The following is a 43,018-nucleotide window of genomic DNA, read 5'->3' as shown; positions in this document are numbered from 1 at the left end:
CCGGCCCCGCCGCCCCCCCCCCCCCCCCCCCCCCCCCCCCCCCCCCCCCCCCCCCGCCCCCCCCCCCCCCCCCCCCCCCCCCGGCCTCAGTCGTTCCTTTCCGATTTAGCTGGCGATTGCAGTGGCCGCCTTGAAGGTGGCACTTGCCGCGTCGGCCCAGGCGAAGCGGTTGAGCGTGTTGCTACCAGGTGATGTGATGAAGAGGCTCCCCGGGAGCGCGGCGAGCGCGGTCCCGAACTTGCCGTTGGTGATCGGTGCGGGGTCGTAGACGACGGTGTCGACGTCGGCCGCTGGGACGGCCGCACTGGTGATGTGAACGAATCCGTCGTCGTCGGCGGTCTTGTAGTCCTCATCGGTGACACCGATCGCCAACTGCAAGGTGGCCGCGTTCGCCTGCACGGTCGGGTTCAAGTCGAACAGGCCGACGGTGGCAGCGACGTGATCGTTGTTCTCAGCCGCATCGCTGAGAGCGGAACCCTGCGTGTAGTTCGCCACATGAGTGGAGACGTTGGCGGAGTCGAGATTTACCAGGTGGACCAAGCCGCCCTCGATGATGGTGTTGCTGCTGATGTCCTCTGCCGGGACTGTAAAGGCCAACCTGGTCTGAACGTCGTTGACGCCGCTCCCAGAGGGCCAGTAGTCGACAGCGGCAACAGCATGCCCGAGACGGTCTCCTGCCTCGACACCGGATGCGAGGATGGCGTCCTCTTGATCGATCAAGTCGATATAGGAGGGCTGCCCGAGACTGGAGATGTTCTGGCTGAACAGGAACGTCCCGCCGGAGTCGACGATCTGGCTGGTGCCTCCGTCTTCGTAGGGGGCTCCGACGATGAACCGAGTAGGCGTTGAGGCAATCGAGTACCCGAATTGGTCGCCCGATTCCACCGTGTCGCCCACGTTGACGGTGTTCTGGTCGATCCAGACCTTGGTGCTTCCTTGCAGATACACCAGGGCTCCTGCGTCGACCACTTCGTTGCTGTTGTCGCCGTCGCGGGATGAGCCCGTCGTGTCGGTTTGGACATCCTCTCCGGGGACGCCGATGATGACCACAGGAGTGCCGTCAGTGCGGTTGCTCGCTGCGACGGAGAATCCGTATCGATCGCCTGCTTCGCTCGCGCCGGGGACCCCGATCTTCTGCTGGCTGAACCAGTCCACCGCCGAATTGCTCACCCCCGAAGGCGCACCCGGAAGGATGATCGCCGAGCCGGAGCCGCTGTTCTCGCCGGGAACACCGACAACGATGTCGGAGCACCCGTCGCCGTCACGGTCGTAGGTGTCGACCGCGTACCCGAATTGGTCACCGGCTTCGACGGTTCCGGCAGTGCCGTGAGTGCGTTCGGCGACGATGCCGACCGCTCCGGTAGCACCGTCGACGAAGTAGAAGCCACCGGAATCGGCCAGACCGCCTGCGTCGTGCGTTCCATTGGCGATCACGGCGTCCGGGTACCCGTCCCCGTTGACGTCGCCTTCGGCGCCGAAGCAGGTGGTCGGGTCTGCCCAGGCCGGGAGGGCCACGGGATACGTACCATTGGTCGAGGCTCTGGTCCACAGGGCCCCGATGGCCCCGCCGACTCCCGCTCGCAGTGTGAGGAGATCGTCACCGCCACTTCCATCGACATTGCCCATTGCCAGGTCGACGTGCTGCCATTGGGTGAGGTCGGCGGTACACCCGGTGCAGCGATTGGCATGCGCCATCGTCTTCATCTGGTACTGATCGAGTCCGGGGTCGAAGATCGCTGCTTGGAGTCGGACCCGCGAGGAGTTGCGGTACGACATGACGAAGTCAGGGAAACCGTCGCCGTTGACGTCGCCGATCGTGACGCGGTCGCGATCGGTGTTCCAGTTTCCGGAGGCGTTCATCCGCAGCACCGGTTCGGCCAACGCTGGTGCGTCACCGGAGGCCGAGCAAAGCCCGTCGACCTTGTTGTTGTAGCGGATATAGATGTCGGCGAGGTTGTCAGCACCGGTCCGGATCTCGGCGATGTCGCCGCAGTCGTTGTTGTCGAAGTCGGCTGCGGCGAGTTCGATCTGGCGGGAAGAACCGCTGCCGGTGGCGAGCCGGGTCTCAGTGCCGAAGATGCAATCGTCGATGCAGTCCGCGGCGTCAAGCGATACGCCCCAGATCGAGTAGCCACTGGCACCGTCGCTGCGGAGCATGACGACGTCATCGGCTTCATCGCCGGTGAAATCGGTGACTTGGACCTGGGTCTCGGAGAGCAGCCATTCTACTTCGAATACGCCGTCTGCATTCGCATCGAGATTCTCGAGTTTGAGTTTTGGTTGAGTGAAGTCGTTGAACCATTGGCCGTCCACGAGTTCAGCGCCGCAGCCGCCCCGGACCCCGGTGAACGCGTTGATTTCGATTCCCGAAGTGCCGGGTACCGCCAAGATGAGGTCGTCGCAGGCATCCTGGTTGACATTTCCCGCGCGCCATTGCGCATCGTCGAGGTGCCAACCGAAGTCTTCCAGGACTTGCGCGTATTCCGTTGACAGCGCCGGTTTTTCGCTCCGGGTGAAATTGCCGGCGCCGTCGTTTTCCAGGACGTAGACCTCTGAGTGTCGTTCCTTCACGTTGACGGCTGCGAGGGCGTCGGTATCGCCGTCGCCGTCGAAGTCGCCGCTGACGAGTTCGCTGCGGGTCTCACGGACGTTCTCGTCTGAAAGCGCGGCAACCTGCTGACGGTCGAAGGCGCCGGTCGAAGTGACGACACTGTCGATGGTGCCCGGGAAGAAGGCGCGGACCGTCCCACCTCGCAGTTCGGAGCCGATCCGCAGCGCGCCTGTCGAGGACCAGAGCGTGAAGTTGCGAGTCGTGGCGCTGCCCTTGGCTTTATCGTCCTCGGCGACATCGTCGAGTTTGATGCCGTTGACGTAGAGGGTCGCCGAGCCCGCCGTGCTCGATGTCGGTGCTGTATAGACCACGGTCAGGTGGGTCCACTGGCCGACTGCGGCGTTGTGTTCGGAGAGCAGATTGCCGGTGAGCTCCGCGCCGGAGGCGTCGCCGCTCGTCGCGCGGAACGTCCACTTCTTGCTCGAAGCGATGTATCCCAGATAGAACGGGCTGTTGTGGGCGCCGTCCTGGCTGATGATGGTGGCATCGGAGTCGTCGCTGTCGAGACGGACCCAGGCGCTGATGGTGAAGTCGCTTGCGGTGTTGATGACCTGCGAGGTGGAAGTGGCGGTCGAGTTGACGCCGTTGAAGCCGCCGCCTTGACCGGTGACGCCTTCGACCAGCTCGACGGTGCCGTTCCCGGTGAGGGTGTTGCGGTAGCCCGAGGCGTCGGCGAAGGAGGTGTTGGTGTTCCCGTCGAAGCTCCAGGAGCCGTTGGTGTGCTGCCCCCAGCGCTGGATCTCGCCGAGGCTGATGGCGCGGTCCCAGACCTTGACCTCGTCGATGTCGCCGGCGAAGAAGGTGGTCGATGCGCCCGCGAACAAGTCGCGGCCGAGCACGAACTTGCCGGTGGCGTTGAAGGTCCCGGTGATCGTGGTGGTGCCCTGAAGCTGGCCGTTCACGTAGATGCGGATCTGCTTCGTGGCGAGGTCGTACACGCCGGTGACGTTGTACCAGGTGTCGACTTTGGCTCTCGTCGTCGAGCCGGCCGAAGGGCAGGTCGCGGAGCTGGAGTCCTGCGAGCAGGCGACGATGAGGAACTTCTGGCTCTCACCGTCGTACTTCAGCATGAATCCGGAGTTGACAAGGCCGTCCTGCGAGGCGATCGAGTAGTCCACGTCCGTCTCGTGGATGCGGACCCAGGTGGACACGGTGAACGACTTGGCGGTGTTGACGACCTGCGCGCTGGTCTGCGCGTAGTCGTTGACGCCGTCGAAGGTGAGGTAGTCGTTGCGTCCGCTTTCGGCGTCGCCCTCGGCGCTGGCGCCCCAGACCGCGCCGCTCACCGTGAGCGGTCGGGTCAGGTTGTAGACGTATGAGTAGTCGGTGTCGGCTGCTGTGGTGCCCGAGCCCTCATCGAGCTTCCAGTGCGTCACCGGGTCGGTGTAGTCGTCGACGAGGAACTTGTACTCCGTCTCGGCAGAGGTGTTCCCGTTCTTGTCGTAGGCCCAGACCGACAGGGTCAGCGGGCCGCTCGAAGGCATCTTGATCGGGACGGTGATCGGCTTCCCGAGCGACGGGGCCGCGATATTGGTCGCGGAGATCAGACTGGTGTCAGCCGCGTCTTGGAGACTCCATTTGTATCCGGCGGTATCGGTGCTGGTGGAGGCGAAGGTGAAGGTGCCGGTCTGGCCGAACCCGCCGTGGATCACACCGTCGTTGGGGTAGTCGGCAGAGGTCACCGTCGGTGCCTTCGGCGCGGTCTTGTCCACGGTGACGGTGCACGAGGCGGAACCGGGGCCGTTCACCTTGCCGTCGTTCGCGTAGGCCAGGGCGGTGTAATTGCCGTCGGCGAGCGTGGAGGTCGGGATACCCGGCCAACTGGACGTGGTCTTGTTCGCCGCATCAACGGACCGGACGGTCACCGCTCCGGTGCTCTTGTTCGTGAACTTGAGGTAGCCGGTCATGTTGTCGGCTTCGGCGTCGGAGAACGTGGCCTTGGCCGACCACGACACGCCGGCGCCGAGGCTCACGGTCTTGCCGGTGGTGCAGGACTTGCCGCCTATGAGCAGGTTGGTGGGCTTGTTCGGCGGGGTGTTGTAACGGACGGAGAGGTGGACGCCGCCGGAGCCGGAGTCGGTCTTCTCAGGACCAAAGCGCCGGAAGGAGTTGCAGCACGAATCCTCGTTCGAGACCTTCATGCCGAACTGGATGGACTTGTCGCTGGTCGCTGCGACATCGGCGACATACCCGGTGACGTCGGTGGTGATATCGCGCGGCGCGCCGCATCCCGAGCCGACGCCCTCTTCTCTGGTGGCGAGCTTGTCACCCCAGGAGCCGGGCTTGTTCCATGTCCATTTGCGAAGGTTCGCATCGAGTTCGTAGATGCCGAACGACGGGGTGACGTCATTGCAGTTCGGCACCCACGAGTAGGTCATCTGGACGATGAAGTCAGCTTCGAGGATCTGACGGCCCCGGAACTTGTCGGTGTTGAACTCGAAGGCCAGACGCCAAGTCTGCTCCTTCGATCCATCCTGCCGGTGCGCGCGCCCGAGTCGGGCGGTGCCGTTCTTGTCCTTCTCGAAGGACCCGCCGTTGAAGTAGTTGGTGTTCGCATAGGAGCCGTAGTCGGACGCGAGTGCCCAGGCGCTCTTGCCGATGCTCACCCATTTCGGGTCGATGCGTATCGGATAGACCGCGGCTGGATCGGCGAGCATCGCCGCGTCGGGGGTCAAGGTCAGCACACTGTCGGAGTAGGCGGTGCCGACGGTCGCGCTCAGCGCGAACGAGGAAGGCGACCATTCGATCGACGCGGAGTCGCCCGCGTCCTCGTCCGGCGGCGTCGAGTCCCACATCGTCGGCGTAGGCCCGGCGTAGACGACCGCGCCAGAGTAGTCGCTGATCTCAAGGGCACCGGTCTCGCCGACGGCGGCGGTGAATCCGTCGAGTTCGACGCCGAGCTCGATGCTCGCTACATCGGCCGAGGCCGCGGCCTCGGCCGTCTTGACTTCGAAGACCTTGGCGAAGCCGTCGTTGGTCGCGCGGATCTTCAGGTCGACACCGGGGAAGACCTCGGCGAACGTTGCCGTGTCACCGCTGATCACGGGGTCGGGTAGGTTCTCGTGCCAGGTGTAGGCGACGGAGCGGTCGTGGATGTCGGTGATACGGGCGATGACGTTGTCGCCGCCGCCGGATATCTCAAGACCCGAGTCGCTTGTGACCGGGACGAACGTGCCGTTCGCGGATTCGACGAGCGTGTTGTCGATCGGCGCCCAGGTGCCGTCGCCGGTCAGAGCCTGGAACGGCTCGAGCGCGATGTCTTCGACGAAGGTGCCGTCAGGGGCGGCGTAGACCTCGGACTCGGCGGTCGCCAGGGAGTCGATCTCGACGTTCGCGCCCGTCGCGGCAGCCTCCGCGACCGCGTCCGCGATCTCGGTGTCCACCGCGGTGTCCGTCGAACGGGAGCCGGGCGGGATGCCGACGCTCGCGGAGGGGACGGCCGCGAGCGCGGGCGAGGGGGAGATGAGAGCCGCCGAGACTGCGCCACAGATGGCGAATGCCATGAGACGCAACGGTATCGGCGTTCGGGGTATGGGTTGCAAGAGTGCTCCCTATTCGATTGGTGGGGGAGTGCGCGTCTCGGGGGAGAGGGCGCGACTGCGGTGAGTATGCCAGAACTGTGGCGGTTGAGGTAGGACAGTCGTTGTCCCACAAAATGGACTCATCTGCAAATCTGGGGTCAATGTGTTGATTGTTCTGAAGGGACTCTGCTACAGTCCCGTCCGAAACAACTTCATGTACCCCGACTGGAGCCCTCTGTGGACCTCACCCCTCTGCGTCCCGCCCCGTTCTCGAAGCGTCCGAAACGCCGCATCCGTCCTGACTTGCCAGAGTCATTGGAGATGCCATGGCGTGCGTCGAGATCGGTCCTGATCCGGCGCGGTGTCGTCTTCGGAACCGCGGCCTCGTTGCTGGCAGGGTTCTTGTTCTGGGTCGGGTCGTGGACCCCTGAGTACGCACCGGAAGCAATCGACCAAGTGGACTCGGTCCCCGGGGCCGACATCGAAGCCGAGGACCTCGAGCTGCCCGAGGACGCGACCGAAGACCGGACGCTCACGGGGGATCAAGCCATCGCATTCCCGGCTCTCGGGTCTGCCGAGGTGACCCTCGTTCCAGGTGAAGCGGCCGACGTGCCCGAGTTCGGCCTGAAGGTTCGAGCCGACGCTGGGGACCATGCGCCTCAGAAAGTCCAGATTGAGCTGACCGCTGCTTCCTCCGGGGACGGTCTGCAGTGGGAGTTCAGGCGCACCGATGGTTCTTCGGAAGCCGGTTCGGTGTCAGTCGAATTCGACTACACCGCCTATCGTGCCGCAGGCGGAGGGGACTGGGACGACCGCCTGAAGCTCTACGGCGCGGACGGCACCGAAATCGCCTCTGACAACAACGGCGTGGACGGCACGTTGACCGCGCAGGTCGCGCTCGTCCCTTCACGCAGCGGCGGCGGTTCTGTCGGCACCGCCAGTGCGGATACCGAAGGCGGCCACTCCCAGACCGGTACGTCGTCGGCAACTGTCACGCTCGCCGCTTCCGCGTCGGGTGCCAACGGCACCTTCGCGGCGACGAGCCTCGCCCCCGCCTCGACATGGTCCGCAGGCAACCCCACCGGCGACTTCTCCTGGTCGTACCCGATCGAGACGCCCTCTTCGGCCGGAGGCCTCGACCCTTCGATCGGCCTCGGCTATTCTTCCTCCGCAGTGGACGGACGCAACGAGTCGACCAACAACCAGCCCTCCACCATCGGCGAAGGGTTCTCGTTCGACCCCGGCTACATCGAGCGAAACTACAGCGCCTGCCAGATCGACGATGAGGACGGCGCCAACAACCCCCCCGAGGCCGAGACCGGCGGTGACCAGTGCTGGGCGACCGACAACGCCGTCCTCTCACTCAACGGATCCGGCGGCGAGCTCATCCGCGACGACGCCTCCGGCGCATGGAAGATCAAGAACGACGACGCCTCGAAGGTCGAGCACCTCAGCGGTACGACCAACGGCGACGACAACGGCGAGTACTGGAAGGTCACCACCGGTGCCGGCATCCAGTACTTCTTCGGCCTCGGCCGCCTGCCCGGCTATGGCTCGGGCGACGCGGAGACGGAATCGACCTCAACGGTCCCGGTCTTCGGCAACCACTCTGATGAGCCCTGCCATGCGACCGCGTTCGACGACTCCTCGTGCGACCAGGCGTGGCGCTGGCGACTTGACTGGGCGGTCGACACCCACGGCAACGCCATGGCGTACTTCTACGACGCTGAAGGCAACCACTACCTGCGCAACCTCGATGCGGACCATCCCGTCGCCTACGACAGAGGCGCGAACCTCAAGCGCATCGACTACGGTCTTCCTTCGACCGACGGCTACGCGTCCGCGACCAACCGCGTCGTCTTCACCTACGCCGATCGTTGCGTGGAGGGCGCGACCTGTGACTACGACCACCCCGAGAACTGGCCGGACACTCCGCTCGACCAGTACTGTGACGGCACCGTCGAGGACTGCGCCGACCTGTATTCGCCGGTGTTCTTCACCGACCAGATGCTCACCACCGTCACCACTCAAGTGAACGTGAGCGGCTCCTGGACCGGCGTTGACAAGTACGCACTCAGGCACTCGTTCCCCGACCCGGGCGACAGCACCCGCGCTGGTCTCTGGCTGCAAGGGATCACCCGCACCGGCCTGGCCGGAACCACTCCGGTCGTGCTGCCCGAGACCACGTTCGACGGCATCCAGCTGTCCAACCGGGTCCAGAAGACCCTCGACACCAATCCCCGGATGAACTGGTTCCGGATCTCGGCCATCCGCAACGGCACCGGCGGCATCACCACCGTCACCTACACCGACCCGCAGTGCGATGCGAAGGCCGGCGTCATGCCGTCGTCCCCGGAGCGCAACGACATGCGCTGCATGCCGATCATCACCACGACCGCCGAGGACAACAACGGCACGCCCGAATACGACTGGTACAACAAGTACCTGGTCACTAAGGTCGCCCAGATCGACGCCGTCGGCAACTCCCCGCCGGTCGTCACCAGGTACGAGTACGTGGGCACGCCCGCCTGGCGTTTCGCGGACGACGACGGCCTCACCGACCCGGAGTACAAGACCTGGTCCGACTACCGCGGTTACTCGACCGTCCGAACCGTCACCGGCATCGCGTCGGAAGGCGAGCTCGTCACCGAGACCTCCTACTTCCGCGGACTCCACGACCAGAAGCTTCCCGACGGCACCACGACGTCTGTCAAGGTCGACGGCATCACCGACTACGACGAGTACGCCGGCCGTCCGCGCACCGAGAGCACCATTCTCGACGGCGCCGTCATCTCCAAGACGGTGACGACCCCGTGGCGATCGAGCGCGACCGCCACCCGCGTCCGCGACTGGGGCACGACTCACGCCCGCCACACCGGCACCAGTCTGGTCACCTCCTCCTCGCTGCTCTCCGACGGCACCTGGCGCACGGCGACCGCGAAGACCACGTACGACTCCTACGGCATGGCCATCAGCACCGAGTCCTCCGGGGACATCGAGATCCCCGGTGACGAGCAGTGCGTCAAGATCACCTACGCTCGCAACACCTCCAAGTGGATCATCGACAAGCCGGTCCGCACCGAGACCTTGTCGACCACCTGCGCGGCCACTCCCGTCTACCCTGACGACCTCATCGCCGACGAACGCGTCTACTACGACTACGCCACCGTGCACACCACGGCGCCGACGAAGGGCGACATCACCAAGACCGACACCGCCAAGGACTACGTCAACGGCGCCCCGGTCTACCTCGTCACCGGGTCGATCACGGTCGACGGCTACGGCCGCGGCCTGACCTCCACCGATGTCGACGGCAACGTCACCCGTACCGATTACACGCCGACCACCGGCGGGCCGGTCACGCAGGTGAACACGACGAACGCGCTGGGGCACGTCACCTGGCAGGTGCTCGAGCCGCTGCGCGGCAACGTGGTCAAGTCCGTGGACGCGAACAACCACTTCACCGAGATCGAGTACGACGCTCTCGGCCGTGTCACCGCCGGCTGGAGCCCCGACCGGACCAAGGGGGCCGGTTACGACCCCGTCGCCACGTTCGAATACCTCCTCAGCAATACGGATCCTTCGGTCACCATCTCCCGCGGCATCAACGCGAACGGCGGGTACACCACCACCTATGAGCTGACCGACGGCTTGGGGCGGTCGATCCAGACCCAGACCCCCGCCCCCGACGGCGGGCGGATCCTCACCGACACCGTCTACGACACCCGCGGTCTCGTCCACAAGCGTCACGACGGCTACTACAACTCCGGCGACCCCTCCGGCGACCACTTCTATCCGGAGGACAACCAGGTCCCCAGCACCACTGCGTTCGAGTACGACACGCTGGGCCGGGTCACCGCGGAAGTCTTCTACTCCTACGGCACCGAGCAGTACCGCACCACCACGAGCTACGACGGTGAGAAGGTCACCGTCATCGACCCCGACGGACGCGGGGCCACTTCGATCGCCGATGTCAACGGCAACACCGTGGAAGTGCGCAACCTGCGCACCGCGGACCCCGACGGGCTCTACGACGCCATCACCTACGACTTCGACCACGCGGGACGTCTCGCGTCCATGACCGACCCCGGCGGCAGCACATGGACGTACGAGTACGACCTGCTCGGCCGCAAGACCGCGGTGAACGACCCCGACACCGGTCGCACTGAGACCACCTACTACGACAACGGACTCACGAAGTCCGTCACTGACGTCCGCAACCAGAGCCTCTGGTACACCTACGACAAGCTCGGCCGCCTGAAGTACGTCCGCAAGGGATCGCTCACCGGCACGGCCGTGGAGTACTACACGTACGACACCTACGGGAAGGGCCTTCCGGCACTCTCCTACAGGTTCGAGGAGAACGGCGACTACTACCTCACCCGCGTCCTCTCCTACGACGCGGCCGACCGCCCGAACGGCATCCGCTACACGCTCCCCGCCAGTCTGGGCGCGGGCGTATCAGGGGCCTTCGAGTACTGGTACACGTATTACGCGGACGGCTCGGTCGCCGAGACCGACTACCCCTCCGGCGGTGGCCTTGCTTCCGAAAGCGTCATCACCACCTACAGCGACCTCGGTCTGCCCGAGAGCACGTACTCGGCACGGCAGTGGTACGTCTCGGACTCGACGTACACGAAGTTCGCGGAGCCCTCGCAATTCACGCTCGACCCGGACGGCCCCAACGACACCGCCGCGCCGGTGGCCTGGCAGGCGTACTCCTATGAGGACGGCACCCGTCGCCTCACCGGTTCCCGCTTCGCCATCAGCACCGGCACCCAGAACCTGATCAGCGATGTCGCCTACACCTACAGCGACGGCGGCCTGATCACCTCCATCGACAACCAGTCCGCGCTCGGCGCCGACACGCAGTGCTTCGCCTACGACTACCTCAAGCGGATCACCGACGCGTGGACTGGCACCACTCCTGCGGCCTGCGAGGGCAAGCCGACGAGTGCCGGCTCCGTCAGCGGCGCTGCCGAATACTGGCAGTCCTGGACCTTCGACGCTGACGGCAACCGCAAGACCCAGGTCGACCACCTTGCGGGGGCGACCACCACCTACAAGTACGAGTCCGCGCAACCCCACACTGTCACCTCGACGGTCACCACCTCGAGCGCGGGAAGCAAGACGCTCTCGTACGTGTACGACGCGACCGGCAACACCACTACCAGGCCGAACGAGTCCGGCGTCGTCGAGACGATGACCTGGTCGAGCGACGGGAAGCTGGAGACGTCCGGGGTCAGTGGCGACATCACCGACTACGACTACCTCGCAGGCGGCGGCCGCGTCAGCCGCACCGACCCGGACGGGACCGTGACGGTCTTCTTGCCGGGCATGGAACTGGTGAAGGGCTCCGACGGGGTGGTCACCGCCTCGCGCTACTACACGCACGGCGCCCAGCAGGTCGCCATCCGCACCAACGACGACAACGTCTCCTGGCTGGCCACCGACGCGCAGGGCACCGGCACCGCCACCGTCGACGCGGATTCCCACGCCACCCAGGTTCGCTACTACGACATCTACGGCAACGTTCGCGGCGCCCCGGTCACCAACTGGGTGGACGAGCGCGGCTATCTGGGCGGTACTGAGGACCCGTCGGGTCTGACCCATCTCGGTGCACGCGAATACGATCCACAGCTGGGCAGTTTCATATCAGCTGACCCGATCATCGACGCGTCCAACTCCCAGCAGATGGGCGGCTACGCCTACTCCAACCACTCGCCCGTCTCCTTCTCGGACCCGAGCGGTCTCGCTGCCGGGTACAACAGCAACGGCTCGTGCATCGACGGCGACTGCTCGTACTACTACAACGACAAGGACCTGCGCAGCAAGGAAGACTGCGACTACTACAAGGGGACCTCTGCCGCTTGCGGCAAGGGCGCCGGTTCCGGCGCCGTCGGTGAGAACCAGAAGGCCAAAGCCGACGCTGAACGCGACGTCGACGAGGACCTCCAAGAGGACGCCGAGAAGGCCCAGGACATCCTGAACACCTCGATCATCGACGTGGTGATCGACGTGGGCGCTGAGATCCTGCTCGACCTGATCGGCGTGAACGACATCATGTCCTGCGTCGGCTCGGGCGACATGATGTCCTGCGCCTCGCTCCTCATGGACCTCATCCCTTGGGCGAAGGTCGCAAAGCTCGGAGCGAAGCTGTTCAAGGCCGCGAAGATGATCTACAAGGCCGTCAACGCTTTCCAAGAAGCCGTCTCTTGGGCCAAGAACACCATGAAGCGCTACGGCGACGCCATCAAGTCGTCGCTGAACCGCGCGAGGAACAGCCCCTGCAACTCCTTCACCGCCGACACAGAGGTGGTGATGGCCGACGGCACGACCAAACCGATCACTGAGGTCGAAGCCGGGGACGAAGTCCTCGCCACCGACGAGGAGACCGGCGAGACCACCGGTCGCGAAGTCGCCGCCACCATCGAAGGCACCGGGGACAAGACCCTCATCGCGATCAGCGTTGACACTGACGGCGACGGCACTGCGGACGACACGGTTACCGCGACTGATGAACACCCGATGTGGATCGCCGACCCGGCCACCACGACGCAGGCCATCCTCGCCCTCAACGCCGAAGGCTCCGGTACCGCGGATCCCAGCGAGACCGAGGGCCTCACCGGGTCTGGAGGCGGAGGTCCGCCGGCCGACATCCTGACGACTCAGGACGACGCATCCGACGACGCTCCCGCTGAGGAGCCTGCAGAGCCGCTCGCCGGGCAATGGGTCAACGCCATCGACCTCAAGATCGGCCAGCTCCTGCGCACCAGCGCCGGAACCTGGATCCAGATCACCGCCCTCGACGTCTCGACCGAATACACTACGGTCTACAACTTCACAGTCGCCGAAGACCACACCTACTATGTGACCGCCGGCGACACCGACTTCCTCACCCACAACTCGAATCAAGCCGATGCGTGCGTGCCTGGGGGAGCCGACAACCTTGCCGATGGCATCAACATGGAGACTGACGACGCCCTCGACACTGCAGAGGAGTTCCTCGGCGAGGGATATGTCGAAGCGGCTCCTCCGGGCCGATTCGTCAGTTCGGACGGGCTCCGGCAGGTTCGGATGACTGATGCTGATCTTGCCCACCCAGTTCAGGATCCACACTTCAATTTCGAGACATTTGCAATTCCAACTGGTCCTGGAGTTCGACAGAAGCCAATTCGGAACGATCACGTATTCCTGCCCGAGGAAGAAGGGTGGAAAGACTAACATTGGAAGATTTCATCCTCGAGGACGTTGAAGCTCGAGAAGTGACTGTCCGGGTGAAGCCCTACGACAGAAGTACTGGAGTTGTGAGCTGGTGGGAGCCTAACGCTCAGCTCTCAGTTTCCATCGTAGAGTTCAGCTTTGGGCGTGAAATTGATATTCAGGGGAATAGGGACGGACTTGTTTCACTGGCCCGTTTCCTACTTACCCTCGCTCAGGACGAAGTTCCGAACGGAAGGGATATTTTGCTGGATTCGGAGGAGCTGGACGGCGAGTCGGAGACGTTGCGAATTCTGATCCAAGAACCGTAGAAATTGCTTGAGAAAATCGCCTTCAAGCTTGGATTGTTCGGCCCTCGATTCGACCCGCTCGCGAAGTGCTCGCCGCATATTCAGTTTCCTGAAGACGATCCCGGCGCCAGCGGCCGTCGTTAGCCAGCAATTGAGCGTCAGCCGTGCCAGCGCTGCCATAGGGCCGCGTAGGCGCCGCCTTTCGCGATGAGCTGGTCGTGGGAGCCGAGTTCGGTGATGCGGCCGTGCTCGACTACGGCGACGCGGTCGGCGTCGTGGGCGGTGTTGAGGCGGTGGGCGATGCTAACGACGGTGCGGCCCGCGAGGATGCGGTTGAGGCCCTGCTCGATGTCGCTGGCGGCGTTGGGGCTGAGCATGGAGGTGGCCTCGTCGAGGACGATCACTTCGGGCGCGGCGAGGATGACGCGGGCGAGCGCGACCTGCTGGACCTCGGCCGGGGTCAGGGCGTGGTCCCGGCCGCCGACGAGCGTGTCGAGGCCGTCCTCGAGCCGGTCGGGGAGGTCCCCGGCGCCGACGACCTGGAGGGCCTCGCGCAGCTGCGCATCACCGGCTCCGGGCGCGCCGAGGCGCAGGTTGGAGCCGAGGGTGTCGTTGAAGAGGTGGTACTCCTGGGTCGCGAGGATCACGAAGCGCCGCAGCAGGGTCTCGTCGATCTCGCGGGTCTCCGCGCCGCCGACGCGGACCGTGCCCTCGTTCGGCTGGTGTATGCCCGCCATGAGTCGCGCCAATGTGGACTTGCCTGCGCCGGTCGGGCCGACGAGGGCGAGCCGCTCGCCCCGGCGCAGCGCGAAGTCCACGCCCTTGAGGACCGGCTTCTCGGTGTCGTATCCGAAGTGGACGCCCTTGAGCTCGATGATCTCGTCCTCGTCGCGGTTCGGCCGCGCGTCACCGCCGGCGGCCTGCTCGCCGCGCACGCCGATGAGTCGCGCCAGTGAGACCGTGCCGTTCTGCACCCACTCCAGGGACAGGATCATCTCGATCGCCGGGGCCACCGCGAGCTGCATGATGAGCACCACCGTGGTGGTCTGCGCGATCGTCAGGTACCCGGTCGCGGTGAGCACCCCGCCGAGGAGCAGCGCGGTGAAGCACGGCAGGAACGCCGAGAAGTCCAGCACCGGGAACAGCGTGCCGCGCAAGCGCATCGACCGCATCTGCGCCCCGAACAGCCGGTCCACCGCGCGGTCCGTATGGGCGACCCGCCGCGCCTGCCAGCCGAGGGCTTCCACCGTCTTGACGCCGTCGATGGTCTCCGCGACCGCCGACGTCAGGTCGGCCTTGGCCGCCTGCACGTCGTGGAAGATGTTGAACGCCCGCTTGAAGTACCAGCGCAGCACCAGGACCATCGGCGGCACCGCGACCAGGATCGCCGCGCCCAGCACCGGCGAGACGAAGAACGCCCCCGCCACGTACACGAGCACCGTGATCAGCCCGGTGAAGAACTGCGGTGCGGCCTGCACGAGCGAGTGCTGCACCTGCGCCACGTCGAGGCTGGTGCGCGACAGCAGCTCACCGGTTCCGGCCGCTTCGACCTGCCCCGGCGGAAGGGCGAGCGTGCGCTCCATGAACTCCTCGCGCACGTCCGCCACGATCTGCTCCGAGAGCACCGCGAGGTTCCGGTACGACGCCCATGTCAGGACCGCCTGAGCGAGCACCGCGGCGAGGATCAGCGGGATCTGCCACCGCAGGTCCGGGCCCGGGGCGGCGGTGCCGCCGCGCGCCCAGGTCGCGAACGCGTCGGTCATGAGCCCCACGATGTACGGCGTCGACATGCCCGCGAGGGCGGCGCCGACGATAAGGGCCACAACGAGACCGAAGCGCACGCGGTGTCGCCCGACCAGGGCCCGCAGGTACCGCCGGGTCTCGGCCGAGGTGGCGATGGGGAGGGTCGCAGGGCTCATCGGGTGACCGCCTCTCGGTACTCGGCCTGGTGCAGCAACTCGGCGTGCGTGCCCGCCACGGCCTCGTTCCCCGCGAGGAACTGGACGCGGTCGCAGACGGCGAGGAGCTGCGGCGAATTCGTGAGGATCGCGGTGGTCCGGCCCCGGCGGTGCCGGGCGAGGCGGGCGGCGATGCGGGCCTCGGTCTGGGCGTCGCAAGCGCTGGCGGGGTCGTCGAGCACGAGGATCTCGGGGTCGGCGAGGAGCGCGCGGGCGAGGATGAGGCGCTGGCGCTCGCCGCCGGAGAAGTTGCGGCCGCGTTCGCCTGCGACGGTGTCGAGGTCGTACCCGGCGCTCGGGACCTCCTCGCTCTCGATGAGGGAGGGGTCGACGCCGACGATGTCGACGGCGGAGGCGGTGTGGAGGGCCCGCATGATGTCGGCGTCCGTGCGCTCGCCGTCGACGTCGAGCTGGTCGCGGAGGGGCCCGCTGAAGAGCTGCGCGCGGGCTTCGAGGAGGTGCACGTGGCGCCGCACGGTGGCGGTGCCGAAGGCGTCCAACGGGATGGAGCCGATCCGGGCGGGTTCGCCGGTCTCGGCGTAGCCGCTGAGGCGGTCGAGGAGCTCGGTCGCGCCCTTCCCGTCGCCGGTGACGATGCCGGTGGTCAGGCCCGGTTCGATGGTGGTGCCGCTGGCCGGGTCGTGCAGGGGTTCGCCTGCGGGCCAAGGCTGCTCGTCCGCGGGTTCGGGCTCGGGATGCTCGTCCTGGAGCTTCTGGAACCGCCCGGAGGCGACGATGGCGCGGGTGAGGGCGTCGACGCCCTGGATGGTGTAGCCGAGGGGGCGGGTGAGGGCGACGAGGTAGCCGAAGAGGGCCACGAACTCGCCGGCGGTGATGGTGCCGTTGAGGGTCATCTCGGCGCCCATCCACAGGACGAGCACGAGCAGCGTCCCCGGCAGTGCGAGGCGCGCGAACTCGAGTCCGGCAGCGGTGCGCCGCACGCGGACTCCGGCGCGGCGGGACGCCTGCGAGGCGGTCTTGTAGCGGGCGGTGAAGTGCGCTTCGCCGCCGATGCCGCGCAGCACGCGCAGGCCCGCGACGGCGTCAGTGCCGATGCCGGTCTGCTCGCCGATGCGGTTGCGGAACTCGCGGCCGCGCGCTTCGAGGCGCAGGAACAGGGGCCGCAGGAGCATGAACATGGCCGGGACGCCGACGCCGGCGGCGAGCACGAACCACCACGAGAGGGTGGCGAGGATCGTGAGCGCGAGTACGAACGCGAGGAGCGCGGAGGCCAAGCGGCCGAACATCATCGAGACCGAGCTGAGCGCGTGCGCGTCGGCAGCGGAGATCGCCACGAGTTCGCCCGCGTCGGCCCGGGACCGGAGGCGCGAGCCGACCGCGACGACGGTGTCGACGAGGCGCCGCTGGACCCTGAAGTCGGTGTCCATCGCCGTGTACATCATGTAGAAGAAGCTGGCGACGCCCGTGACGGTGGCGATGCCGATGCAGGCCATGAGGGCCGCCGACCACCAGTAGAGCGCGGTGCGGTCGCCCGCGACGAGCCCGTCGTCGACCGCTCGTCCGACCACATAGGGCACGAACTGCTGGCAGCCGAGGAACGCGAACGAGACCAGCGTGCTCATCGCGAGCATCCGCCACTGGGATCGGAACAGCCATCCGATGACGGCGACTGCCGGTCTCGGGTGCGAAAGGGGTCCGCCCGGGTCGCGCGGGGGAGTGAAGCGTGCCATCTGGAGCCGCCTTCGGGTGTGGGGGTCGGGCGCGGGTGAACGCTACCGGCCGCCCCCGGTCCCGCGACACTCTTTTTTCAATGGTTGGACGATCTCCTCGTCACATTTTCCGGTGCCCTTGCGCCACTGCCGAACGCAGCCGAAACCAGTGGCGCCGCGCCCCCCGATCCCTGGATACTGGGCCGATGCCTCGGGACACCGCTTACCACGGCGCGCTCGGCGACGCCTTCGCCGCGCACGCGGCCACCGGCGCGTACAACGCCTACACCGACCGGCCCGCGATGCTCGCCCTCGCCGGCGACGTCGCAGGGCACCGAGTGCTCGACCTCGGTTGCGGCGCAGGCCTGTACGCGGCCGCGCTCCTGGACCGCGGCGCGACCGTGGTGGGCGTCGACGGCAGCGCCGAGCTCGTCGCCCACGCCCAGACCCTCGTCGGCGACCGCGCCGACCTGCTCGTGCACGATCTGGAGCGGCCGCTCGACTTCGCCGCGGACGCCTCGTTCGACATGGTGCTCAGCGCCCTCGTCATCCACCACCTGCGCGACCGCGCCGGCTTCCTCGCCGAGGTCCGCCGCGTGCTCAAGCCCGGCGGGCGGTTCCTGGTCTCGACCACGCACCCGGCCGCCGACTGGCGGCACTTCGGCGACTCGTACTTCTCGCAGGAGTGGGTCGACCTGCACGTGCGCGAGGGCCTGCCGCCGATCCACTTCCAGCGCATGACGATCGAGGTCTTCATCGGCGAACTCCTCGCCGCGGGCTTCGCGATCGAGCGGCTGGTCGAGCCCCGCCCGGTCCCCGAACTCGAGGCCGTGGACCCCGAGGCGTTCGCGAAGCTCAACGCCCGGCCGTCGTTCCTCGCGATGCGCCTGCGCCGACCGGAGGCCTAAAGGGTGTTTGAGAAACCCCGCCGGTCGCTATCCGGCCCATTCGCCCGCTCGCTGCGTTGTCAGGACCCCTGCATTCAACCGGTATGCAGTGGCCCCTCCGCGGTCTCGGCGAAGCTTGCGAGCCGTCGATCGGCATTGCGAGCGAACGAATGGACTCGGATACCGACTCGCCGGGACTTCTCAAACACCCATTAGCGCCGGACTACCGGTCCGCGAGCCCCGCGTCGTGGACGAGCAGCGCCAGCTGCACCCGGTTGTTGAGCCCCAGCTTGCTCAGCGCGGCGGAGACGTGCGTCTTCACCGTGGGCACGCTCAGGTGCAGCGCCGCCGCGATCTCCGCGTTCGAGCTGCCCCGTCCGACCTCCACGGCGACCTCGGTCTCGCGGTTGTTCAACGCGCCCAAGCGTTCCCGCGCCTCACCGCGGCGGTCCACCGGGGCGCCGCCCGCGACGATGCCGATCAGGCGTCGTGTCACCTCGGGTGAGAGGACCGGCTCCCCGGCCGCGACGCGCCGCACGGCCGCCACGATCTGGGCCGGCGGCGTGTCCTTGAGCAGGAATCCGCCCGCGCCGGCGCGCAGCGCCCGCCGCACGTGCCCGTCCGCCTCGAACGCGGTGAGCACCAGGACCTCCGGCGCGTTCGGCGCAGCCCGCAGCCGCTCGGTGGCGGTCAGGCCGTCCACGCCGGGCATGTGCAGGTCCATGAGCACCACGTCGGGCCGAAGTCGCGCCACCAGCGCCGGCACCTCGGTGCCGCTGCCGGCCTCGCCGACGACTTCGAGGTCCCCGGCGCCGCCGAGGATCATCCGCAGTCCGGCGCGCACCAGCGGGTCGTCGTCCACGACGAGGATCTTCACGGAGGGCAGCTCGCTCATGCGGTCCAGGGTAGCCACGCGTGCACCCGCCAGCCGCCGTCGGCCGTCGCCCCGTATTCGAGCCGCCCGCCCGCGAGCGCGGCCCGCTCCTCGAGGCCGATGAGCCCGTGGCCAGGTCTGGAGGCGGAGTCGGGTCCGCCATCGCGGCCCGGCCCGTTGACGACGGTGACGCGGAGCCCGTCGTCGACTCGTCCCTCCACAGTGACCTGTACCGGTGCGTCCTCGGCGTGCTTGCGCGCGTTGGTCAGCGCCTCCTGCACGATCCGGTAGGCGGTGCGCCCGGCACGTTCGGGCACGTCCCCGTCCACGTCCGCGGCCAGCTCGATCCGCATCGCGGGCCGGGCCTCCTCCACGAGCGCGTGCAGGTCCGCCATGCGCGGTTGCGGCAGTTCGCCGATCGGCGCGCGCAGGATCGCGATGATCTCCCGCAGGTCGCGCATCGCCAGCGTGGACTGCTCGCGCACGACCCCGGCCGCGCGGGCCAGCTCCTCGGCCGGGGCGTCGGGCCGGTACTCCATGCCGCCCGCGTGCAGGCTCAGCAGCGAGAGCCGGTGCCCGAGCATGTCGTGCAGTTCGCGGGCGAGCTCGTCGCGCGCCCGCTGGCGGGCCCCCTCGCGCTCGTCCTGCTCCGCCTGGGCCGCACGGGCCTCCAGTTGGCGCCGGTACCGCGAGAACAGGCCCCAGCCGGCGACGGCCGCGTGCAGCGACAGCGCGAACCCGATCGACCCCGCCAGCGGCATCTCATCGGGCCTGATGACGATGTAGACGCCCGCCGCCACGAGCGACGCGGCGTACACCCACGCCGCGGTGCGCAGGGGCCGCCGCACGACCACCGCGTACAGCATCACCAGCAGCGGGAACGCGATGGTCTCGGAGTAGGTCGAGGCGATGACGAGCGGCACGGCCGCCTGCACGGGCCAGCGCCGCCGCAGCCACAGCAGCGGCAGCGCGAGCAGCCCGGTGGCCATGTCGAGGTCGAACAGCCAAGGCGGCGAAGGCATCTCGGCGCCCAGTCGCTCCCCGGCGATGAACAGGTAGGTGAACACGCCGACGGCGAACACGCCCAGGTCCACCGCCACACCGCGCGCGCCGCGCCCAGGGCCGGTGCGGTGAGCCCTGACGGCCGCTATCCGGCGCATTCGGCCGCTCGCCGCATTGTCGGGGCGCACTCGGATATCGACTCACCCGGATTCACCGCACAGGCACTATCTCGCTCGCCGTTCATGCGCCCGAACCTATCCGTCCCGCACCGCCCGCGGCGAGCTTCGCCGCCCGATCCGATACTTTCGTCGGCCCGCGCGATCCCTCGGTCGCGCCCCGAGCCCCGCGATGCGATGCCTTGGACGGGCCGGTCGCGACCGATCGCCGATGCGCCGGGCCCGCCCCGGCCCATAGCGTCGAAGGCATGGAAACCACCACCACCTCCCTCGATGCGCCGCAGCGGGTCGGCCCGGTCCGGCTGCTCCTGGTGCTCGCGCTCCTCGTGCTCTCGCCGATCGCGGCCGAGAGCCTGGTCGGCTACGACGACACGACCGGGAACGCCCTCGCGCTGCTGGCCGGCCTCGTCGTCTTCATCCCCCTGTACGGCGCCCCGGCGGTGCTCCTGCGCGAGGCCGCGCGCCGGTTCGGGCTCGGCTGGGGCGCCGTGCTCGCGATCGCGGCGGCGCTCGGAGTCGTGCAGGCCGGGATCATCGACCAGTCGATGTTCTCCGAGGACTACCGCGGCATCGACTACTGGCAGGAGCTGGTCGGGCCCACCTGGATCCCCGCGTTCGGATTCGCGGCCTCGACCGCGCTCACGTTCGTGCTCGGGCACATGATCATGAGCTTCGCCGCCCCGATCGCCGTGGTCGAGGGCCTCGGGCCCCGGTCCGCCGACCGCCCGTGGCTGCGGCCGTTCGGGCTGATCGTGACCGTGCTGCTGTACCTGGCCGGGGCCTGGATGGTCCTGGACTGGCACTACGAGACCGAGACCGACCACGCCTCGGCCGGCCAACTCGCGGGTGCGGGCGCGGTGGCGGCACTGCTCATCGTGCTCGCGCTCGCGTTCGGCCGCAGGAAGGCCGTCCGCGTGGAACGGCGCATCCCTCCCTTGTGGGTGCTCGTCGCCGCCTCGGCGGTCGCGGTGTTCTCGTTCGGGCTGTACGAGACCTGGGCCTGGGTCGCCGTCACCGCAGGGATGCTGTGCGCCGCCGGCCTCGCCGCCGCCTACTTCGCGCGCTCGACCGCATGGGGCCGCCGCCAGGTCACCGCGATCGCGATCGGCGCGCTGCTCTCGCAGGCGCTCACCGGGTTCCTGGCAACGCCGATCGGCGACGTCGACCCGGTCGCGAAGTACGGGCACAACACGGCCGCCGTGCTCCTCATCGCGGTCCTCGGCTGGTTCGCGCTGCGCCGCACCCGCTGAATCCGTTGCGGGAGGGCGGGGATTGCGCAAGGCTGAGGGCATGCACGAGGCGCTCACCGACGGCACGGTCACGCTCCTCCCGCTCGGGCCCGGCGACTTCGAGGCCCATTACGCAGGGGAGGACGAGGAGCTGGTGCGCTGGCTCGGCGGGGACCCCTCGACCCCGGAGGGCCTGCGCGACCACCTGGAGCGCTGCGCCCGGTGGTGGAGCGACGGCGGGCCGTTCCACCACTTCGGCATCCGCGTTGGCGACGACCTCGCGCTCGCCGGGACCGTGGAAGTCCAGACCGGCCAGTACTACCTGCGCGAGGGCCAGGCGAACCTCGCGTACGGGCTGTACGCGCAGTGGCGCGGCCGCGGCCTGGCCACCCGCGCGGTGATCCTCGCCTGCTCGTACGCGGCGGCGATCGGCTGCAAGGAGGCGGTCATCCGCTGCGAACCGGCGAACACCCGCTCGGCGGCCGTCGCGGCCCGGGCGGGTTTCGCGTTCCTGCAGCGCCGCAGCGAACCCGACGGCCGGGTCCTGGACTGGTACACCCTCGACCTGCGGGACTAGGGGTGTCTGAGCGACCCCGCCGGCCGCTGCCCGGCCCAAAAAGCCCCTAGGCGTTCACTTGCCTTCGAGGGCCTTCTCAAGGAGCGAAGCGAGGTCGTCCAGTTCGGGGGCGCCGTCCTGGCTGAGCCTGGGGTGCAGGAAATCGCGGAACGCGCGGCTGAACTGCGTGTAGCGCCGCTCTCTGGGCCGCTGGCCGGGTTCGCCGGCGGTGAGCGCCCGGTAAAGCGCCTCGGCCTCGCTCCGCGGTCCGCCCACGGACTCGCAGTCGCTGCCCGAGGCCGGGATGCCGTTCTCTATCTGGGCCATCGCGTCGAAGTACGGCTCGTGCCGGGTGGCCGCGAAGCCGCCGCGCTCGAACAGCAGCTGCTGGCTCGCGGGGCCGGTCAGGAACCTGACGAGGTCCCGGGAGACCTGCTTGCGCTGGGAGTACGCGCTCACCGCGAGGCTCCCGCCGCCGAGCACCCCGCCGGGCATCGGCACGACGCCGACCTTGAACGCAGTGGACGCGGCCTCTCCGGTGAACGCCCCGCACTCCAGGGTCCGGATCGCCTGCGGCCAGTGCCGCAGGAACGGGACGTCTCCGTTCTGGAACGCGGCTAGGGACTCGTCCTCGTTGTGCTGCAGTGCATCCGGAAGGATCAGGTACTTGCCCGTCTCCACCTGTTCGTGAAGGCTCCGGGCGAGGTCGCCGAGCAGGGTGCGGGCCTCGTTCCCTCGGAAGTCGATCGTGCCGGCTTCTTTGTCATTGAGTTCGATCCCGTTGGCCAGCAGGTATTCCCAGACGTTGACGGTGAAGCCCTCATAGGAAGCCAGTTGCATGGCGATGCCGCCGCGGAAATTGTTCCCGCTGGTGAGGATCGTACTGATGGCGTCGGCCAGGTCGTCCCAGGTTCGGAGGGAGTCGGCCTCGTCGGCGGTGAGGATGCCGTTCGCGTGGTCGGACTTGTCGCCCCTGCGGTAGTAGAGCATGCCCACGTTGGTGTTGAACGGCAGTGCGTAGAGTCCGCCCTCGACCTTTCCGGCTGCCAAGGGGTGTTCGAGGAACCCCTTGGCGTCGCGGTCGTCGAAGGGCACCAGGTGGCCGGCCGCGGCGAACTCGGTTATCCAGGGCACGTCGAGGTCCACGATGTCGACGCCTTCGTCCTTGGCCTGGAGCGCGGCGTGGATCGCGCTGTACTGCAGGTCGGCGATGGGCGGCAGCTCCACCATCTCCACCTGGTGACCGTCGTGCCAGGCGTTCCACTGGTCGATGAGGAGCCGGCGCTGTCCGTTGGCGGTCGCGTCCTGGGAGGCCCAGAGCTGCAGTCGCTCACCGTGGAGGTTCTCCCAATCGCTGCCGGGTTCGCGCTTTCCGAGCATGTAGGCGCCGCCGATCGCGCCGGCGGCGAGGAACCCGCCGACCGCCTCGAACAAGGTGCGGCGGGCCACCGTCCTGCGGAGCGGTTTCTTGTCAGTCATTGCCGCTCCACAACTGGTTGAACAGGCTGTCGAACGTCACGGTGATCTGCTCCTCCTCGGCTTCCAGGCAGGTGACGCGGGTGTCCACGACCAGGTTCGCGAAGTTCGCGGATCGGCAGGAGACCTCGCCCACCGCGATCAGGTACAGGTGCGCCTCCGAGTCGTCGAGCGCCGCCTCCACATCCTCCACTGTGGTCGCGGAGGTGTCGGTGTCGTCCCCGTCGGTGAGCACCACCATGGCGTTATTCCCTTCGGTGCTGCCGGCGGCGTCGAGCTCGGCGATACCGTCGACCACGGTCTGGTGCAGGTCGACTCCGGAGGTGGGGGCGGTGGCGGCGAGCATCCCGGCCGCGTCGTCGCCGGGGTCGGCGGTCATGCCGAACACGACATCGTGCGGCTCGCTGCCCGGACCTGGGAACGTCCACAGTGCTGCCTGGTCCTCTGTATTTGCGCCGAGGTACTGCAGCGCTGTCGCGACGCCGTCGGCAGCGAGCTCGAAGCGGGTCCGCCCGCCGCTCACAGGCGTGTTCATGGTGCCCGAGTGGTCGATGGCGAGCAGCACGGTGGTGGGGAGCCGGTTGTCGCCGTAGACGTCCCGCAGGTCCTCCAACTCGCCGGCGCTGATCGGATCGGCCTGGACCTCGAACGCGGTTTCGAACTCGTCGCCCCCTTCGATACTGCCGCCGTTGTAGTGCTCGTCGCGTATGCCCATCTGCGTGGGGTTCCAGCGGTCGTCCCGGCCCGCGAGCCAGGCCTGCAGCTTGTCGGCGACCTCCATGCGCTCCTTTTCCATGTGGCTGTCCCATCCGAGGTACACGCCCTGGTAGTCGAGCGAGCCGAAGTGGGTGCCGTAGACCGGGGCGAATCCGGAGCGGCCGGTCTCGGTGAGCGCACAGCCGTTGCCGAGCGAGTCGCCATTGTTGTAGCGGGCGAGCGCCGCCTCGGTGGTGAGCACCGCGACCTCGGGGTTCGCGCCCTGGGTGCGGGCGAGGTCGCAGAGCAGGTCGGTGTCGCTGGTGGATGCGGCGTAGCCCTCGGAGGCGGCCATGTCGGCGAGCAGCTTGTCCACACGGGTGCCCGCGGCGCTGGGCTCGGCGTCCGGGCCGTAGAGCGCGCGCAGGAACAGCAGACTCGAAGTGGCCACGGCTGGGTCCGACCTGAGGACCGGGGTGCCCAGGGATTCGTCGAGCTCGGTGATGAGGTCGGCCAGGGGCCGCTCGGTGGTCCGCTCGTCGCCGTTGAACCCGTCGCCGAGCGCCTTGGACGGCACGGCCAGGACCAGCGGGGTGCGGCCGATCGGCGCGGCGTCGTCGGTCTCGAAGACCTCGTAGTTGAGTTCGGAGGCGTCGATCTGCTTGTAGGCGAGCTCGACCTGGGTCCGCGATTCGGCGATCCAGAAGTGGGGGCGGGGCCCGACGTCGCGCAGCGACTCGAACTGCGTGGACTCCTCGTCCTCCTCGTCCTCCTCGCTCTCCTCGTTCTCATCACCATCCTCGCTGGAGAGCTTCCAGCCCTCGGCCATCGCCTGCTCGACCTGCGGCCAGGGTGCGCTGTAGGCGGTCACGTTCGCCTCGCGGCACTTGTTGTCGTCCACGTTCGCGCGGTTGAAGTCGGCGATGGCCTTCGCGAATCCGGCGGCGCCGTCCACCGGCGTCAGCACGGTGAGTTCGACCGGGTCGGCGCAGTCGACGAGCCGATCCAGCATCCGGCTCCCCGCCGGGTTCAGGATGTAGCCGACGACCAGGAAGAACACGCTGACACCCACGATCACGGCGACCATCCGGCGGCGCTTCCCGTTGCTCGGATAGAGCAGGTCCCACAGCCAGGAGCCGGCCGCGAGTGCGATGCCGATGATGATGAGCACGGTGCGCCACGCGGGCGGGACCGCTCCGATGAGGAGTTCGAGGCAGAGCAGGAGCACCCCGATGCCGGTGATCGCGGGCGCGGCCCGCCGGATCGCATCGGCGACCGCGCGCGCGATGGCGCCCTCGTCCGTTTCGGCCTTGTGCTTCGGTCCGGTCGAGTCCGGTTGCGGTGCTTCAGGTGTGTCGTTCGGTTCGGTCCGGTCGGGTACTGCTGCGGGCACTGGTGGCTCCGTTGCCGTGTCGCTGAGGGGTGTGGTCCGAGGGTGGTTCCGAATGGTTGCAGACTCAGTATGCCGCAACCGCGCTCCCATCGGGGTCGGTCGATGTCCGCACCCGTACCCCCGGCGCGTCCGCGACGCGGCAGAATCAAACCATGATCACCATTCGCCCCATCGCGCTCGAGGACGCGGAGCCGATCGCGGCGCTGCGACGCGAGAGCCGGGACCACCTCGCGCCCTGGGAACCCGAGAGGGGCGAGGCCTCGTACACCGCCGCGGGCGTGCGCGAGGCGATCGAGGCCGCGTTCGCCCGCGCCGAGGCCGGCACCGGCCTCACTTATGCGATCGAGGACGACGGACGGGTCGCGGGCCAGATCTTCCTCAACTCGATCGTGCGCGGCCCGTACTTCCGCTCGTGCAGCACCGGCTACTGGGTCGCGAAGTCCGCCGCCGGGCGCGGCGTCGCGACCGAGGCCGTGCGGCTCGCGAAGCGGATCGCGTTCGAGGACCTGGGGCTCCTGCGGGTCCAGGCGGAGACCCTCGTCGACAACCACGCCTCGCAGAAGGTGCTGCAGCGCAACGGCTTCGAGCCGATCGGCATGGCCCCCGCGTACCTCAAGATCGCCGGGAGGTGGCAGGACCACCTGCTCTTCCAGGTCCTCAACCCCGCCCTCGCCGCGGGCACGGCGGTGGACTGACCGTGGAGTTCAAGGTCAACTACCCCGAGGCCGGCGCGACCCGTGCCGGGCCGCTCCCGCCCGGCTACCGCCACCTCCTCCGCTCGGTCGACCTCGACGCGCCCTTCGCAGAGGCCGCTGAAGTGCTCATGACCTGGGGCCTGCACGAACGGTGCGGCCTCCACCCCGAGTCGACCGCCGACCGCGCCGCCCCCGGAGTCGAGGTCACGCTCCGCTTCGCCGGGGTCCTGCGCATCCCGTGCCAGGTCGTGTGGGCCGAGGAAACACCCGGCCGCACCGGGTTCGGCTACGGCTCCATGCCCGGCCACCCCGAACGCGGCGAGGCCGGGTTCCTCCTCGAGGCGATCGACGGCCGCGTCCGCTTCTCCCTGCGGTCCTTCTCCGTGCCCGGCACCACCGCCGCGCGACTCGGGGCGCCGGTCGCCCGGTTCCTGCAGTCGCGCGCCACCGACCATTTCATGGACACCATGCGCGACGCCTGCAGTTCGCGCTGACGGCTCGCGAGCGTCGCCGAGAGCGCAAACTCACGGATCGGCAGCGTCGCGGCGAGCGCGCATTCAGGGCTCGCTAACCTCGCCGATAGCACACACGTACGATTTGCAAGCGCCACCTGAGAAAGCCGCGTAAGCGGCATTTCCCCCGATTCCCGGTCCCCGGGAGGCCCGGCCCGTAGATTTCGGACAGTGGAGCGCTGACACGGAGGTGAGGACATGGACATCGCGCTGCTCGGCGTGGGCCATCTCGGCGAGGCGGTCCTCGCCGGGCTGATCGACTCCGGACTGCCGCCCGCCCAGATCTGGGCCACCGCCCTGCCCGCCGACCGCGCCGCCCGCCTGGCCGACGCGTACGGCGTCGAGGTCGGCACCGACAATCCCAGTGCCGTCGCCGACGCGGACGTCGTGATCATCGCCGTCCCGCCCGTCGCAGTCGGCCCCCTGCTCTCCGCGATCGGCCCCTCCCTCTCGCCCGACGCGGTCGTCGTCTCCCTCGCCGCCGGTGTGCCCCTCGCCAGGCTCGCCGAGCGCCTCCCCGCCGGCATCACGGCCGTCCGCGCGATGACCAACATCGCCGCGCGCGCCCGCCGGGCGGCCACCGCGCTGGCCGCCCCCGAGGGCACCGACCTGACCGAGATCGAGGACCTGTTCGACCGCATCGGGGTCACCGTGATCGCCGAAGAGTCCATGATGAATCTCGTTACGGCCGTTGCCGGTTCGGGCCCGGCGTTCCTGTACTACCTCGCCGACTCGATGACGAACGCCGCCGTGGACGGCGGCATGGACCCGGTCGACGCCCGCGTCCTGGTCGACCAGATGCTGCTCGGCGCGTGCCTGCACCTGCAGGACTCGGACGAGCCGCCCGCCGCGCTCCTGGAGCGGATCGCCACGCCCGGAGGGACCACCGAAGCCGCCCTGACCTCCCTCGACGAGTCGAATGTGGACGAGGCGATCCGGGCCGCCGTCGCCGCCGCCGCCCAGCGCGGCGGGGAACTCCCCGGCGGCTGATACGCTCCGGCCTCGCCGGTTGGTTGTCTTGGTACACAAGCGACTTACGTGAGATCTCCCTCGTTGCGCGACAAAGCGCGACACGCCACGATGAGTGGATGAACCTTCTTCGCCTCTCGGTGGTCGCCGCTGCTGCGATCGCCGCCTCCCTCCTCCTCGCCGCCCCCGCCAACGCCCAGGACGCCGCCCCGGCGAGCGCCCCCGCACCCGCCGCGGCGGACGACCCCTGGAACGGCCAGATCTTCCTGACCTTCGACGACGGCCCCGGCGGCGCCTACACCGACGACATCCTCGAGGTCCTAGAGGCGAACAACGCGAAGGCGACCTTCTTCCTCCTCGGCCAGAACGCCCAGCGCGACCCCGCCCGCGTGGACGCGATCCTGGACGGCGGCCACACGCTCGGCAACCACACCTGGGACCACCCGGACATGACCACCCTGACCCGCGCCCAGATGGACTCGCAGATCGGCCGCACCCAGAACCTGCTCGAGAGCCACGGCGCCGAGGTGAACTGCTTCCGCCCGCCCTACGGGGCCCACAACACCACGGTCAACCAGGCGATCACCGCCGCAGGCCTGCAGCGGCAGCTGTGGAACGAGGACACCAGGGACTGGGACCGGCCGGGCGTCGACGCGATCGTCAACGTCCTGCTCGGGGCCACCCCCGGCGACGTGGTGCTCATGCACGACGGCGGCGGCGACCGCTCGCAGACCGTAGAGGCCCTCGAAATCGCGCTCCCGCAGCTGGCCGCGAAGGGCTACAAGTTCGGCATCACCCCGAAGTGCAGCCCCACCCCTTAAGGAACCGAAACGACACGGCCGCTCTCCCTTGCCTCGCAAGGGAGAGCGGCCGAGATTCGTTACTGGGCCTCTGCGCGCCTGCGGCGCAGGAACAGCACTACGAGCGCCACCACCGCCAGCGCCGCCCCGACCCACAGCATCAGCGTGTACGTCGAGCGCAGCCCGCTGGTGAACGCGTCGTAGGTGATCGGCGCGAACGCCGCATCGCCCGCGTTCTCGATGAAGATCGGCCGCCCTTCGGCGACCGCCCACAGCGCCGCACCCGCGAGCACCGCCGCGAGCGCGCCCACCACGAGCACCGCCACCCAGCGGCGCGGCATCAGGATCAACCCGACCAGCAGGAGCCCCACCGCGATCCACGGCAGCCAGGTCGCCGCCCACTCCAGCCGGTCCACCGTGCGCTGCAGCTCCGGCACCTGCTCCGAGTCGAGCAGCACGTAGTCGGCCTCCACCGCCGGGATGTCCTCGGCGAGCGCCACGTCCGCCTCGACCATCCGCTCCTTGACGACCGCCACGACCTTCCCCAGGTCGAGCGTGAGGGTGTTCCCCTCCGCCTGGATCGCCCCCGCGTTCTCGCCCTCGAGCGCCGAGACGAGCGAGCTGTGCGCCTCGCGCACCGCCGTGTCCCACACCTCCAGGAACTCCGGGCTCGCCACGAACGCGTCGACCTCGTTCTGGATGTAGCCCTTCAGGGTCTCGACCGCCGAAGCCACCAGCGACTCGACGAGCGCCGGCGCCGTCTCGGCGCCGATCCACGCGTTCGCCTCGGCCGAGATCTGCTCCACGTCCAGCGCCTGCTCGATCTCGCGGGCGATGAGCGCCGAGATCCCGGCCTGCACCTGCTCGTCCTCCGCGATCACGGCGGTCCGCTCGGTGAACCGGTCCGTGTCGAGCAGCTCGAGCCGCGCGTAGTAGGCCGCCACCGATCCGGTGACGGCCACGACCGCGAGCACGCACGCGAGAGCGGCGAGGACCCAGCGGACCACGTGCCATACGCCCTTGCGCCGCCGCGGTTCGGGCTCCTCCGCGGCGTCGGTCGTCTCCTCGCTCACGTCAGCTCCGTTCAGTTCAGATAGGGCGCTATCAGCGGGTGGATCAGGTCCATCCGCACGGCCTGGTTGGGGCACCCTCCGAAGTGGTGGATGCCCACGACCTGGCCGGTCGCGCGGCTGATCACCGGCGAACCCGACGACCCGCCCTCGGTGTCGCACCGGTACGCGAAGTCCGTCCCCGGGGCGCGCCCGCTGCGGCGCACGTCGCCGACCATGCAGTTCGAGCCGAGCCCGGCAGGCTCGGACGAACTGGCCGACGCGATCCGCAGCGGCCCCCCGCCGGGGTGCTCGGGGATGAAGATCTTGTCGTACAGACCCACCGGCGTCGCGCTGACCTCCAGCGCGGGCAGGTGCGCGATCCGCTCCGGCTCGGACACGGTGAAGAGCGTGAAGTCCAGGTCCCAGTCCGTGACGAGGACTTCGGCACCGCTCACTTTCACCGGCGTCCGAATCGTGCCGCCCGCGCAGCTGATGCACTCGTACCCGAACTGCACCTCGGTCACACGCGCTTTGGCGCTCGAATTGAAGCAGTGGTTGTTCGTCATGAGCCGGTCGTTCCCGGCGATCCAGCCGGTGCAGTACGACTCGCCGCCGATGAGGAGGCGCGCGGCAGAGCGGCTCGCGCCGTACGCGGCCGGGTCGGTCTCCTGGTAGCAGACGGCGTGGAGCGAGTCGTCGCGTCCGCAGATGCTCTCCTCCCGGGCCGCGCCCGGGCGGCTCGCGAGCTCGGCCTCGTTGAGCCCCCGCGAGTACTCGGCGATGTGCGCCGTTGCGGCCGTGCCGTCTTCGGCGTCGTCGAGCCGGACCGCCGCGGATTCGCCCTCGATCGAGAGCGCCCACAGCCCGCCGTCCTCGACGTCGGAGGCACCATATACATAGGACTCAGTGCCGTCCGGGCTCGCGACGGTGAGCGTGTCCTGCGGGCCGAGCTCGACCCGGTCGAAGCGGACCTTGATGAACGCCGCCTCCGGGTGCGCGACCGTCTGCGCGGCGCCCGGGGCGAGCGCGATGTCGGCGGGCTCGCGCTGGCCGATCTGGTCGGCCCGGTACTGCGGCGGCTCGGCGGCCGGGGCGGCGTGCGGTGCCCAGGCGAGGGCGGCGGCGGCCGTGAGGGCGGTGGCGGTGGCTCGGGCGAGTGTGCGTCTGGCCTGCAAAGGGACCTCTTCCGTCGTCGCGTGGCTGCGGTCTCGCCCGTCAGTTGTCGTAGTCGTTCTTGTAGTCCTCCATGCGGTCCGACCAGGTGTCCCAGCCGCCGACGGCCAGTGCGACGACGAACGCGAGGATCACGATGATGGAGAGCCAGCCCAGGATGATCGCCGTGGTGGCGAGGCCGCTGCCGGAGTTGTTGCGGGACTTGATCTGGCTCTTGGCGACGTAGCCGAGGATGAGGGCGAGGATGCCCAGCGGGCTGCAGAGCCCGACGATGGAGAGCACGAACGCGCCGATGGCGAGTCCGTTCATCTCTCTGGGCATGTTGACCTGCGCGCCCGGTCCGTACTCCTGCGTCATGACCCCTCCAATGCAGACGGTGAGTGTGCGCAGTCTACGGAGCGGTTCGGGCGGTCTGAGCGGTTTCGGGGGAATCAGCCCTGCCGTTGGAACCAGGCCACGGTGGTGGCGATCGCCTGGTCGAGCGGGGTGACCTGGACGTGATCGGGGAAGGCGGCGCGGAAGGCGGTGTCGTCGACGATCCAGGCGCGGTCGCGCTGGTACCAGGTCTCGCCGAGTTCCTTGACGATCGGGTTGAACGCGCCGATGAGGCGCTGCATGCCGCGGCCGACCGCGGCGCTCTTGGGCTTCCCGCCGGCGGCCCGCCAGACGAGTTCCAGGAACTCGGCGCCGGTGGTCGGCGGCGCGACCGGCAGGTGCCAGGCGTACCCGTCGGCCTTCGGGTGCTCGCCGAGGGTGACGAGTCCGGCGGCGACGTCGGGCAGGTAGGAGACGGTGTGCGGCTCGTTCGGCTCGCCCATCCAGCGGGCGGTCTTGCCTGCGGCCGCGGCGGCGAAGATCTGCGGGCCGAGGGTGGTGTTGAGGCCTCCGGGTCCGAAGTAGTCGGAGGCGCGGCCGATGCTCGCGCTGACCCGGCCCTCCTTGTGGGCGTTGAGGATCATCTCGGCGACCCGGGCGCGGGCCCGGCCCTTCGGGAACGCGGCGGCGTTCGGCAGGCCCTCGTGGAGGTGCCCTTCGACGGGCCCGTACATGTACATGTTGTCGGCCATGACGAGCCGCGCCCCGGACTTCTCGACCGCGGTGAGGACGGTGTCGGTGAGGCCGACGAACTCCTGGGCCCACTCGGCGTAGGGCGGCTGCGCGCACTGGTAGACCACGGCCGCGCCCTCGCAGGCCGCGGCGGCGCCGTCGGCGGTGGTGATATCCGCGCGGAAGCCTTGCGGGCCTTCGGCATTGCGGCTGACGGCGCGCACTTCGCGGCCGCGGGCGGTGAGCTCGGCGACGACGGCTTTGCCGATGGCTCCGGTGGCGCCGAGGACGACGTTGAGGTCAGACATGGGGTGCTCCTGGTCTTGGTGTTCGGCAGCGCTGCCTCGATGTTTAGTAACACTGTTATGTAACCACGTTACGATACGCTTGTCAACATGGCCCGACCAAGGAAACGCGATTACGAGACGCTGCGGCGCGAACTCATCGACGCGGGCGGGCGGCTGCTCGCCGAAGCGGGACCGGCCGCCTTGAGCACCAGGCGGGTCGCGCAGGAGACCGGCACCTCGACCACCGCCGTCTACAGCCTCTTCGGCGACAAGGCGGGTCTGGTGCGGGAGATGTTCCTGGAGGGGTTCGACCGGCTCACGGCCGCGTTCGCGGCGGTGCCGCGCACCGGCGACCCGCTGGCTGACCTGCTCGCGCTCGGCGACGCCTACCAGGCCAACGCCCGCGCCAACCCGCACCTGTACGAGCTCATGTTCGGCCGCCCGGTGCCGGAGTTCCAGCCCGACGCCGAAGTGGCCGAGCGCATTCGGCCCACGTTCGACGCCCTGGTGGAGGCCTGCGGGCGGTGCATCGACGCCGGAGTCTTCGCCGATCTCGGCGCCTATCCGATCGCCGTGCAGCTCAACGCCATGGCCCACGGCCTGTGCAGCCTCGAACTGCGCGGCGCCCTCGGCGACAGGGCCGAGGCGGACGCCCACTGGCGGCGCGCCTTCGACTCGCTCGTGAAGGGGTTGTCCGTCTGACCAAGGGGCCGGCTGCTACCGCCCCGACACCGGCTTCTCATCCCAGGCCAATGCCGCCCCCGTGGACACCGGGCCGCCCCGCGAACGCGAAGCGGCCCCGCCTTCCGCATGCCGTGCCGTACTCGGAGGGTGGTGCGCTCAGGCCGTGGCGTCCCAGTCGATGCGGTGGCGCTGCGCCGGGCCGAGGGTCTTCTCCGGGTTCATCACGGTCTTGATGAACAGCGGCATGATGAGCGGCATGAGCGCCTGCGCGAACGGACCGGGGGCCTTGACGGCGTTCGACCTCGCCGCGCCCGCGGCGATGCGCTCCACTCTGGAGCGGCGCAGCGCCTCGTACGCGGGGAGCGCGCGCTCGTAGGGGAGGTCGCGCAGGCACCGGGCGAGTTCGATCGCGCTCTCGATCGCGAGCGAGGCGCCCTGCCCGGAGCTGTTCGAAGGGGCGTGCACGGCGTCGCCGACGAGGACCATGCGGCCGCGGTGCCATGAGGGGACCTTCGGCATGAGGTACAGGGACCCGCTGATCTGCAGGTCCTGGGGCGCGGTGGCCCGCAGCAGCCGGGCGCCGGGGTCGTCCTCGCCGTAGACCTCGAGCAGCCGCGCCATCCACTCCTCATTGGAGGTCTGGCGGAGTTCCTTGGCGGGCAGCGGATGCGGCATCGGGAGGTTGACGCCCCACCGGGCGCCGCCGCTGGGGCGCGCCCAGTACAGGTAGTAGCCGCGCCTGCCGAACGCGAAGGTCATCAGGCCGGGCGGGGTGGGCGCGTCGTGGTCGGTACCGGCCTCGAAGCCGATCATCCCGGTGTACTTCGGCCCGGGGTTGGCGGGGTCGATCAGGCCGCGGACGGTGGAGTGGACGCCGTCGCAGCCGATGAGGAGGTCCGCTTCGGCCTCGGTGCCGTCCGCGAACTCGGCCGTGACCGATTCGGGGCGTTCCCGCACGTCCGCAAGGCGTTTGCCGTGCTCGAAGCGGACGCCGAGCGCTGCGGCCCGCTCCCGCAGGACCCGGTGCAGCTCCGCGCGGTGGAGGAGGCGCAGCGGCCCGACGTCCGGCAGGCTCGGGATGGTGAACCGCTTGCGGTTGCCGATGGTCATGTCCGTGCGGTGGATCGGGTAGCCGACCGCGTCGAGCGGCGCGGCCGCGCCGATGTGCTCCAGGGCCCGCTGCCCGTTGGGGGCGAGCGCGAGGGTGCCGCCGGCGCCGGGCGCGTCGGCCGGGTACGCCTCGTACACGGTGGCCTCGATGCCGGCGAGGCGCAGGGCCGCCGCGGCGACGGGCCCGGCGATGCCGCCGCCGATGACGGCCGCGGTGGTGATGTTCCTGCTCATGGTGGCGCTCCTTCGGTGTTCAGGACCCGCTAGGCGTCCGGTCGCGCGGTCTTCAGGCGCGCGGCCAGGGCCTCGACGCCGTCGAGGAGCAGGCCTAGACCCAGCTCGAAGAGGCCGTCGAGGTCGAGGTCGTACCCCCCTGGCAGTGCACCGAGCTCACCGAAGAGCTTGGCGAAGTGCGGTACGTCGACCATGAACGCCGAGTCGCCGGTCCGCGGCAGGTACTGGAGATCGGTCCACTCCTCAGAGGACAGACCGGTCTCCGAAGCCGCCTCGTCCTCGGCCTCGAAGTTCCCGGCCAGGCCCACGATATGGCTGAACAGCAGCACATGCACGTCCATGAGCAGTTTCGGCGGCAGTCCCAGCTCCTCGAGCGCGCCGAGCAGGCGGTCCCCGAGCCGGATGATGTTCGGCAGCGGCAGGGGCCGGGTGAGCGGCTGGGTCCGCCCGAGCCAGGGGTGGGCGCGGTGCAGCCGCCAAAGCTCCCGCGCCAGCGACTCCACTTGGGACCGCCACGGCGCGCCCGGGTCGCGGTCGAACGGCGCGGAGCCGTAGACCGTGTCCGCCATCGCGGCCACCAGCTCGTCCTTGTCCTCCACGAACCGGTACAGCGACATCGGCGCCACCCCGCACCGGCTGGCCACCGCCCGCATCGAGACCGCTTCCAGCCCTTCGCCGTCGGCGATCTCGATCGCCTCCGCGAGCAGCCGCTCCCGGGTCAGTTCCGCGGCCTCGCCGCCCTTGGCGGCGCGCCGCGGCGCGACCACTGTGCCCGAGCGCGGGCGCGTGATCACCAGGCCCTCGGCGCGGAGCACGTCCAGCGCCTTCGTCGCTGTGGCCAGCGCCACACCGAATTCTTGGGCGACCTGCCGCGTGGACGGCACCTTGTCGCCCGGAGCCAGCTCCCGGTCGGCGATGCGCCTGCTCAGCTCGGCGGCGATGCGCACGTACGGCGGCTCGGTCGACTCGGCCACGGCGGCCCTCCCTCTGATCTGTACTACGACAGATCCTAGCCGCACCCCACCCCCGGAACGCCATCTGTACTAGGGCAGTTCGGAGGCGTATTTGCAGGTCAGGGCCGGTTTCCATACGGTAGTCCCAGTCAACCCAGTACAACGTACCCGGAGGAACCCCATGACCGCCGCCAGCAACCGCACCGTTCTGATCTCCGGCTCCAGCATCGCCGGCACCGCCCTCGCCTACTGGCTCCGCGAGCAGGGCCTCACCCCCGTCGTCGTGGAGCGTGCCCCGCGGCTGCGCCGCGGCGGCCAGGCCGTCGACGTCCGCGGCGCCGCCCTCCAGGTGCTGCGCCGCATGGGCCTCGAAGACCGCGCCAACGCGCTCAAGAACCACACCAACGGCATGAGCATGCTCGATCCCGAAGGCAACGAGGTCTTCCGCTCCGAGGAGTTCGCACTCTCCTCCGGCAGCCTGGACTCCGACGACATCGAGATCCTCCGCGAGGACCTCGTCGACCTCGTCCACGAGCGGACCCAAGGGATCGAGTACCTCTTCGACGACTCCATCACCGCCCTCCACCAGGAGGCCGACGGCGTGACCGTGGAGTTCGAGCGCGCCGCGCCCCGCCGCTTCGACCTCGTCGTGGGCGCGGACGGCCTCCACTCCAACACCCGCAAGCTCGCCTTCGGCCCCGAATCCGACTACCTCAACCACCTCGGCACCTACCTCGGCGTCTTCAGCCAGGAGAACTACCTCGGCCTCGACAAATGGCAGACCTGGTTCAACGACGGCATCACCGGCGGCGCGGTCATGACCGTCCGCGACAACGCCGAACTGCGCATCTACCTCGGCTTCGGCTCCGACCCGATCGAGTACGACTACCGGGACGTCCAGGCGCAGAAGCAGCTCGTCGCCGACCACGTGACCGGCTTCGGCTGGGAGGTCCCGGGCTTCCTCGAGCGCATGTGGAAGGCCGACGACTTCTACTTCGACGCCATGGCCCAGATCCGCATGGACACCTGGTCAGCGGGGCGCGTGACGCTCATCGGGGACGCCGCCCACTGCGCCGCGCCCATCTCGGGCCAGGGCACCAGCCTCGCCCTCGTCGGCGCGTACGTCCTCGCCCTCGAACTCGGCCGCACCGGCGACCACGAACTGGCGTTCGCCCGCTACGAGCGGCGGATGCGCCCCTTCGTGGAGGTCAACCAGGCGCTGGCGCTCCTGGACCCGCAGGAGACGCCCCCGGAGGTGCGGACCGCGCGCACGGACGAGGCGAAGAACGCCGTCGACCTGGACGCGCTCGTCGACTAGGCGCCGCGAAGGGCCGCACCGGTTCCGGTGCGGCCCTTCGGCGCGCTCAGTCCTTGCGGGCGGGCAGGGGCAGCGGTAGCGCGAGGAGGCCGTCGAGGCTGGTCGCGTTGTGCTCCTTGGACTCGCAGTACGCGGCGAACTCGTCGTCGCTCTTGCGTCCCAGGAACTGGCGCAGCAGCGGCCGCTCCTCGCGGTACTCCATGATCGGCACGGCGTACCCGCAGGTGTCGGTGATGAGCTTGGCGCGCACCACGATGACGGCCCGCACGCCCGGACCGTCCGCCTCGGCGAAGCGGGGGATCAGCTCCGCGAAGCGCGGGTCGTCGCGGTAGACGGCCTCGCCGGTGCCGTGGACGCGCACGATATTGGGCGGCCCGGAGAAGGCGCACCACATGAGGGTGATGCGGCCGTTCTCGCGCAGGTGCGCGTGGGTCTCGGCGTGGGAGCCGCCGAAGTCGAGGTACGCCACGGTCTGCTCGTCAAGCACTTGAAGTGAACCGTTGTGGCCCTTGGGGGAGAGGTTGACGTGGCCGTCCTCGGCGAGGGGCGCGGACGCCACGAAGTACACCGGCTGCGCCTCGATGAACTCGCGCAGGCGGCCGCTGATCGCCGGATACGTTTTTCCCATTGCTCGAACCTCGACTCCCGGTCTGTGGACTCTCCGGCTCCGAACCTACGCCCGCCCCGGCGCAGGACCAAGCGGGTTCCCGGTGGCCGGGCGGTCCCCAGGTCGGCGAGGAGCTAGACCGTGATCTCCGAGCACCTCTGGAGGAGACGTCAGACCAGGGAGACCTGGCAGACTCCGAAACCCCGTGAGGGAAGAACGAGGAACCCACCCGTAGCCGGGCTGCTGTAGCGGCCGCCCGAAAGCCGGGAATCCCCGTCTTCAGGGCGGAGAGGATGTCAAGGTGATCTCGACGTCCATGGCTCAGATTCTCCCAGACGCGCGCCACCCGCCGAGGACCCGAGAATTCTTTTCGCGGCGGCGATGAATCCGGCGCGGCCGCGGCGTCTTAACGGGCATAACACCGAACGACACGAACCAAGGAGCACCGCAATGAGCACCAACGACACCGGCCTCACCTACACCCTCACCGCCGAAGCCGACGCGCCCATCGCCGCCGTCTGGGCCGCCTGGACCGAGGAGAAGCCGTACGAGGCCTGGAGCTACTCGAAGCCGGGCTCGGTGTCCCTCGACGCGACGCCGAACGGCCGCTACGCCTCCACCGTCGTCACCCCCGACGGCCAGGAGTTCCCGATCACCGGCCGCTACATCGAGGTCGAGGAGCACGAACTGCTCGTCATGGGCATGGACACTCCCGGCGGCGGCGAAGAGGTCATGCGCCTCGACCTGGTCGACCTCGGCGAGGACCGCACCCGCCTCACCATCTCGCAGACCTGCGCCACCAAGGAGGAGCACGACATGGCGAAGGAGGGCAGCCAGATGCTGCTCGACTCCTGCATCGCCTACCTCGCGAAAGCCTGATCCCCGCGGAGGCGCCGGGGCCGGTCCGCCAGGAGCCGGCCCCGACGCGCCTGACCGCACCTCCGTTCGACTCCCCGCCGTTCGCACCAGGCACAATAGGAGTCCCACCCGCCCCGGCCGCACCAGCGACCGGGGCCGAACCTTGAACGGAGCCAACATGATCGGCATCACCGGCGCGACCGGAGGCGTAGGCTCGGGCGTCATCCGCCACCTCCGCGCCGCCGGACGGGACGACCTCGTCGCCCTCGCCCGGCGACCCGAGGCCCTCCCGCCCGGGGTCACCGCCCGCCGCGCCGACTACGACGACCCCGCCTCCCTGGCCGAGGCGCTCCGCGGCCTCGACACGCTCGTGATGGTCTCCAGCGACGGCATCGCCGAGACCATGGCCCGGCACCACCGCAACGTCATCGCCGCCTGCGCCCCGGACGTCCACATCGTCTACACGAGCATCATCGACATCGCCCCGGACACGCGCTTCTACTACGCGCCCGGCCACCGCGAGACCGAAGCGCTCCTCGCCGACCGCCCCCACTGCCTCGCCCGCACTGGCGTCTTCGCCGACTTCTTCGCCGACACGTGGCTCGAGACCGCAACGGCGACCGGCGAACTCGTCCTGCCCCTCGGCGACGGCGCCCCCGGCACCTCCTTCGTCGCCCGCGAGGACGTCTCTCGCGCGCTGGCCGCCGCCGCTACCGCCCGCCTCGAAGGCGTCGTCGACCTCACCGGACCCGAAGCCCTCACCGGCGACCAGATCGCCGCCGCCGTGACCGCGGCACTCGGAAAACCCTTGCGCTACCAGCCGATCGACGACGCCGACTACCGCGCCCGCCTCGCCGCGGACGGCGAGCCCGAATGGCTCATCGAGGCTTACGCCAGCATGTTCCGCTCCGTGCGCGAGGCCCGCTTCGCCACCGCGCCCGGCGACGTCGAGCGGCTCACCGGGACGCCCCCGATGACCTTCGCCGAGTACCTGCGACGCTGACGCCCATGCAGCTCACCGCCGACCACCTCAACCGCGCGACCCTCGACCGGCAGTCCCTCCTGCGGCGCCGGCCGAACGACGTGGTCGGCGCCGTCCGCGCCGCCGTCGCCGTCCAGGCCCAGTCGCCCGCGTCCCCCTACATCGGACTGTGGAACCGCGTCGAGGGCTTCGACCCGGCCGACCTCGACGCCGCCTTCACCGCATTCGACCTGGTGCGCGGCAACCCGATCCGCATGACCCTCCACGCCGTCGCCGCCGCGGACTACCGGCCGTTCCGCGAGGCCACCGAGCCCTCCCTCTACGCCGCGAAACTCGGCAGCCGCATCACTGAAGCCGGCATCACCGCGGCCGAGGCCGCCCGCCACTGCGGCGACATGCTCGCCTTCACCGCCGAGACCCGCACGGCCCGCGACTGCGAAGCCCGTCTCGCCGAAACGCTCGGCCCCGACACCGCGAAGGCCGCCTGGCCTGGCATCCGCCAGTACGCGCCGCTGCTGCGCGTCCCGCTCGGCGGCCCGTGGCGGTTCAACGAGAAGGTCGCCTACCTCGCCCCGCGGGACCTGCCCGCGCTCGGCGACCGCGACGCCGCCGACCGGGCGCTCGCGGACCTGGTCCTGCGCTACCTCGCCGGATTCGGCCCCGCGACGGTCCCGGACGTCGCCCAGTTCGCGATGGTCCAGCGCGGCCGGGTCAAGCAGGCCGTCAAAGCCCTCGGCGGGCAGCTCCGCCAACACGAAGGCCCGCAGGGCGAAACCCTCTACGACCTCCCTGAAGCCCCGATCCCCGACCCCGAGACGCCTGCGCCGCCGCGCCTGATGGCCATGTGGGACAACGTCTTCCTCGCCTACCACGACCGCAGCCGCACCATCCCCGCCGACCTGCGCGCCCACGTGATCCGCAGCAACGGCGACGTCCTCCCGATGATCCTCGTCGACGGCCGCGCCGCCGGCGTCTGGCGCACCACCCCCGCAGGCATCGAGGCCACCGCGTTCCGGCCGCTCACCGACGACGACTGGACCGGGCTCGCCGCCGAAGCCGCAGCGCTCGCCGCGCTCCTCGCCGACCGCGACCCCGACGCCTACTCCCGCTACCGCCACTGGTGGCCGCGGCTTCCCGCAGGCCGCACGGAACTGCTCGCCCCTCGGTTACGATTTCGGCCACGCCCCGCCCCCGCACCGGAAGGAGCCCGCCATGAGCGGCCGCGAGCACCACTACGAGATCACGATGCGCTGGACCGGCAACACCGGCGAAGGCACCGCGAACTACCGCGCCTACGGGCGCGACCACGACCTCATCGCCGCCGGCAAGCCGGTGATCCGGGCCAGCGCCGACCCCGCGTTCCGCGGCCAGCCCGAGCGCTGGAACCCCGAGGAGCTGCTGGTCGCCAGCCTCGCCGACTGCCACATGCTCACGTACCTGTCGCTGTGCGCGCGTGAGCGGCTGGTCGTCACGGCCTACGAGGACACCGCGACCGGCACCATGGCCGAGGACGGGCACGGCGGGCGCTTCAGTTCGGTGACGCTCGCTCCGGTCGTCACGATCGCCGACCCCGAGAAGGCCGACCGGGCGATGGCGCTGCACCACGACGCGAGCAAGGACTGCTTCATCGCGAACTCGGTGAACTTCCCGGTCCACCACCGCGCGACCATCCACATCGGATGAACGCTCAGACCGGCGTGCAGGGCACCGTCGCGGGGATCTCGTAGTCTCCCTGCACGTCGGCCTGGAAGCTGGCGTCGACGCTGTCGCCGGGGTCGATGGCCGCGTTGAACAGGATGTCGCCGTAGCGTTCGCCCTCGATGTGGGTGATGCCCCAGGTCGCGGTCACGCTCAGGTGCTCGATCCCGATCAGGACCTCCCACCCGTCGACCGGTTCGGTGCCGGTGCCGGCGACGGTCACCGTGACCGAGACGGACTCGCCCCACTCGTTGTCGAGGGTCAGGGTAGCCGTGCACTGCGGGCCGCTGACGACGGCTTCGGTGGTCGGCGCCGGTGCGCTCGGGGCGGCGCTGCTCGAGGCCGCCTCGGTCGGTGACGCAGAGACGGTGGGGGAGGCCGGCGCCGGGGCGCTGCTCGCCGGGGTCTCGGCGGCGGCCGCGCTGCTCTCGGTGGTCGTCTCCTCGTCGTCGAACCGGGCGAGGTCGGGGTCGTGGCCGTCGCGGAGCGTGCTGAACTGCCAGATCGCGGCGGCCGAGGCGAGGACGACGACCGCGACGAGGACGAGCATGAGGCGGCCGTGGATGCGCCCGCGGCGGACGGCGCGGTTCATCCATGAGGACATGGGGCACTCCTCGGGCAGGATCGGGTTGTGCGGGGGCTCGCGCCCGCGGGGCGCGCGGGGCTCTATTGTGCTGCGCCGGGTGCAGCGCCAGGGTGCAGCGTACTCGAACGCGGTGCACCGGGCCCGCCGTGCAGGCCTGAACGCCTGAACCGCACTCGTGGACCGGTGTAGATTCGGGCCGAACGGAAGGGTTGTCCATGCATGCCGTTGTTGTGACCGATTTCGACGCCGAACCGGGCGTCGCCGATCTGCCCGTCCCCGAGCCGGGCCCCGGCGAGGTGCTGGTGCGCCTGGCCGCGGCGGGGGTGAACCCGTTCGACTTCAAGGTCATCGAAGGCGCGATGCGCGGATCGGTCGAGCACGCCTTCCCGCTCGTGCTCGGCTCCGACGGCGCGGGCACGGTGGAGCGGGTCGGCGAGGGCGCGGACTTCGAGCCGGGCGAGCGGGTCTTCGGCCAGTTCATGGACGTCCAGCACGGCCGGGGCTCCTACGCGGAGTACGCGGTCGCCAAGGCCGCCAAGCTCGCCCGTATGCCCGCGGGCCTCTCGTTCGCCACCGCGGCGGCCCTGCCGACCGCCGGCGCCGCGGCGCACGACTTCGTGGAGGGCACCGGGATCGGCCCCGGCTGCACGCTGCTCGTCAACGGCGCTTCGGGCGGCGTCGGCCAGGCCGCGGTGCAGCTCGCCGCCGCGCAGGGCGTCCGCGTCATCGGCACGACCGACCCCGACACCGCCGTGTACCTGCGCGAGCTCGGCGCGGCCGAGACCGTGGACTTCACGCAGGGGCCCACCACCGACCAGGTGCGCCTCGCCCACCCCGACGGCATCGACGCCATTGTGGACCTCATCTCCGGTCCCGGCGAGATCGAGCCGATCGCGGCCCTGCTCAAGCCGAACGGGGTGATCGTCTCCTCCAACGGCGCGGTCGACGACGAAGTGCTCGCCACGCGCGGCCTGCGCGGCGCGAACCTCTACGCGAACGCCCGGCCGGCGACGCTCAAGTCCCTCGCTGAGGCGGTCGAGCACGGGCAGCTGCGGCTGCGCATCGACTACGAGGTGCCGCTGGAAGGGGCCGCGGAGGCCTTGGCGCGCTTGAAGGCGGGCAAGTCGCGCGGCAAGACCGTGCTCCTCATCGAATAGTCCGAACGAAGTCTGGGCCGGAGGCGCATGCCTCCGGCCCCGACTTCGTATTCGGGCTGGGCTCGTGTCTAGGCCGCGGCGGGCTCGGGCTCGGCCTCGGCGGCCTCGTCGGGCCGCTGCTCGGCCTTGATGCGCTTCTCGATGGTGTGGAAGAACAGGATCAGGCCGACGGTCAGCACGATGTGCCCGAATCCGGCGATGCCGGCGAGCGCGGAGTCGGCGGCGCCGGTCGGCTCGGCGTCGAGGACCGTGAGGGTCCCGCGCAGGATCAGCACGGCCACCGTGAGGGCCAGGCCGCCGTTGTAGACCCAGTAGAACCACTTGAAGAGGCGGCTCTCGCTGAGGGCGAAGACCTTCTCGAGCGCGAGCGCGATGAGGAAGAACAGCATGCCGAGCGCGAGCAGGTGGGTGTGGACGACGCTCAGGCGCGTCTCGCCCTCGAAGTCGCTGAGGTGGGTGAGCTCGCGGTAGTACAGGCCGCTGACCAGGCCCAGGATCATGTAGACGTTGGCGGTGTGGAAGAGCAGTTTCACTTGGCACCTCGGGGGATCGGTCACCGGTGGGGCGGGTGATGCGGATGTCGCGAGGCCACCGTAGCGCCTCGCGACACCGCACCGCCTCGGGCTTAGGGCCTGTCCTGTGCATCAGACCGGTCGTTATCCGGCCCATTCGCCCGCTCGCTGCGTTGTCGGGGCCGATGCATACAACACCGGTATGCATCGGCCCCTCCGCGGTC

The 43,018-nt window shown here is 69.3% G+C and carries 31 protein-coding genes and 1 pseudogene; 16 read left to right on the top strand and 16 right to left on the bottom strand.

What is annotated here, in order from left to right:
• Positions 1 to 105 precede the first annotated feature (105 nt).
• On the bottom strand, positions 106 to 6,114 hold the full coding sequence (locus tag O2L52_RS20930; RefSeq protein ID WP_270117980.1) for a LamG-like jellyroll fold domain-containing protein: 6,009 nt from the start codon (positions 6,112 to 6,114) through the stop codon (positions 106 to 108).
• A 771-nt stretch (positions 6,115 to 6,885) separates the two neighbouring features.
• Between O2L52_RS20930 and O2L52_RS20925 the strand changes: the two genes are divergently transcribed.
• Positions 6,886 to 13,356, top strand: coding sequence for an RHS repeat-associated core domain-containing protein (locus tag O2L52_RS20925; RefSeq protein WP_270117978.1), 6,471 nt, complete (start codon positions 6,886 to 6,888; stop codon positions 13,354 to 13,356).
• 2 nt (positions 13,357 to 13,358) lie between these two features.
• Entirely contained in the window at positions 13,359 to 13,664 is a 306-nt protein-coding gene (locus tag O2L52_RS20920; protein WP_270117976.1) for an Imm32 family immunity protein, read from the top strand.
• Between the two features lie 137 nt (positions 13,665 to 13,801).
• Here O2L52_RS20920 and O2L52_RS20915 read toward each other — a convergent pair whose 3' ends face one another.
• Together O2L52_RS20915 and O2L52_RS20910 are read right to left on the bottom strand one after the other, a co-directional pair.
• A complete protein-coding gene (locus tag O2L52_RS20915) occupies positions 13,802 to 15,562 on the bottom strand; it encodes an ABC transporter ATP-binding protein (RefSeq protein ID WP_270117974.1) in 1,761 nt (586 codons plus the stop codon).
• Positions 15,559 to 17,184, bottom strand: coding sequence for an ABC transporter ATP-binding protein (locus tag O2L52_RS20910; protein WP_270117973.1), 1,626 nt, complete (start codon positions 17,182 to 17,184; stop codon positions 15,559 to 15,561). Before O2L52_RS20910 ends, O2L52_RS20915 begins: the two co-directional genes overlap by 4 nt.
• 293 nt (positions 17,185 to 17,477) lie before the next feature.
• On the opposite strand from O2L52_RS20910, the gene O2L52_RS20905 reads away from it, so the two are divergent.
• On the top strand, positions 17,478 to 18,179 hold the full coding sequence (locus O2L52_RS20905) for a class I SAM-dependent methyltransferase (protein WP_270117971.1): 702 nt from the start codon (positions 17,478 to 17,480) through the stop codon (positions 18,177 to 18,179).
• Between the two features lie 202 nt (positions 18,180 to 18,381).
• Here the strand turns inward: O2L52_RS20905 and O2L52_RS20900 are convergent, their stop codons facing one another.
• Together O2L52_RS20900 and O2L52_RS20895 are read right to left on the bottom strand one after the other, a co-directional pair.
• The gene (locus O2L52_RS20900) at positions 18,382 to 19,053 is read right to left on the bottom strand and encodes a response regulator transcription factor (RefSeq protein ID WP_270117969.1); all 672 of its coding nucleotides are present in this window, start codon (positions 19,051 to 19,053) and stop codon (positions 18,382 to 18,384) included.
• A complete protein-coding gene (locus O2L52_RS20895) occupies positions 19,050 to 20,132 on the bottom strand; it encodes a sensor histidine kinase (protein WP_270117967.1) in 1,083 nt (360 codons plus the stop codon). The genes O2L52_RS20900 and O2L52_RS20895 overlap by 4 nt, the downstream gene beginning before the upstream one ends.
• A 326-nt stretch (positions 20,133 to 20,458) precedes the next feature.
• Between O2L52_RS20895 and O2L52_RS20890 the strand changes: the two genes are divergently transcribed.
• Together O2L52_RS20890 and O2L52_RS20885 are read left to right on the top strand one after the other, a co-directional pair.
• A complete protein-coding gene (locus O2L52_RS20890) occupies positions 20,459 to 21,460 on the top strand; it encodes a hypothetical protein (protein WP_270117966.1) in 1,002 nt (333 codons plus the stop codon).
• Positions 21,461 to 21,500: 40 nt separating this feature from the next.
• The gene (locus O2L52_RS20885; protein ID WP_270117964.1) at positions 21,501 to 22,016 is read left to right on the top strand and encodes a GNAT family N-acetyltransferase; all 516 of its coding nucleotides are present in this window, start codon (positions 21,501 to 21,503) and stop codon (positions 22,014 to 22,016) included.
• 54 nt (positions 22,017 to 22,070) lie between these two features.
• On the opposite strand, the gene O2L52_RS20880 is transcribed toward O2L52_RS20885, so the two are convergent.
• Positions 22,071 to 23,474, bottom strand: a complete 1,404-nt coding sequence (locus O2L52_RS20880) for an extracellular solute-binding protein (protein ID WP_270117962.1) — start codon at positions 23,472 to 23,474, stop codon at positions 22,071 to 22,073.
• Positions 23,467 to 25,560 (bottom strand): vWA domain-containing protein, encoded by a 2,094-nt coding sequence (locus tag O2L52_RS20875; protein ID WP_270117960.1) that lies wholly within the window; start codon positions 25,558 to 25,560, stop codon positions 23,467 to 23,469. Before O2L52_RS20875 ends, O2L52_RS20880 begins: the two co-directional genes overlap by 8 nt.
• Before the next feature lie 152 nt (positions 25,561 to 25,712).
• On the opposite strand from O2L52_RS20875, the gene O2L52_RS20870 reads away from it, so the two are divergent.
• The 4 genes from O2L52_RS20870 to O2L52_RS20855 all read left to right on the top strand — a co-directional run bounded on the left by O2L52_RS20870 (position 25,713) and on the right by O2L52_RS20855 (position 28,557).
• Positions 25,713 to 26,255, top strand: a complete 543-nt coding sequence (locus O2L52_RS20870) for a GNAT family N-acetyltransferase (protein WP_270117958.1) — start codon at positions 25,713 to 25,715, stop codon at positions 26,253 to 26,255.
• A 2-nt stretch (positions 26,256 to 26,257) separates the two neighbouring features.
• On the top strand, positions 26,258 to 26,749 hold the full coding sequence (locus O2L52_RS20865; protein ID WP_270117956.1) for a DUF1990 family protein: 492 nt from the start codon (positions 26,258 to 26,260) through the stop codon (positions 26,747 to 26,749).
• Positions 26,750 to 26,965: 216 nt separating this feature from the next.
• Positions 26,966 to 27,757 carry a pyrroline-5-carboxylate reductase gene (gene proC / locus O2L52_RS20860; RefSeq protein WP_270117955.1) on the top strand — a complete coding sequence of 264 codons (792 nt, stop codon included), beginning with the start codon at positions 26,966 to 26,968 and terminating at the stop codon, positions 27,755 to 27,757.
• A gap of 98 nt (positions 27,758 to 27,855) precedes the next feature.
• Positions 27,856 to 28,557 carry a polysaccharide deacetylase family protein gene (locus O2L52_RS20855; RefSeq protein ID WP_270117954.1) on the top strand — a complete coding sequence of 234 codons (702 nt, stop codon included), beginning with the start codon at positions 27,856 to 27,858 and terminating at the stop codon, positions 28,555 to 28,557.
• A gap of 59 nt (positions 28,558 to 28,616) precedes the next feature.
• Here O2L52_RS20855 and O2L52_RS20850 read toward each other — a convergent pair whose 3' ends face one another.
• The 4 genes from O2L52_RS20850 to O2L52_RS20835 all read right to left on the bottom strand — a co-directional run bounded on the left by O2L52_RS20850 (position 28,617) and on the right by O2L52_RS20835 (position 32,116).
• Positions 28,617 to 29,609: a hypothetical protein gene (locus O2L52_RS20850; protein WP_270117953.1), complete on the bottom strand. Its 993-nt coding sequence runs from the start codon at positions 29,607 to 29,609 to the stop codon at positions 28,617 to 28,619.
• An 11-nt stretch (positions 29,610 to 29,620) separates the two neighbouring features.
• Positions 29,621 to 30,763 (bottom strand): trypsin-like serine peptidase, encoded by a 1,143-nt coding sequence (locus tag O2L52_RS20845; protein ID WP_270117952.1) that lies wholly within the window; start codon positions 30,761 to 30,763, stop codon positions 29,621 to 29,623.
• A gap of 40 nt (positions 30,764 to 30,803) precedes the next feature.
• On the bottom strand, positions 30,804 to 31,118 hold the full coding sequence (locus tag O2L52_RS20840; RefSeq protein WP_270117951.1) for a DUF4190 domain-containing protein: 315 nt from the start codon (positions 31,116 to 31,118) through the stop codon (positions 30,804 to 30,806).
• Between the two features lie 74 nt (positions 31,119 to 31,192).
• Positions 31,193 to 32,116 carry an NAD-dependent epimerase/dehydratase family protein gene (locus O2L52_RS20835; RefSeq protein WP_270117949.1) on the bottom strand — a complete coding sequence of 308 codons (924 nt, stop codon included), beginning with the start codon at positions 32,114 to 32,116 and terminating at the stop codon, positions 31,193 to 31,195.
• A gap of 87 nt (positions 32,117 to 32,203) precedes the next feature.
• Between O2L52_RS20835 and O2L52_RS20830 the strand changes: the two genes are divergently transcribed.
• The gene (locus tag O2L52_RS20830) at positions 32,204 to 32,797 is read left to right on the top strand and encodes a TetR/AcrR family transcriptional regulator (protein ID WP_270117947.1); all 594 of its coding nucleotides are present in this window, start codon (positions 32,204 to 32,206) and stop codon (positions 32,795 to 32,797) included.
• 138 nt (positions 32,798 to 32,935) lie between these two features.
• Here O2L52_RS20830 and O2L52_RS20825 read toward each other — a convergent pair whose 3' ends face one another.
• The gene (locus O2L52_RS20825; RefSeq protein ID WP_270117946.1) at positions 32,936 to 34,123 is read right to left on the bottom strand and encodes an FAD-dependent oxidoreductase; all 1,188 of its coding nucleotides are present in this window, start codon (positions 34,121 to 34,123) and stop codon (positions 32,936 to 32,938) included.
• Positions 34,124 to 34,152: 29 nt separating this feature from the next.
• A complete protein-coding gene (locus O2L52_RS20820; RefSeq protein WP_270117945.1) occupies positions 34,153 to 35,097 on the bottom strand; it encodes a GntR family transcriptional regulator in 945 nt (314 codons plus the stop codon).
• 160 nt (positions 35,098 to 35,257) lie between these two features.
• Between O2L52_RS20820 and O2L52_RS20815 the strand changes: the two genes are divergently transcribed.
• Complete coding sequence (locus O2L52_RS20815) at positions 35,258 to 36,394, top strand: FAD-dependent monooxygenase (protein WP_270117943.1); 1,137 nt, start codon at positions 35,258 to 35,260, stop codon at positions 36,392 to 36,394.
• Between the two features lie 46 nt (positions 36,395 to 36,440).
• Here the strand turns inward: O2L52_RS20815 and O2L52_RS20810 are convergent, their stop codons facing one another.
• Entirely contained in the window at positions 36,441 to 37,022 is a 582-nt protein-coding gene (locus O2L52_RS20810) for a pyridoxamine 5'-phosphate oxidase family protein (RefSeq protein WP_270117942.1), read from the bottom strand.
• A gap of 429 nt (positions 37,023 to 37,451) precedes the next feature.
• Between O2L52_RS20810 and O2L52_RS20805 the strand changes: the two genes are divergently transcribed.
• From O2L52_RS20805 to O2L52_RS25505, 4 genes and pseudogenes are all read left to right on the top strand, one after another.
• On the top strand, positions 37,452 to 37,880 hold the full coding sequence (locus tag O2L52_RS20805; RefSeq protein WP_270117940.1) for an SRPBCC family protein: 429 nt from the start codon (positions 37,452 to 37,454) through the stop codon (positions 37,878 to 37,880).
• Between the two features lie 157 nt (positions 37,881 to 38,037).
• Positions 38,038 to 38,862: an NAD(P)H-binding protein gene (locus O2L52_RS20800; RefSeq protein ID WP_270117939.1), complete on the top strand. Its 825-nt coding sequence runs from the start codon at positions 38,038 to 38,040 to the stop codon at positions 38,860 to 38,862.
• Positions 38,863 to 38,867: 5 nt separating this feature from the next.
• Positions 38,868 to 39,854 (top strand): annotated as a pseudogene (locus tag O2L52_RS20795) (winged helix DNA-binding domain-containing protein); the annotation flags it as partial.
• Positions 39,855 to 40,053: 199 nt separating this feature from the next.
• A complete protein-coding gene (locus O2L52_RS25505) occupies positions 40,054 to 40,524 on the top strand; it encodes an OsmC family protein (protein ID WP_344471193.1) in 471 nt (156 codons plus the stop codon).
• Between the two features lie 4 nt (positions 40,525 to 40,528).
• Here O2L52_RS25505 and O2L52_RS20785 read toward each other — a convergent pair whose 3' ends face one another.
• Positions 40,529 to 41,143, bottom strand: a complete 615-nt coding sequence (locus tag O2L52_RS20785) for a cellulose binding domain-containing protein (RefSeq protein WP_270117935.1) — start codon at positions 41,141 to 41,143, stop codon at positions 40,529 to 40,531.
• Between the two features lie 212 nt (positions 41,144 to 41,355).
• Here O2L52_RS20785 and O2L52_RS20780 point away from each other — a divergent pair, with 212 nt between their 5' ends.
• Positions 41,356 to 42,282, top strand: a complete 927-nt coding sequence (locus O2L52_RS20780) for an NADP-dependent oxidoreductase (protein ID WP_270117934.1) — start codon at positions 41,356 to 41,358, stop codon at positions 42,280 to 42,282.
• Positions 42,283 to 42,350: 68 nt separating this feature from the next.
• Here the strand turns inward: O2L52_RS20780 and O2L52_RS20775 are convergent, their stop codons facing one another.
• The gene (locus O2L52_RS20775; protein WP_270117932.1) at positions 42,351 to 42,815 is read right to left on the bottom strand and encodes a DUF2871 domain-containing protein; all 465 of its coding nucleotides are present in this window, start codon (positions 42,813 to 42,815) and stop codon (positions 42,351 to 42,353) included.
• Positions 42,816 to 43,018: the final 203 nt, after the last annotated feature.

The organism is Glycomyces algeriensis (assembly GCF_027622855.1).
GTDB lineage: Bacteria > Actinomycetota > Actinomycetes > Mycobacteriales > Micromonosporaceae > Glycomyces > Glycomyces algeriensis.
This window is presented reverse-complemented; position numbering and strand designations above follow the sequence as displayed.

Excerpts from the sequence above, each read along its gene's own strand:
- O2L52_RS20930 (WP_270117980.1), bottom strand. The coding sequence starts at position 6,114 with ATGGCATTCGCCATCTGTGGCGCAGTCTCGGCGGCTCTCATCTCCCCC.
- O2L52_RS20915 (WP_270117974.1), bottom strand. The coding sequence starts at position 15,562 with ATGAGCCCTGCGACCCTCCCCATCGCCACCTCGGCCGAGACCCGGCGG.
- O2L52_RS20910 (WP_270117973.1), bottom strand. The coding sequence starts at position 17,184 with ATGAGCACGCTGGTCTCGTTCGCGTTCCTCGGCTGCCAGCAGTTCGTG.
- O2L52_RS20905 (WP_270117971.1), top strand. The coding sequence starts at position 17,478 with ATGCCTCGGGACACCGCTTACCACGGCGCGCTCGGCGACGCCTTCGCC.
- O2L52_RS20900 (WP_270117969.1), bottom strand. The coding sequence starts at position 19,053 with ATGAGCGAGCTGCCCTCCGTGAAGATCCTCGTCGTGGACGACGACCCG.
- O2L52_RS20890 (WP_270117966.1), top strand. The coding sequence starts at position 20,459 with ATGGAAACCACCACCACCTCCCTCGATGCGCCGCAGCGGGTCGGCCCG.
- O2L52_RS20885 (WP_270117964.1), top strand. The coding sequence starts at position 21,501 with ATGCACGAGGCGCTCACCGACGGCACGGTCACGCTCCTCCCGCTCGGG.
- O2L52_RS20880 (WP_270117962.1), bottom strand. The coding sequence starts at position 23,474 with ATGACTGACAAGAAACCGCTCCGCAGGACGGTGGCCCGCCGCACCTTG.
- O2L52_RS20870 (WP_270117958.1), top strand. The coding sequence starts at position 25,713 with ATGATCACCATTCGCCCCATCGCGCTCGAGGACGCGGAGCCGATCGCG.
- proC (WP_270117955.1), top strand. The coding sequence starts at position 26,966 with ATGGACATCGCGCTGCTCGGCGTGGGCCATCTCGGCGAGGCGGTCCTC.
- O2L52_RS20855 (WP_270117954.1), top strand. The coding sequence starts at position 27,856 with ATGAACCTTCTTCGCCTCTCGGTGGTCGCCGCTGCTGCGATCGCCGCC.
- O2L52_RS20840 (WP_270117951.1), bottom strand. The coding sequence starts at position 31,118 with ATGACGCAGGAGTACGGACCGGGCGCGCAGGTCAACATGCCCAGAGAG.
- O2L52_RS20835 (WP_270117949.1), bottom strand. The coding sequence starts at position 32,116 with ATGTCTGACCTCAACGTCGTCCTCGGCGCCACCGGAGCCATCGGCAAA.
- O2L52_RS20830 (WP_270117947.1), top strand. The coding sequence starts at position 32,204 with ATGGCCCGACCAAGGAAACGCGATTACGAGACGCTGCGGCGCGAACTC.
- O2L52_RS20825 (WP_270117946.1), bottom strand. The coding sequence starts at position 34,123 with ATGAGCAGGAACATCACCACCGCGGCCGTCATCGGCGGCGGCATCGCC.
- O2L52_RS20815 (WP_270117943.1), top strand. The coding sequence starts at position 35,258 with ATGACCGCCGCCAGCAACCGCACCGTTCTGATCTCCGGCTCCAGCATC.
- O2L52_RS20810 (WP_270117942.1), bottom strand. The coding sequence starts at position 37,022 with ATGGGAAAAACGTATCCGGCGATCAGCGGCCGCCTGCGCGAGTTCATC.
- O2L52_RS20805 (WP_270117940.1), top strand. The coding sequence starts at position 37,452 with ATGAGCACCAACGACACCGGCCTCACCTACACCCTCACCGCCGAAGCC.
- O2L52_RS20800 (WP_270117939.1), top strand. The coding sequence starts at position 38,038 with ATGATCGGCATCACCGGCGCGACCGGAGGCGTAGGCTCGGGCGTCATC.
- O2L52_RS25505 (WP_344471193.1), top strand. The coding sequence starts at position 40,054 with ATGAGCGGCCGCGAGCACCACTACGAGATCACGATGCGCTGGACCGGC.
- O2L52_RS20785 (WP_270117935.1), bottom strand. The coding sequence starts at position 41,143 with ATGTCCTCATGGATGAACCGCGCCGTCCGCCGCGGGCGCATCCACGGC.